The sequence below is a fragment of the Candidatus Merdisoma sp. JLR.KK011 genome (assembly GCF_036941125.1).
In the GTDB taxonomy this organism is placed as follows: Bacteria; Bacillota; Clostridia; order Lachnospirales; family Lachnospiraceae; genus Laedolimicola.
In genome coordinates this window covers 852672-910342 of the sequence record NZ_JAYWSZ010000003.1, presented here as the reverse complement: position 1 = coordinate 910342, position 57671 = coordinate 852672, and the positions used below count along the sequence as shown (strand labels likewise).

Here is a 57671-nt window from a genome sequence, read left to right as displayed (position 1 = left end):
AGAAGCATGGAAAGCGTCTCCTTTCGGTCCTTTTCCTTATTTTTCATGGCTTTCATCATTTCTGCACGGATTTCGTCGATTTTGCTCATAATTTTTTTCTCCTAATTTAAAGTTCCGTAATATCCCTCAAAGTACACAAGATATGAAATCAATTTCCAGCCGCAGAAAACATGCGTCTGTAAATTGATTTGTGCACTTTGAGGGATATTACTGTTTCCAGTTCCGTCTTTTTAAGAACTCTTTCTATTCTAATCACTTTTTTTAAAGATTTCAAGGTTTTCGAGCAAATTTGCCGCAGCCGCTGCAAACACATGAAGGAATACATTTTGAATACTGCTTAAATCTATGCTATATTCCATCCAAATAGGACTCCTGGTTAAACACATTCATGTGTTATGGTGTCTTAAAAATTGAATAGGCTTTACACTTTTCACTTAATCCGCTATAATAAGGTTGTAGCAATAAAAATCAGCAATTCAAAGGCGGTGAAAGGATGCTGCAAGAAGTGACTGAAAAAGAACTTATTACAGTAACCATTGACAAGTATACAGATTTGCAGCGTATAAAAAAAGCAAATGGTAACACTGAAAATTCTGAACTTGATTATCAAATTAGGATTGTTACCGCTAAGTTATCCAGCATGGGCGTAAATGTTGAGGATCTGACACTTTAATAAGCAGAATTTTATAAATACCACACAAATCAAGGTGTAAAGTCCATTGAAAGTTCAAGGGCTTTACACTTTTTTCGTTTTAAGGTTCTAGTATTTCACTTTTAATATAAATAGGTATTTGCCCCAGTAAATTTACCGCACCCCCTTGCTTTTTCCCCAATAAAAAGGTATTCTATAATTGTATTTCATACAGATACATTTATCGCATTTTGTATTTGTAAAAAAGACACTTCTCCTTTCGGGACGGACAAGATATGCTTGCTTTCCACCGCTTATTTTGTACTGGAAAAGGGGGCGCAAAAAATTTTTCTTATGGAGGGATGTATCATGGAAAAGAAAAAACTGGGCCTTGTGCCAAAGCTCATCATCGCCATTATTCTTGGTATTTTGTTTGGGCAGTTCCTGCCGGAAAGCATCTGCCGGGTAGTTGTGACTGCCTCCGGTCTGTTCAGTACCTTTTTGAAATTTATTATTCCGCTGATGATTGTCGCCTATGTGACCATGGGAATTGCGGATCTGAGCCAGGGGGCCGGGAAGCTGCTTATCATTACCGTCGGCCTTGCCTACGGCTCCACTCTTATCGCCGGAACCTGCTCTTATCTGGTTGCAAGCGGATTGTTCCCAAGCTTTATGAGCCCGGAGGCCATGGAGCAGATTGCGGCAACGGCTGACAATTCCTTAAGCTCCTATTTCAGCATTCAGCTTCAGCCCCTGCTGGACACCCTGTCCGCAGTCGCCCTCGCCTTTGTCCTCGGCCTGTGCCTGTCCACCATGAAGGGTAAGGAGATGGGAAGCAGCCTTTACAACGGCATGAAGGATTTTTCCAGTGTCATTGACAAGGTGCTCCACACGGTTATTATTCCCCTGCTGCCCCTTTATATCTGCGGAACCTTTACCGATATGACCAAGTCGGGAAAAACCTTTGCAATCTTAAGTATTTTATGGAAGGTGTTCCTGGTGGTGATCCTTATGCACCTCATCTGCATCACCATTCAGTTCATCATTGCCGGAACCGTCAGCAAGAAAAATCCGGTTGTCCTCATCAAAAACCAGATTCCCGGCTATACCACCGCACTGGGCACCCAGTCCTCTGCGGCTACGATTCCCGTCAACCTGGAATGCGCCAAAAATGACGGCGTGTCCGAACAGATCCGCAATTTCGTGGTTCCTTTGTGCGCCAATATCCATATGGCAGGCTCTATGATTACCATAACAGCCTGCGCCACGGCCGTCTGCCTGATGAATCAGCTTCCCATCAGCCTTGGGACGGTGATTCCCTTTATTATGACACTGGGAATCGCTATGGTGGCTTCTCCCGGCGCTCCGGGCGGCTCGATTATGACGGCCCTGCCATTTCTCTATATGATTTTCGGTGCGGAGGCAGGCAACCCGGACGGGCCTATCTGCGCCATTATGGTGGCCCTCTATATCACCCAGGACTCCTTTGGAACTGCTTGTAATGTATCCGGGGACAACGCCATCGGTATCATTGTAAATACCATTTATGAAAAATGGATTAAGAAATAAAAAGAGGAAAATATTATGAACGTATTTGACATTATAGGCCCTGTTATGATCGGCCCATCCAGCTCCCATACGGCCGGAGCCGTGCGCCTGGGGCGTGTGGCCTGGAAGATACTGGAGGAAAAGGCCGTCTGGGCCGATATCCGTCTGTCCGGCTCCTTTGCACAGACCTATCGGGGGCACGGCACGGACAAGGCGCTGATTGCCGGGATTATGGGAATGCATTCTTATGACGAGCGCATCCGCCGTTCTTTAACCCTTGCAGATGAGGAAGGGCTTTCTTATTCCTTCAGGGCGGAGGATATTCCCGGCGCACATCCCAATACGGCACGGATTCATCTGAAAGGCGGGCACGGAGCCGAGTGTGTGGTACAGGGAGCCAGCATCGGCGGCGGCAACATTCTGGTTACGGAAATCAACGGAATGGAAGTTTCCTTTACCGGCCAGTATAACACGCTGATGGTGCTTCACTATGACAGGCCGGGAACCATTGCTGCTGTGACAAATTTTATGGCTTATTCGGGAACCAATATCGGCAACTTCCGTCTGACCAGGCCGAAAAAAGGCGGCGAGGCAGTTATGACCATTGAAGTAGACGGGGATGTGGAGGAAACCCTGATTCAAAGCCTGCGTATTCTTCCCAATATTATCAACGTCATTTTGATTCGGGCAATTTAACGATACCATGGAGCTTATTTGTCTATAAGCTAAGGAGTAAATATATGTTGAACTATGATTCCATTGCGGCTATCTGCGAGGCCGCAGAACAGAAGCAAATAACCATTTCCGCTCTGGCGCTCTCCGACCAGGCGGAGCAGATGGAGATCCCTGAGGAAGATCTCTATGAACGTATGAAGGAAAGCCTTCATGTCATGCAGGAGGCCGTAAAGGAGGGGAAGAATCCAAAGCTTCGCTCCACCTCCGGCCTTACCGGAGGCGACGGGGCAAAGATGGAAGCTTACGCCGGTACAGGAGGAATTACGGGGAACTTTTTGAATCACGCAATAGCCCGGGCCATTGCTGTGTCAGAATATAATGCGGCTATGGGAAAGATTGTGGCCTCTCCCACCGCCGGTTCCTGCGGTATCCTGCCCGGCACCGTAGTTTCCATGCTGGAGGAAGGACGCTGCGATGAGCACGCTGCTGTGATGGCGCTTTTTACAGCCGGAGCTATCGGAATGGTGATTGCTCACAATGCTTCCATTGCCGGCGCCCAGGGCGGATGCCAGGCAGAATGCGGCTCGGCCTCTGCGATGGCCGCCGCTGCTTTGGTGGAGCTCTCCGGCGGAACGCCCTGGCAGGCTGCCCATGCCTGTGCTATGGCTATTAAAAATCAGCTTGGCCTGGTATGCGATCCGGTAGCCGGGCTTGTGGAGATTCCCTGTATTAAGCGGAACGTATCCGGGATTGCTATCGCCTTTACCTCCGCAGAGATGGCTCTTGCAGGCATAGAGAGCAAGATTCCGGCGGACGAGTGTGTGCTTGCCATGCGTCAGGTTGGGGATATGCTTCCCTGTTCCTTAAAGGAAACCTCCCAGGCCGGCCTGGCTGCAACGCCTACAGGGCTTCGGCTGAAAAAGCAGGTATTTGGGGAGAATTAAACAGTACGCAAAGAGAGGGCAGCCAGAAAAATCATGTTCCGGCTGCCCTCTCTTTATCAAATCACACAATTATTTACTCCTGCCAGTTCGCCATATGTTGGACATACCCTCAGTGAACAAGGGGACACTCTCCCCCCTCTACATAATGATCCTGGAAATATGAATGGTTAAGTATAGCAATTCCTCCCGTGAGATATCCACCTCTAAAGAACCTTTGATGTAATTGCCGATCTTGTTTGCACAGCTATAACTCTCCGGCGACTGGACAACAATCTGCTCAAATATGGCCAGATCATTGCCGGAAAGCATTTTATGTTCCAAGACACGCTGCAGAAAAAACTGGATGTGTGTGACAAAACGGGAATAGTGGATGGAGTCAGTTTTGATTTTCCCGGGAAAAGTAAAGCACACAATATTTGAGATATCTTTTAGCATCCGTACTGCCAGCATGGTGCGTTCCATATCAGGATTTTCCGTCTGGGCATTGACCAAATGGAACGCAATATTGCCTGCCTCCTCCTCCGGTAATTCGACGCCAAGCTTTTGATTTAAATAATGAATCATCTTCATTCCCAGTGAAAATTCCTTTTGGTAAAACTGACGAACCTCCCACAAAAGCCGATTTTGCAGTACAACATGTTTTTCCAGGCGTTCCAGTGCAAAAACCAGGTGGTCAAACAGGGTAATAAAAACCTGCTCACTAATTGTTCCCGGCATCGCCTCGTCAGCCAGGCTGATAGCCAGATGAATGGCTTCGGCATAGGACTCTGGTACGTTTTCCAGCATCTGTTCCCAATCGCGGACGGCTTTTTTATCCTTTAGAAGAAAAACTTTTTGGATATTTCCGCCTTTTAACTCTTTTCCGGCTTCATTGCAAAAACGCAGACCTTTTCCCATAACAATCTGCTCCCGGCCATTCTCATCTTCTACCAGCAAATAGTTATTGTTCAGTATTTTCAGTACCCTCATGACACAATCCTCTTTTATTTTATTCCCATTTTACAAGGAATTTCCGTTTTCTTCAATGATCTTTTGATACCAAAAGAAGCTGTCCTTCTTAATTCGTTTCATCTCTTTTAGGTCAAACTCATCGCGATCCACATAAATGAAGCCATATCTCTTTTGATAACCTTGATGGGTACTGACCACGTCAAGAGCCGCCCATGGGCAATAGCCAAGCATCTCGACCCCATCCGTAATTGCCAGACGCATTGCATGGAGATGCCGGCGGATAAATTCAATTCGATAATCATCATGGATCTGCCCGTTTTCCAGCCGATCAGGCGCTCCGATCCCGTTTTCTGTAATCAGGATAGGAAGACGATACCGCTCGTATACTTTTCGAAGAGTATACCGGAAGCCTTCCGGATCAATCACCCATCCGTATTTTGTCTTGGAAACAAAAGGATTATCTGCAGCGCGGTAAACTCCTTCTTCACCCAGCATGATCTGTTGATCTCCGGCTCTTGCGGACACATCGGTACTGTCTCCTCTGCTTGCGGCAATGGTTGCCGTGGAATAATAATTCATTGCAATAAAATCAGGATCTGCACCCATAAGAATCTCACGATCTCCTGGTGCAATTTCCGGCTCCATCTCCCGATGTACCAGATAGCTCCAAGCCAGTGGATGATACCAGCCGAATACCGGAACATCTGCAAAATTCCAGCAGCGGAGAACCTCCCAATTATGGGCTGCAATGGAATCGCTGGGATTGCAGGTTTCCGGATACATTGCCGTTAGATTCAGCGCCGGGCCAATCTTCCCCCTTGGACAAAGCTTGTGGCACAGCTTCATGGCCTTCGCCTGTGCCAGCATCAGATGATGATTTTGCTGGTATAACTCTTTTTTGGAAGGAAGTGTCCCGCCTTTTGGCAGGCCGATAGCTCCCGGATGCAGAATCATTGTATTTTGTTCGTTAATCGTAAGCCAATACGTCACATCATTTCCAAAATGGGTAAACAGCACTTTTGCGTAAGCTTCAAAAGCATCAATGGTCTCCCGGCTGCTCCAACCGCCTTTTTCCTCCAGGCAATAAGGCAAATCAAAATGATACATCGTGACAATAGGCTCTATGTGATATCTGCGGCATTCTTGGATTACATCCCGGTAATGAGCAATTCCAGCAGGATTTATCTCCCCTGTCCCATCGGGAATAATCCGTGTCCAGGCAATGGAAAACCGATAGGCCTTCAGTCCCATTTCTGCAAATAGCCGGATATCTTCTTTATATCTGTGATAATGATCACTTGCTGTCTTAAAATCTGCATATTCTTTTGGATGCTCATACATATCTATGATAGACGGGCTCTTTCCATCCTCATTCCAGGCCCCCTCTGCCTGATAGGCAGAAGAGGATGCTCCCCAGAGAAAGTGATCCGGAAAATCATTTAATTTAGAATAACGCATATTCAAACTCCTTTCATGCAGTTACCGGACGGTTAAGAGGACATCACCAGCCTTCACATTGCCGCTGGCATCTGTATGAATCGAATGAAACTCTGCTGTATTTGTAATCAGAACCGGAGTTACTGTGTCATATCCCGCCTTCCGAATCATCTCCTGATCAAAGGAAACCAGCAAATCTCCTTTTTTAATTTTCTGCCCTGACTCCACATGCGCGGTAAAATACTTTCCCTCCAGATTTACCGTGTCAATTCCAATATGGATTAACAACTCTACCCCGTCTTCGCTGAGCAGTCCAATGGCATGTTTGGTGTCAAATACAGTTGAGACCGTACCATTTACCGGTGCATAGACTTTTCCTTCCGACGGAATAATCGCAGCCCCATCCCCAAGAATTTTCTGTGAAAATACGGCATCGTTTACCTCTGAAAGCGGAATGCATATCCCACTGACAGGCGCAGACACGGCTGCAGCCTTGGAACCTGGTTTTTCGGACGGCTTCGTTTCTTTTTTTGCTTGATCCGGATCTGCCGGCTCATCAAATCCCAGAACCCATGCTGCCGCAAAGGCTGCCGCAAAAGAAATAATGCAGGTAATGACTGCGTGTACAATATTCATTGGATTTGCGCCAATGAAAGCCGGAAGCGCTGCAAGGCCCGGAGAGACGAATGCGTAGCGCACCAATCCGGAAATACCTGCATAGATGCCGCCGATACCGCCGCCAATCATGGACGCAATGAGCGGCTTCTTTAAGCGAAGCAAAACACCATAGAGACATGGCTCGGTAATACCCATAACCGCAGTAAAGCCTGAAGAGCTTGCCAGCTGTTTTAACTGACTATTCTTTGTTTTTAATGCGACTGCAAGGGTTGCGCCGCCCTGTGCAATGTTGGATGCCAGCATACCTGGCCCATTGACGATCTCATAACCTAGAGAAGATATCTGAACGGTAGCAATGGGGGTCATGGCCCAGGCAGTACCCGTCAGTACCAGGAACGGCTGTAATGCGCCCATCAGCATGGGAAGAAGCCAGCTTGCTTTTGCATTAATGATATTGGCGCCGGCTTCAATCACAGAATTCAAGAAGCTTCCAAGCGGGCCTACAATCACAAGTGCAATCGGAACCGAAATAAATAAAATAATCAGCGGTTTCAGGAAAAACTTGATAATGGATGGCGTGTACTTCTCCGCAAATTTTTCCACATATGACATCAGCCATACACTCAATATAATCGGAATTACAGAATAGGAGTAATCTACCAGATGTACTGGAATGTAAAAAAAGTCAACTCCTTCACCGGCAGAAACCATGCCCGACCATGTAGGATGAAGGAGGGCACATGCCAATGTCATTGCAAGAACCGGGTTGCATTCAAATTTAATTGCCGCACCGTATGCTAGAAGAACAGGCATGAAATAGAATGCTGCATCAGAAATCAGATTTAAAACTGCATAGGTAGAACTGCTGTCATCCAGGCCGCAAAGCACAAGGAGCGACAATACAGCCTTGATCATACCGCCTCCAATAAGAGCTGGGATGACAGGTGTGAATGTAGTTGAAATCGCACTGATGATATTCGTAATGATTCCAGTTTTTTCTTTCTCGTCATCGGAAGAGGAGCCGGAAGAGGATTTTGCTGCAGTCCCGCCCATTTCATTGATCAGTACCCGATAGGTAACCGGCACATCATTTCCCACAACTACCTGAAACTGGCCCCCCTTTTCTACCACGCTGATAACGCCAAGGGTATTTTCGATTGCAGCTTTGTCAACCTTGCTTCGGTCACAGAACTCAAAACGAAGCCTGGTTGCGCAATGAGTCAGTTTGCTGATATTATCCACTCCGCCTACTAACGGGAGTAAATCATATCCTAATTTTTTGTAATCCATAAGAAACTCCTTTCACCGGCCTGTTTTTGGACACAAAAAAACCACGAGAAAAATACGCCGTCTGACGTATTCTTTACGTGGTCTTGCCTGCATTACCAGTAACAGCCATTTAATTTTAATATCTACAATATAGCAAATGCTATTAAAAAGATCAATTAGTAAAAATAGCAGAAAATGCACAAAATATACAACCAAAATTATAAAAAATACAAAAATTATCGTTCTGTATCGATAATTCCTACTTTAATGCACACTCTTTATACTTTTTATTATCATGCCGGCATCGAAAAAGCCCAATTTTTTAGAATCAGGCTTTTTCAGTGTTCTCCTCCTTCAGGGCTGGCGGATCTCGACCAATCAAGGCATCCAGCCTTTTACTCCTGCCAGATCTCCATATGCTCCCCATCGCTTATGCAGGTAACCGTTCCCTCTGAGGTAAAATATGTCTGCGCCCCTGTCTGGCGGAGAATTTTCCGCACTTTATCATCCCCGGGCTCTTCCTCGGAGCAGGTGATAACGGCCGCTTTGGGAGAGACTGCTTCCAGAAATTCTTCGGAGTTTTTTTCCTTTCTGCCGTGATGGGGAACCTTTAACAAGTCATGCTCCAGGTCAAATTCCGTCTGGTTGAGAAGCTCCTTCAGCCGCTCCTTCTCGCAGTCTCCGGCAAAAAGAAAGCGCTGCTCATTGTAGGTCATACTGATCACCAGGGAAAAATCATTGTCCTCTTCCTCATATTCCTGCTTCTGGGGCGGATAAATCAGACATTCGGCGCCGTCAAAGGAAAGAGACCGGGTATCCGTCACAAGCTCCGGCTGCTGTCCTGCTGCATCTAGAGCCTCCAGATATTCCTGGTATTGGCCGCTGTCCCCTTCATAATCCGGCTGGAAAATCTGCTCTGCGCCCACGTCCTTCAGAACATGGTCTGCGCCGCCTACGTGATCCTTGTCAAAATGAGTGATCACCAGATAATCCAGAGGTTCCCCGTCCCTCTGCCGCAGATAGTCAAGGAGCACCTCAGCAGTATCGTCGTAGCCTGCGTCAATGAGCATGGAAGTATTTTCTGTTTCAATGAGGATAGCATCTCCTTTTCCCACGTCAAAAAATGTGATTTTTATCTCTTCCCTTTCCCCGGCAGCTTGTCCCCTCTTACCGCAGCCGCTGGAAAACAATAGAACCGTCAAAAGAATCAATAAATACCTTTTCATAGAACTCCTCTTCTATCCCCGCTTCCTTGCCGCATGAAAAACTTTTCCGTGAAACGTGCGTTATATGACTTTCAAAAGAATTTCATCTGGGGTAAGCGCAGGTATACCAAAACCTTCAAAGTCTTTTTTGTTTCGGGTAGCAATAAAATCGCAATGTATCGATTTAGCACAGGTAGCAACAAGACAATCCTCAAAATCCTTTGCCTTTTTCTGAAATGCAATAAGAATATCATTGTTTGTAACGCTGCACACCTTGACAATTTCCAAAAGTTTTCCAACTGCCTTATATGCCAATTCTGTACTATGCGTATATTTTCTAACGAGATAGAAAATATCGGTAACAGAAGACGCTGATACAAAACCGTCTAGTTTATGTTCTTCACAAAGCTTCAAAATCTTGTAAGAATCCTCTACAAAAGGTTCTCTTTCCAATAATACATCGATGATTATGTTCGTATCACACATTATTTTCATATTTTAACAGACGCTCCTCTCGTAGAGAATCCATATCAATGCCAGAGGAAACACCGCCAAGCATTCCACGTAGGGAATCTACAGCAGAAACTTGTGGATTTACAACTTTGGCAACCGTTTTTCCATTACGAGTAATAAAGACATCTTCCTTGGTAACTAACTCAAGGTACTTTCCGAAATTAGCTTTAAATTCTGTTGCGGTAACAACCATGGCTAAATCCTCCTATTCTAAATCGCTGCGCGATAGCACTAAAGTGCAAAGTCCCTTCGGCACACCTGTAATGAGAGAAACTTTTATTCGAAAGGACTCTCATAAAAGTTCCTCTCGTGCGCCTCCCCGACTTTGCCATCCAGCAGATAATATTTTTCGAAAATAGTTGACATTTCTTAGCTGGACTTTTATTTGAGTTATTTTTATTATATGCGATTTTAAAACTAAAAACAATAAAATCATGCGAACCAAGGAAAAGCAACATTAAAATTCATCCGATTTAAAAGAAAATATTCGGTATCTCCTGCGGATTCCATAGACTGCCAGCAGGCATCCTCCAGCCAGCATCAAGCTTCCTGCAATCCAGACCGCCCATACCACCTTCGGATCATCATCCCCTGGAAACCGGAACCGGATCTCTTCCGTCAATAAAAACCGGATAGGCTTTGTCTCCGTCAGATTCCCGGCCTCATCCCAGGCTTTTACATAAAAAGTCTGCCAGGCCTTTGCACCGGAAACAGGGCAGCTCAGCATCCCGTCCAGCTCACGGAGCATATCCCTGTCGTAAGACGCCCTGCACTGCCCGTTCACAAAAACCTGCGCTCCGGCAAGGGCATAGGCGTCCCGGACATCGGCCAGAAGCTCAAGCTTCCTTCCACGGATGCGTTCCCAGTCCTTTGCGCCTGTCACAACCACACTGGGCCCTGTCTTGTCCACAATAAATTCCAGACTTTTTTCTTTCATCCGGTTGTTGGAAGCATTCTTCGCCCGATCTTCCGAATACAGCGTCACCAGATAAATGCCCTCTTTTTCAAAGTTCTCCTTCCCAATCTGATAGCGGTAGGTTTTCCAGGTATCCTTGGTTCCTGTCCTTTCCACCTGATAGTCCCGGCCCTCCTTCAGCTCCCGGGTCTCGCCCTCCCTGCTGCTTGTCACCTGGTAGTAATCCAGGAAATCGGGATTGTATTCCGTAATCACAAGCTCCGGCTCCTGGGATGCATAGCGGATTCCTCCCGGCCCTGCCAAGAGCTTCGTATTCTCCTCCAGCTCATAGGCCGAGCCAAAGCGGTTTACGGAAAAGGTAAGCTCCGCCTCCGCAGAATTTCCGGCCAAATCCTCTGCCTTTGCCTTGATGCGGTAGAGATCGTCGTTTTCCGGCACCTGCTCAAAATCGCCCCAGAGTATGGTAACCCCCTCTTCCTCACTGCTGCTGACAGAGGCTGGAAGCTGCCCTGTCCCGCTGCTTCCCGTAAAGCTCACCTGTGTCTTGTCCGAATCAAAATTCCTATCCGTGGCGCGCATTCTCACAGCCGCGGCTCCCTGGTTAGCCGAACAGTCCTCCACGCCCTCAAAAACAAGCTCCGGAGGCGTCTGATCGATGACAAATTCCTCTGAGCAGTAAGCCTGCGCTTCATTCCCGGCCAAGTCCATGCACTGAAGCTCCAGACGGTATCTGCCGTCCTCCGAAAAGGTAATTCCGGCCCGGAAGCTTCCTTCCTCCCACTGCCGCAGCTCCCCAAGCTTTGGAAGGGCTGTTTTTTCACCCCTGTCTCCGGCCTGGGCGGATGCTTTTAGATCTCCCGGAAAAAGATTGCGCTCCTTTATCTCTATCACTGCGCTGCGGCTGCCGGCATAGTAGTGATCATTGACAGGTTCGGCATGATCCCAGTGCACCAAAAGCACCGGCGGCGTTTTGTCAATGACAAAGGTGTCTGTCTTCTCATAGGTACCCCTATTTCCGGCGGCATCCTGGCAGGAAATACCGAAGGAATATTCTCCGTCCTTATCAAATACCAGGTCTGCCGTCCAGGCGCAGCCGTCGCTGTGGTTCAAGCTTTCGTAAGCGGCAGAACCTCCGCATCCGTCCCCCGGCCTGTGGGCCCAGGATAAAGAAGGGCTGTCCATCCCCGTAAGCTCAAGCTGCACCTGGCCCGGAAGAAAATTCCGCTCCCATATGGTAATACGGGCTGTCTGATCTGCCTGGTAATACCTTTCATTTCTCACATCCTGATTGAGCCATTTTACTTCTATCTTCGGAGAAGTGATATCAATATGGACTGCCGGGATTTCCACAAGCTCTGTGCTATGGCCCGCAAAGTCTGTCAGACTGCCGGAAATCGGGATTTCATTCCGGTTATTCTCCCCGGCCGGGATGGTCAGAATATGCTCCGTCATCCTCCGGATTTCCTCTCCCTCCTTCTCAAAATGATGCTCCTCCTTCTGATTTCCGGCCTGGATTTGAAGGGAGCGGATTCCGGAAAAAGTGTCCTCCATTACAAATTTTATGGAAACATCCTCCCGGTAAAAGTGATTCCTTCCCCCCGGCGTTCCCTCCACAGAAGCTCTCGCACATGATGTCTCTTCATGCATCTTCGCCGTCTCAATCAGTATCCCTTTTGTTTCTGTCCATTTTTCCATGCGGATTCCGGCCCGGTCTTCGGCCTGGGCCCGGATGCTTCCTGTAAAGGAATGAGGAAGCGAAAGTATCATGCAGGCTTTTGATCCGTTCTCCTCATAAACAAGTCCGTCTCCCGGATGTGCCGCGCCGCTGATCCGCACAGGCTCCAGCTTGTTCTCTCCGCCCATTCCCTCACAGATATAAGTGATCTCCCCAATGCCGCTGAGCAAATCCTCCGCCTGGATCCTCACGGTCAGATCCGGCTTGCAGAAATAGCCGAAGGTAACTTGATTGATAAGCTTTTCAATGAAGGTCTGGCTCTGAGCCTCCAGAGAAATTCCCTCCGGTGACATAAGCGGCTCTGTCCGATCCAGGCAGAAGCTTCCCAGGCTTATGTATCCCTCGCTGCTGCCCTCCGGAATATTTCCTGCCTCGTCCTGTATCCGGGCGGATACCTGGTAAATGGCTTCTGTTTTCAGATGGATGGTCAGACGGAACATGCCTGGCTCTTCTCTGATCTCAAAGTACTCCCCTCTGCCCTCTATGGGATCTTTTTTTTCCGGTTCTTCCGTATCCGTCTTATGATCCCCGTCTTCCGAATCTGTTTTATCGCCCTCTTCCGGTTTCTGCTCTGCCTCTTCTTCATTGTCCTCCTGTGCTTCCTCCGGATCCAGTTCCTCCAGGCCTGCCTTTTCCCGCAAATAAGCCCAGGTTTTTCCGTGTATCTCCTCAAGCTCCGGGATATCCGAAAGCTTTCCCAGGGCATTCTCTGCCTCCAGATAGATTCTTACCGCTTCCATATCCAGATTTTCTTCCAGGATGGTCAGCTCCAGGAATAGTTCCATCCCTGTCTGATAAAATGCTTCCGGTTCCAGTTCCCTCCCCTGTGCGTCTCTCCATACAACGGAAACTTCCGGAGGAGTGCTGTCTGGTTCCTCCGGAATCTCCGGTTCTTCCGGTATCTCTGGCTGCTCCGGTTCCACTGGTATCTCCGGCTGTTCCGGTTCCGCTGGTATCTCCGGCTGTTCCGGTTCCGCTGGTATCTCTGGCTGTTCCGGCTGCTCTTGCAGTTCCGACTCCTCTGATAATTCTGTCTCCTTCCTCACCTTAGTCTGCTCCGACAAAGCCTCCGCCCGGCTCTCCATGCCTGACAGGCCCGTTCCGCCTGCAAAAGCCAGCACCCAGGCCAGAACCATAATCCAGCGCCATTTCCGCAGAATCTGTGGGATTCCAAAGCCAATGAACATCGCCGCCAGCGCTGCCAGCAGCATCAATGACGCTATTCCCAAAAAAATCCATGTATTACGGTATACTTCCAGCATTTGTTCTGCATACTCCATCATTTTCTCCCTTCTTTTCTTATTCTTTCTGCCTTTCCCCATCTATCATATCCAGCTGCCGTTCTGCCTCCTGAAGAAGCATCATAAGCCGGCTCTGCATCTCCCTAAGCCCCTCCTCCCAGTTTACACCGGCAAAATCGGTCTTTAGATGCTGCCGGATCTTCCCCAGCTCTTCCTCCATCTCCCCCTTTGAAATTCCTGCCTGCAGGAATTCCAGGGCGTGCCCATGAATCTGGGCGGCCAGCTCCTGGTACATGCGAAGGGCTGTCACCGCATTGTCAAGCCGAACGAGATTACCGGAAGCCAGAGCCGTCAGATCCTCCCAGTAATCCTCATAGGAAAGCTTCTCATCCCCCGCCCGGTTCACCTGCCCAAGCTGACTGTAATAGGCCCCGATGGTACCAAGACGCAGTGCCCTCTCCCGGCAGGCCTCCGGCAGAGTGCCGCTCCCGGCTGCAATGTTCAGCCACTTCACCCCATAGCTCTTGCTCCCTTCCCCCTCATAATCGTAATAATAAGCAAGGCCAAGCTCATAAGCCAGGCGTTCATACCCCTCCCGGTTCTCCTTCAGATGCATTTCATAAGTCTTTCCCTCCGCCGTCCGCTGATTTAAAATCGCCCGAAGCCGCTCATCCTCCTCTCTGGTAAAGGACACCGCCCCATCCTCTTCCACCGCAAGAATCACCTGGTTCAGCAGCTCCAGATAGCCCTCCGCCCGGCCGGGGTTCAGGCGGATCGCCCCTTCACAGGCCTCTGCCCTTTCCTCAAGCGTAACTGCTGAAGCAATCCGTTCCAGCCACGTCTGATAAGTATCCTTCTCCAGCTTCCGTTCCATGTGCCACGCATAAAACGCTCCGAAAAAACAAAGAAGAAAGGCTGCAGCTGTAATAAGAAAAATACCAAGACGCTTTTTCTGCTTTTTCCGCCAATGCAGATCCATTTCCTTATAGTGTTCAAGAGCGTAAGCCAGCTCCCGGCAGCTTTGAAACCGCTCTTTCGGGTCTCTTCTGGCGCATTTCCTAAGAATCTCCCAAAGGCCGGCAGACAGCCCGGATTTTTGCAGGGGAAAGGGTTCCCTGCAAAAGGAAAGCATTCCCGGCTCCTGTCCTGTAACCGTCTCAAAAAGGACGGCGCCCAGACAATAAATGTCTGTCCTTGCATCTGTCTGGCCGCAGCCTTCCCACTGCTCTGGGGCCGCATACCCGGGAGTCCCCAGGCAGATCGTATCATCTCTGGCGTTAACCTCCCTTATCTCCCTGGCCGTGCCGAAATCTATCAGCTTTAAGCTCCCGTCCGGCTGAACCATAATATTGGAAGGCTTCATATCCCGGTAAATGACAGGCGGATCCTGTTCATGAAGGTAGGACAATACCTCGCAGAGCTGCTTTCCCCACAAAAGCGTCTGCTCCTGGGATCTGGCCCCTTCCAGCTCCAGAACCTCTTTGAGGGATCTCCCTTCTATGTAATCCATCACAATCAGAAGGCTTCCTCCTTCGTCTATGACATCCACAATGGCAGGCAGCCGGGGATGGCGCAGGCGTTTTAGCAGCTCCGTTTCTGCCATTAGCCGCTCACGGACAATCTCCGCGCCAAGCTCCGTTTTGCTGCGGACTTCTTTTACCGCCCAGGTCTTATTTGCCTTTTCATTGATGGCCAGGTAAACCACACTCATGCCCCCCTGGCCGATTTGATGGAGAATCTTGTACTTTCCGTCAATGATGGCGCCTGTTTCCAGCAGTATGGACACCTCCCTTCTATGCTTGAACTCATCCGGATTCAGACAGCAATTCCACAGCTTCTTCCCAGTAAAGCGGCTCCGCAGCCCAGCATAAAGAACGGCGCCAGCGGAATCTTGTCCCGATGCCCTATCCTTCCAAGCATTAACAGCACTGCCGCCGCGCCCCCCGCCAGAAAAATGCCCACGAGAAAACCTGCAAGACTTTTCTCTATCCCCTGATACAATACTGCCGTCCCCAGCAGCTTCACATCTCCGAACCCGATTCCGTGGGCCGTAACCGCCGCCAGAGCTGTCAGCGCCGCCATCCATACTATGCTCTCCAAAGCTTCCCGTCCGGCCAGAACCGCCCCTTCCCTTCCTGCTATTGCCCATTCCGCCAGAAAAACCGGGATCCGAAGCAGCCACGCCAGACTAAGAAGCCGATTGGGAATGCGCATTTCTCTCACATCTGCCCAGGCTGCCCCGATGAAAAATACCAACAATATACCATTTTTTACGGCTGTTAAGCCAGACAACGTCTCCCCTCCTTATCCTTTTTGTCTTGTTCTTTGGAATTCGTGCACTGAATTGTGCGGATCTTGCCTTTGACCCGTCAAAGCGGCAAGCTTCGTTCATTTTCAAAGTAGAAATACTATCTAAAAAAACAGGAAAAGCTGTTACGGCAAACTATAACAGCTTTTCCATCTTATGTCAACTTTTTTCTTTCGACAAATCTCGACAACATGGAGTAGATGTAATTGGCGCAGGTATAAAAAGCTGCCTTCGCTTCTTACACTTTCCCCTACTCCCAAACTCCGGATACCGTCAGATCCTCCGTCACCGTCAGCGGCCCGGTCAGAAGCTCTTCTCCTATCTTCCATCCCACAAAGGATTCATGCTCTTCAGGCAGCTCATAGACCGTCTCTCCTTGGATCACGCCCAGCCGGTAAAGCTCCTCTCCTTTTTTATCCAGAAAACTCACCTGGCAGACAGGCGCATCATTCAACCAGACCTCGTCCAAAAACTGTTTCCTCTCACGGATAAAATCCGTTACCCTCTCTGCCTCCGCCCGGAAGTCCATCTCTCCTCCGTAATCCATATACACGTAAAGAAACCGGGCTTCATCCAAAACTGCAGACGCCGAAATCCGATCCAGATACTCTTCCGCCTTTTCTTCTGCCATTACAGTCAGATAAGCAGAAAATTTCTTCTCATATTCCTTTTTTACAGCCTCCACAAATTCTTCCCTCTGATACAGGTAAGAAAACCAATGGGTATTTTCTCCTATATGCTGCATGAGAAATGACAAAAGCCGCGGTTCCGCATCGTTTCCCCCTACACGTCCGTAAGCCTTATCGTAATCCCAGACCGGGCCGCCGAATACCCGTGTGCTCACGCTGTCCCGGGGCTTGTAAAAATATGAGCTGGTCAGGCCGCCGCCATTGTTGCGGGTAATCTCTTCCACAAGATATTTATCCGCCCAGGATTCCAAATCCAGATATTCGCTAAAATGCACTCCCGTATCCGGATCACACCCGTCCTCCGCCATAATTGCGGTTTCTATAGCCTGCATACGTTCTGCAATGTAGTCAACCTGCTCCCTGGAAGCGTACTTGGGGCTTTTCACGGCAAAGTGCTCACCGCTTTCTGTTATAAATCCGCTGATTACCTCCTGGTACTTGGGGCCGTAATCATGCTCAACCAGATACCCGCCTGTAATATCCTCCGGATTGCGAAGAAGCTCCACGCCCTTGCGGCTGTTATCCTCGTTTGCAAAGCGGTACGCTTTATCCAGGGGGCCGTTCAAAAGACGGTTCTGCTCCCCCAGATCGGCAAGCTCCAGACGGTTTTCCCCGATCTCCACCTTTTCACACAAAAGATACATGCCATGGTAAACGCCGTTAAAATACACGTCGATGTACTCCGACCTGGGGCTTCCCGGCATTCCTGCCTCAAGAGCCATATCATACGTCAGCTTATTGCGGATATAGGAGCGGTCAAAAACATTGCACAAAAGAATCCAGGTATCCGAGGCTCCCATCCCCAGAAAATCCTCGGGACTTTCCAGGTTGATCTGATAAGACTTTTTTTCAAACATAAAGGTATGATTGCCCCGGCCGGAAATATTCTTAAGCTCATTTTGGAACAGCACGCGCCCGTCCGGCCCTACCAGCTCTGCGCTTGCGCCTTCCTTATAGGTCTTATCTGCGTCCAGCTTCTCCATGCTTCCTGTCTCTGTATTCACATACAGGGTAGGCAGCGAGGCAGATTTTAAGAAAATCATGGTTTTCACCCCGGCCTCCCGGCCCCTGCGGTCATAAAAATGCACGGTGTAGGGAACCTGCTCTTCAAAACTGCACAGTGCCTCCTCTTTCCGGGATATGGAAATCCTCTCTCCTTCCCGGACAAATTCCACACGAAAAGCTGATGTCTCTACCTGCAAAGCATCCAAATCCGCAAAGGACGGCAGGAATACATATCCCCTGTCATCCCCGTTCGCAAGGGCCGCCTCAGAGGTAAAGCACCGCACCTGACGGTTTCCGCCGTACCGGAAGGTTACGCACTCCTCCAGCCTGCCTTCCTCCAGAAGAACCTTAAACTTCAAATCCGCAAGCCCTCTTTGCAGAAATAAGAGCGGAAGCAGCACAAATATAAAAATAGCAGCCCCACATAAAATAAGGCCATACCCTTTCTTATGTAAAATCATATGCTGTCTGTTTCCCCGTTCTTTATTTCAGCCTCTTATCTGACTTCACAGAAATACGCGTCCCCACACTCTGGAAGATCTGCACCAGGATAATCAGCAGAATCACTGCAATCAGCATCACCAGATATTTATAGCGGTAATATCCGTAATTAATCGCAATTTTTCCAAGGCCTCCTCCTCCGACGATACCGCTCATAGCCGAGTAGCCGAGAATCGTCGTGATAGCCACCGTAAAGTTGGACATCAGAGAGGGAATGCTCTCCGGAATCAGCACCTTTACAATGGTCTGGAAGGGCGAGGCCCCCATACTCTGGGCCATCTCAATGATATTCGGATTCACCTCCCGAAGGCTTGTCTCCACCAGCCGTGCCACAAAAGGAAAGGCCGCAATCACCAGCGGCACGATAGAAGCCGTGGTTCCCACTGCTGTTCCTACAATCAGCCTGGTAAGAGGAAATACCATAATCATCAGAATCAGAAACGGCACAGACCGCAGAAGGTTGATAAAGATATTCAGTACATGCATCACGCCCTTGGGAAGGGGAAGCACGCCGTCTTTCTCTCCCACCACCAGAAGGACGCCCAGAGGCAGGCCCAGTACGATGGCAAAGGCCGTAGCCAGTACCGTCACATAGATCGTCTCCCAGACTGCGAGGGGTATTTCATTTTGTAAAATCCAGAGGGTTTCCTCCATCACCTCCGGGGAAAAGAGCTTATCCAACATGGTCTGTCACCTCCTCCACCAGTACATCCTCAATGTTGCTTAAATATGTCATGGCTCTTTGCACCATCTCGTCGCCTCCGGTAATACCAAGAAGCATATTGCCGTAGGCCTTGTCCCCGATGCTCCGGGTAGAAGCTCCCAGAATGCTTGCCACAACCTGTTCCTCCATAGCCATCTGGGCTATCAGAGGCGTCTTCGCTGCAAGAGCTCCGCTGAACACCACACGGATCCTCCGCTCTCCCGGCGTCTCCGTCATAATCTCGTCCGCCCCGTCGGGGAATACCAGACGCTTGGCCGCTTCGGACTTCGGACTGGAGAATACGGTGCTCACAAGACCTTCCTCCACCACATGTCCGTCATCCAGAATGGCTACATGGCTGCAAATCTCCTCCACGACGCTCATCTGATGGGTAATGATAATCACGGTAATGCCAAGTCTTGCATTGATATCCCGAATCAGCTCCAGGATGGAGTGCGTGGTCTTAGGGTCTAAGGCACTGGTAGCCTCATCGCAGAGCAGCACCTTGGGCTCTGTAGCCAGGGCTCTGGCAATGGCGATCCGCTGCTGCTGTCCGCCGGAAAGCTGGGCCGGGTAAGCATTGGCCTTGTCCGGTAAGCCTACGATCTCCAGGAGCTTAAGGGCTCTTTTTTTTGCATCCGCCTTATCCACTCCCGCCAGCTCCAGCGGAAAGCAGATATTTTTCAGACAGGTTCTCTGCATCAAAAGGTTAAAACCTTGGAAAATCATGGTTATCTCCCGGCGCACCTTCCGAAGCTCAGCCATGGAAAGACTGCCCATATCGCAGCCGTCAATGAGTACGGTGCCCTCTGTGGGGCGCTCCAGCATATTCATGCAGCGGACCAGGGTGCTTTTTCCTGCGCCGCTCATGCCGATGATTCCGTAGATGTCCCCGTCGCTGATGGTAAGATTTACGTTCTTTAAGGCCTCCACTTTTCCGTCTGCTGTCTCAAATTCTTTGGAAAGATTCTTTATCTCAATCATAAAACCTCCGGACAAGGGAAAAAGCCGGGATTTTGGCACATAATGTGCAAAAACACCTTGCAGAACAGTCGTGCGTGAACAGAAGCCCGGCATTTTCCTCTTCTTATGTATTTACTGCAATAGCTCTATTTGATAGCATCCAGGCTGGTCTGCCTGCCGCCGTACAGTCCGATGGGCTCTACATGCACGGCAGAAGCGGATACCAGGTGGGTTCCGTTTTCTGCATTGAAATCATCCAGATACGGCGTGTGCTGGAAGTAGTTGGCGTCTACCTCTCCGCTTTCCACCACGTTGTTGGGCTGTACGTAATCGGTGTACTCAATGATGTCCAGGGTAATGTCTTTTTCCGCCAGGATTTCCTGGGCTGCCTTTAAGATCTCTGCATGAGGCGTGGGGGAGGCCGCTACGGTAATGGTGGTTCCTGCCAAAGCCGCATAGTCAAGAGAGGCATCAAAGCCGTCGGTGGGGGCGTCCACGGTGCTTACTACTGCGCCCTCGTATTTTTCGGTGATGTAGTCGGCCACCTTCTGGCTCTCCAGGGCAGCGACCAGGGCTTTGATCCCATCGGAGGACTCATTTCCCTCTTTTACTGCCAGAATGTTACTGTATGCAGAGGAGGATCCCTCGATGGCAAGGGCGTCTGACATGGGGTTTAACTCTGCCTCAATAGCGTAGTTGGAGTTAATAACCGCATAGTCTACGTCCTGCAGTACGTTTGGAAGCTGGGCCGCCTCTACCTCCTTGAAGGTAATGTTGTAGGGGTTGTCCTGGATGTCCTTAATGGTGGCGGTGATGCCTGCGCCGTCCTTTAAGGTGATGTAGCCCTGTTCCTGCAAAAGCAAGAGAGCCCGGGCCTCGTTGGTTGTATCGTTGGGTACGGCGATGGTTAAGCCGCCGCTTTTTTTGCATGCTGTCAAGGAAACTGCAAGGGTCAGCACTACGGCTGTGGTTACCAGTGTCTTTACAAGCTTTTTCATAATGTGTTCTCCTTTTTGATTTATTTTAATCATATGAAAAAGGGAAGCCTCCAACAAAGCTTCCCTTCTCAATCATTCTTGAGTGCGGCCTCGCTGAATGGGACCGCTCCTTTACGGATAGAAAGCGTGTTGGAAATCAGCATGGCAAAGCATGCACATGGGGCACATGTACATCTCCATGGTATGCATGGCGTGAATGCTGCTTTCTCTCATGGCGCTCTCCTTTTTTACAATTAAAACTGGTTTGATTATAGTGCATAATGCTTTAGAAGTCAATGGGTTTTTGGGAAAAACCGGCTCCCATGCCCTGCGAAGCTTATTTGCACTGCCACCAAACGGCAGAATGGTTTACAACCGGTAGGCGGTCAGGATTTTTCTCAGGCACCAGGGGAGGCTTATCGGATCTACCTTGTCGGTTGCCGTAATTGGGTAGATTTGTACAATGTCGCCGTTCAGGTAGTAGCGGACGCTTCCTATGATGGTGCCGGGTTCTATGGGGGCGGACAATTCTTCAGGCAGGTTGGTTTCTATAGTGATTTGTTCCTGCTCGGACAGAAGGAGCTTCCGGTGCGTAGTTTCAGCCCCGGGGGCTAAAGCAATGTGCGTATAGGATTGTTCCTCCAGGCTGCCGCTTTCGGGGATTCCCCCTTTTACCGGGATGGTTCCAAAAGACGGCTCCTCCCAGACGTCCCGGTATTCGTAGTGTTCCAGGCCGTAGCTCATAAGCTTTCGGGTATCGCTCCACTTATAGCTGCGGTTATTGGGCCAGCCGCAGGCTAAAAGAGCCACAATAAAGGTCCGATCTTCGCGCTTTAAAGCTCCTACATAGCAGTACCCCGCATTGTTGGTAAAGCCGGTTTTTCCGGAAAGCGCCCCTTCCATCATCGTAAGAAAAGCATTCTTGTTGCCTACGGTAAAGCTTCTTAAGCCCTCGGTGTCGCCAAAGCTGTAAGAGGAGGTTCGCGTAATCGTAAGAAATTCTTCCCGTTTCGGAGACTGGGTGATGCAGTAACGCATAGTTTTGGCCAGGTCGGCTGCCGTGGTAGAATGGACGCCGCCTTCATCTGCGGCATCCAGGCCGTTTGGCGTTATGTAATAGGTGTTGTAGCAGCCGATGTCACGGGCCTTGGCATTCATCATTTCGGCAAAGCCCTCTACAGAGCCTCCTACGTGCTCTGCGATGGCAGCGGCAGAATCATTGTGGGATTCCAGCATCAGAGAGTAGAGGAGATCCCCCAGGCGGTACTGCTCTCCTTTGCGGATTCCAAGCTGTACATCCGGCATCCCGGCAGCGTACTGGGATACGGTGACAATCTCGTCCAGATTGGCATTTTCCAGGGTAACGATAAGCGTCATAATCTTGGTGGTGCTTGCCATGGGCCTTTGTTCATAGCCGTTTTTTTCAAATAAAACACGCCCGGAATCGGCATCCATCAATACGGCCGATTGGGCGTATAGTTGTCTTAGCTCGGAAGGGAGCTCTGTTTGTCCTTCCGGGTTTTCTGATTCCTGTCCGTAGGCATTTACGGAAAGGCAGAGAATCAATCCAAAGAGCAGCAGAATGGAATATAATTTCTTCACGTGTGAACCAACCTGTACTTTGTTTCCTTTTATTGTATTCTTAGGGAACCGGATTTATAACACAAGTTCCTTAACATCCATTGCCGGATGTTAAACTCCTTCAAAACTTCAGCATCCGAATCTCCGACGGATGAAAGCCGTCATTTCCAAACTCCCCTTTCATATCCACAATCATATGAAGCTCCAGATCCGAAAAGCTCCCTTCCCGATCCTGCCCTTCCCCTCCATCATCCGGCACATCCCTCACATAAAACTTCGTATCCTCCGTATAAATAACCGGTATCAGATCCGAATCCTTAAGCTTAGCCTTAGAGGAAGGACTGCTGCTGCTAATCGAACCATCCTCCTGAATCTCCACCTTACACGCAGCCACAAAAAGCTCCCCATCCTCCAGCTTACGCACCTTCCCCCTAAAATCCGCATCAATCGCCTCCGCCGTCTCCGAATCCAAAACAGCCCAAGCCCCTTTCCCGCTACACCCCATTACCACAAAAGCCAAAACACAAACGACACCAAACAAAAAAGCCCGTTTCCAGATCCCATTTCTCATATTGTTCTTCATATTGTTCCTCCATTTTCGTCATGTACCTTTTCCGCCGCAAATCCCGTATCCGCCAAGAATACAATGGAAATCCAGCAGCCATCATCCATCAAGCCCCTATTATACCCAACAAATCTGGAAACAATCTCTAAACCAGAACTTTCACAACCTCCCCCTTTATCCCCCACCCAAAACCTCCAAAGGTGATGTCACAAAATAAGCCGGCAGCCTTTTCCAATATCCAGTGTCCGGCTGTGCGCGAACAGCCTGTCTGAACTTGGCAGACAGGATGTACGCGAACCGTCCGAACCGTTGTGATAAGGAGGGACCCGCAAGGCGGGAGGATTCCTTATTACTGGGGATATGGAAAAGGCTGCCGACTTATTTTGTGACATCACCAGCACAACCCCAAAACCACTTCACTCCCTTTTCCCACACCCCCCTTTCCCACTGCACCCCACACATCCGCACCCGCAAGAAGAGCCCCCTCTCCTCTTATTGCGAATCATATATCCCACACTCCCCAAAAGGCAAATTACAATAATCAAAACCACAATCACATCCGCCATTTAAACCTCTCTCCTTTCCTGTTTCCAGCCTATTTTATACCATAATCCCTATAAAAACAATCCACCTACAACATTTACCAACAGAGCCGCAATATACGCCGTCCCCATCTGAATCCCCACAGCCTTCCCTGTCTCCTTCCAGGTCTTAAGCTCTCTCTTCATGGCCCCGACCGCCGCAAAGCAAGGCATGCAAAGAAGATTAAACACCATATAAGCATAAGCCGCAGCCTTTGTCTTAATATCATCCTTCATATGGGGAAGCGCATTCTCATCGCCGCCCTCAAAGAGCACGCCTTCCGAGTAAATATCTGCGGCCGCCTCAGCATCGTACACGCCGCCCTCAAAGCCAAGCTCTTCCAGCTCTTCCGGAGCATACTGAGAAAAATACTCCTCCAGATACTCCTCTGTCACATCCTCCTCATAAAGCTGGGCAAAGGTAACAACCACATTTTCCTTGGCAATCCATCCGGTAACCACACCTACGGCCGGACGCCACTCCCCGAAGCCCAGGGGCTTAAAAACAGGGGCAATCACATTTCCAATGGAGGCCATAAAGCTGTCATTCATCTCACACATAATGCTTCCATCCTCATTCTCGGCCGCATTCCTTCCATTAAAGGAATCCATATTGAATCCGGCCAAAAACCAGATAAGAACCGTGGAGACAAAAATCACCGTTCCGGCCTTCACCGCAAAGCCCTTCACTTTTTCCCAGCCATGAATCAGCACACTCTTCAAGGTCGGAACACGGTACTGTGGAAGCTCCATAATAAAATTGGAAGCTCCGTCCTTATAGACAAACTTATTGAGCAGCAGGGACACCAGAATTGCCATCACAATGCTGAAAATGTAAACGGAATAAGTCACCAAGGTCTGGTTACTGTCTGCAAACAGTGTAGAAACAAACAGTGCAAATATAGGAAGCTTAGCGCCGCAGGGCATAAAGCCGGCCAGAATCGCGGTAATCTTCCGATCCTTCTCCGATTCCAGGGTACGCGTCGCCATCACCGCCGGAACGCTGCAGCCAAAGCCCTGGAGCAGCGGAATAAAGGAACGGCCGGACAGCCCGAAGCGGCGGAAAATGCGATCCAGCACAAAGGCAATCCGCGCCATGTAGCCGCAGTCCTCCAAAAAAGAAATCAGGAGATACAGCACCAATACCAGCGGAATAAAGCCAAGTATCGCCCCAAGTCCTGCCATAATACCGTCAATCACCAGAGAGTACACCCAGGGAGACGCGCTGCCAAGGAGGCCTTCGATCGCTTCGGTTAAACCGCCCCACAGAGATTCCACCAGACCTGCAAGCCAGATACCGGGACTTGGGATTCCCAGGAAAAGAAAATTTTCACTGTTGGTACAAGCAAACAAAAGATACATTATCACCGCAAAAACAGGCAGGGCCAGAATCCGGTTGGTGAGAATTTTATCCAGCTTGTCGGATTTTGTTTCTACATGACCGGAAGCGGATTTTTTAACGGTATCTTTTACTACTTTCGCTATGTATTGGTAACGCTGATCCGCTATAACTGCTTCCGGATCTGCATCCGTGCCGCAGGCCTCTTCTATGACTTTTTGAGTCTGGCTTTTCAATTTTTCCGAAAGTCCTGCCGTTATGTTTTCATCATTTTCCAAAAGCTTAACTGCCTTCCAGGCACTGTCGGATTCTCCGGCAGCTTCCAGGAGCTTTTTTACCTCATCTATGGCTCTTTGAAGCTTTTCATCAAAAATAGGAAGTTCTTTGGGAGGCTTTTTTGCTCTTGCTCTCTCTGCGGCCTGACTGAGCAGCTCGCCGATGCCTTTGCCGCTGCGCGCCGTAATGGGAACAACCGGGACGCCGAGTATCTGAGAGAGCTTCTCCGTTTTGATTTGGTCGCCTCTTGCCTCTACCTCGTCCATCATGTTAAGGGCGATGACGGTGGGAACGCCGGTTTCCAGAATCTGCAGGGTCAGATACAGATTTCGTTCAATGCTGGTTCCGTCTACAATATCAATCACTGCATCGGGTTTTTCTTTTACAAGATAGTCTCTTGCTATGATTTCCTCTGCAGAATACGGGGACAGAGAATAAGTGCCGGGAAGATCCATGATGTGAAGCTCCTTATCCTTTTTGCAGATGCCCTCTTTTTTGTCTACGGTTACCCCCGGCCAGTTTCCTACCCGCTGCCGGGAACCGGTTAATTCGTTGAATAAAGTTGTTTTGCCGCAGTTTGGATTGCCTGCAAGCGCAATTGTATAAGACATTTTTTCACTCCTTTGCTGGAATTTGATGATTCTTTTGTTTTTTACTATGGAACATATTGTAATCCAGGCTTTACACCTGAACCTCTATCCGGGCCGCCTCCTCTTTCCGCAGGCTCAGCTCATAGCCGCGCACGTTGATTTCCACGGGATCGCCCAGGGGAGCTGTTTTAATAACTTTCACGGCTGTTCCGGGAGTGATGCCCATGTCCATAATTCTGCGTTTTAAGGGGCCTTTCTCGCCGATGGATACTACCTGGCCGGACTGGCCCGGCTTCATTTCTTTTAGTGTCATATGTTTTCCTCGCTTTCTGATTTTGAGTGAATTCGAATTCCGCCCGTCTGCTATAGGGATTTTTCCAAACTAAGCAACCATAATCTGAGAGGCCAGGCCCCGGTTCAGCGCTATGCGCACACCCTTTACCAGCAAAATAAGACCGCTGGAGTTCTCTCCTATAACCTGTACGTGTTCGCCCTTGACAAATCCCAGCTCCTGCAGGCGGCGTTTTACTTCCTCCTTTCCATGAAATGACCGGATTTCTCTTATCTCACCAATCTCCATCATTGCCAATGCCATTTTCACTGCTCCCTTCGTTCACATTTGTTTTTGTGTATGCATGGATTCCGGTTCCTATATTTCTGATCCTACCACTACATATCTTTCTTTCAATTGATAACGACTATCATTTTCTTTGTTATTATATCACGCTTCCAGGGTTTGTCAATAGTTTTTGATAATAATTCTCAATAACATTTTTTATTTCTATCCAGACGTAAAAAAGCTCATAAGTATCACTTGTGGGTACTCCATTGACTACTTTATTTCGGGAAATTAAGGACTGACGCTAAAAAAATCAACAACTATTTTGTGAGAAAACAGAGGGAAATACTAACAATATATTGTTCGGTACAAGTAAGGACGTATCCTGGCCATTAAGGCAAAATACAGGAAACTAAAAAGATTGGGAATTGTCAAAAACGGATATGTGTAACCAAGAAGAGGAGCCGGTGGACTTTGTCCGGTAAGTATGATAGACTGTAACTGCAGAGGAATTTTTTCTAAAAAGGTATGAATTCCAAACTTGCGATAAAAAATCAGGGGGGGATAAGAAATGAGAAAATCTATGAAATGTATCACTGCACTGTTCCTGCTCACAGCTCTCCTGCTGCCTGCGCTGGCCGGATGTAAAAAAGCCGACTTTAACGCTTCCAAGGCAGTAGACGCCTATCTGGCTGTGGAGACAAAGGGAGAATTTGATCTTTATGCAGAGATGTCCGGCAAAAATAAAGAGATACTTAAGGCGCAGTACGACGCTGCCCTGCTGGGGTTAAAGGGAATGTTCCAAGAGCTGGAATACCTTGGAGTCAGTTTTGGGGACGACTTCATTGAAGAATTAAAGAACCTTATGGCCTCAGGTAAATACCAGGTAATCGGCCACCAGAAGGAAGACGGCGATTATGTGGTGGATGTGGATGTATTTCCCTCCGACGTACTGGATCTCTTCTTTTCCAATATTATGACAGAGGCGCTCACCATGGGCGATATGAATGACATGGGGACGGTTTTAATCGAAGCCCTTCAGACCGCCATTGCATACCAGACCTACGGAGATCCAATCAGCCGCCAGGTACGGGTGAGCTACAATAAGGATACCAAGGATTACGAAATCAATCAGGAGGATATCCAAAAGATTCTGGGGGATTTTTATTCTATGGAGGGTGTTATGGAAGATCTTCTGGATCTCTACGAGCCAAGCGGAACCGTTTATGACAATCCCTATCTCAACTGGTCTGCCGAGGAGTGGAATGCGGCATCCGAGGAGGAGAAAACCCAGTGCTGCCTTTCTCTTGTGCAGGAGCTCTACGGATTTTCCGACGAGGAAATGGCAAGCATCGATCTCAACTCCGCCGACGCCCAGACAGGCCTCCAGGCCATCAAGGACGGATTGGATATGAATTTCCAGGGATTGGGCGCTCAGATGAAAATCGGAGATTATATGGAATTCCTCCGCACCCAGATGGGATTTTATTGAGCAGGCAGCCCATGAAAGGTGGCTCTTACACAATGTTGCGGAGGATTCCAAAGCTCAGCAAAGCGGCCAGGAATACCAGCATCCCGGCGGATTCCCATTTTTTCCAGACCGTTTTCCTGGAAAATAGATAGTTTCCAAGGGATTTTATCAATAGCCACAGCAGAAAAGGGCCAAAGCAGAAGATCACCGGATGGCTGTGAAAAGCTCCCGAAAGGTCCCCTTTTCCCAAGGCCAGCAGCATGTGGGTGATGCCGCAGCCCGGGCATTTCAAATGAAAAACAAACCGGAACAGGCAGGGAATGCCCGTTCCGGTATATCTGACAAATCCATAGTATGCGGCAAGAATCAATGCTGCCATTCCCGCTTTTTTCAGCCGCCTGTGATCTATCATCTTAATTCGCCAGCTTATTCAGCTCATTCTGAATCAATGCGTAAGCAATAATTCCGCCAAAAATATAGAGAATCAGATAGAGCACACCTCCATTGGAAGCCGGAAGGCCTCTGTCCATCTTTGCCTTATCCAGCAATTCACCGCGCTTATAAGCCCAGTAAAATCCGTAAATCCCACAGGTAACAAGGGTGAGCACAAGGGCCATCACTCCGGATGTTCCTTCCTCATTTGCCAGCGCATTGGTGTCATCTGTCATGCATACAAACCAATACATGCTGTAGATGCCACAGGTAACCAATGCCAGGATGATGCAAACGGCAATGTTTCTCTGCTGTACTGTCCTCATAACAATTCCTCCTTCGTGTCTAAACAATAAATTTTTTTGACTAATTTAATATAACACTTTTAGCGGAAGAGTTCAATACTAACTGTATAAATTCATAATTTCATAAGAACCTCCGGCTACTGGTCACGGAGCGAACAATAACAGCCTCCGATTTTTTTCATTTAAAAAGTAATATTTTGTCCGAAGGCGGTGTCTAATAAGTGAAAGGAGGTCCCAAAATGCCGGCAGAACCATTGTTAGAAAGACTTATGAATGAATACGGCGATACGCTTCTGCGTATGTGCTATTTGTACCTGAAGGACTATCACCTTGCCCAGGACGCTGTCCAGGAGACATTTTTAAAAGCTATGAAGGCCTATGGTTCCTTTGAACACAAGTCCAGTGAAAAAACCTGGCTTGTACGCATTGCCCTTAACTGCTGCAAAAATATCATGCGGAACCGCTGGTTCGGAATCATCAGAGACAACCCGGAACAGCCCCCGGAGCAGATTGGCGAGGACCCGACGGAGGCCTTTCTGGAAAAGGACTCCATCTCAACGGCCCTTATGAAGCTGTGTGTAAACGACAGACAGGTTCTCCTGCTCTATTACTACCAGGAGCTGCCCGTCCGGGAGATCGCAGCCGCAATCGGAAAAACGGAAAATGCCGTGACACAGCGTTTAAACCGGGCAAGGGGCAGATTAAAAAAAATTTTAACGGAGGCTGGATATGGAGAAATATAATATTAAAAACGAAACAAACCGAGATTGTATGGAAGCATCCGGCATGAAGCAGCTCATCGACCAGGAGCTTAAGGAGGTAAGGCTGAGTGAGGATATGAAAAATAAGATTCGGAATCGGGCCGTCTGCCGGAAGCCGAACCGGCTGTGGAAAACCGCTGCGGCTTTTGCCGCGGTGCTTGTCCTGGGAGGAGCCACTGTTTCCGCCGGGTATCATGCACTGAATAAAGTTCATGTAAATGATGAAACGCTGCCGGAATTGGATCCTATGAAAATTGTAGAGATGAATGCGCCGGAAGCTGCGGTCAATGAGTACGCATTCATTGAAAAGGACTACAGCAGCTATTTGGAACTGAAAAATGAGCTGGGGATAAAGCTGCTGGACAGCGTTCTGTCTTCCGAGCATCCCTATATGCAGTGTCATATACAGACAGATCCGGAAAACTATGCCATTATCCAGGTGAACAATTTTATCTTAGGGGATACCAGTAACTATCAGCTTCTTAAAGATATAGACCGCTATTCCTACGACCATGGAACAGTATATTTTTCACCTGTTTCCCTAAAAGCGGAGCTCATCCTGGGCGAAGAACAACTGGCCCACGGATGGGATACGGATTATCTTGGGATGTACCGCTTTGTGGAACAATATACATCTGCACAAGGGTATCGGGTGAATCTCGTGGAGGATACCATTGCGGAAACTCCTCCGGAAGATTATGTATCAAAAAAAACGGCTGTCTTTGTAGCGGACGGCATCCGCTATATCTTGACGGGACAGGTCTCCATCGATACCATGAAAGAGATTGTGGATACTATGGAATAAGTTTTTGGCTGTTATACAAATTGTAATTTTTTCAAAGGGGCTGTGGGAAAATATGACATCAGAAATGGCTGATGTCATATTTCCACACAGTCATTTTTTATTTTTCTCTTGACAATTTTCCTTGTCATCAATATACTGTATTTATGACAAAGATATTTGTCATTTTGACTAATTTTCATGTCACATCAAGGAGGACATGCCTATGCCGCTTTACAATCATCTCAAGGAGCACCGTGCCAGGCTTGGCTTAAACCAGCAGCAGCTAGGATCTCTGGTCGGTGCTTCCAGGCAGACCATCAGTCTGATTGAACGGGGGGACTACTCTCCTTCTGTTACCCTGGCCCTCAAAATTGCCAGGGTCTGCAAGGTATCTGTAGAAACATTATTTGAATATGAGGAGGAAGATCATGAATAACAAGAAAAAAATAACTATCCGGTATTTCCTGTATATCCTGGGCGGCGCAGTTCTGGGCGCATGCTTGAGCCTTGTTTGTTTCCATGCAAAAATACCCTTTGAGAATCTGTTTTCCGATCTCTATACCAGACTGCTCGCAAGCTCCCCGTGGCTTTGTATCCTGCTTGGCCTGTCTGCTGTGGTTCTGTGTTATGTGCCTCTGGCAAAGGCAAAAAAGCGCATTGCAGACTGGAATGGCTGGAACGATGATACGGACGATACGTTTTACCGAAAGACAGAGGTTCTCTTAAACATTTCTATCGGAATATCCAGTCTGGCAATGATGCTTTACTTTATGGCGTTTGCGCTGCTGACCATTGCCACTTTGAGGAAGCATGTATCTGTATATCTGTTTTTTGCGGTTGTTCTGTGTTCTCTCTTCTTTATGATTTTTCTGGCCTTTCCGCAGCGGAAAGCCGTGGAACAAATCCGCATCCTGAATCCGGAGAAGAGGGGCGATGCCCTGGAGCTTCATTTTCGGAAAAAATGGCTGGAAAGCTTTGACGAACAGGAACGGATTGCCGCCTATGCGGCCTCCTATCAGGCGTTTTCCAGCTTGAATCTTGTCTTTTTTGCCCTGTATATTCTGCTGGTACTGCTGATTCCCTTTTTTGACATCGGCTTCCTGCCCTTTTTTTGCATTGGGTGCATGTGGCTGATTCCCAACGGGATTTATCTCCGGGAGACTTTAAAAAGAAAAAAGACGCAGTAGTTCCGGAATTGTAATATTTCCCCATTCCCGGTATATAAAGGGGGGCTGTTGCAAAATAAGACAGCAGGCTTTTCCTATATCCAGTGTCCGGCTGTTCGCGCACAAACTGTCTGATATTGACGGACCAAAGTCCGGCAAGAGCAGACAGAATGTGCACGAACCGTCCGAACACAGGATACGGAAATGACTGATGGCTTATTTTGCAACAGCCCCTCCCCTACTACAGAAGTTTCTCTCTCATAAGGCTCGCTTTAGATAGACGGCGCATGCTCCAAAAGATACTTTTCTGCTTCTGTATTCCACAGTCCGTTGGTCTTGGAAACCAGCTTGTGAAGCTCCGCAAACATGGGATCGCTCTTTCCCTTCTCCTCGAAGTCTGCAATGGCAGTAAGAGGCAGGGAAATGTGGGTGTAGATCAGCTTCTTTCCGCCCGGAACCTTGGGAAGGTTGAGGGTAGTCTCTCTTGCCACGTCAAGGCCGCCGATATGAGTAACCAGGATAGCCGGATCCAGCTTGCCCTGTCCCATCATAGCCAGGCACTCCTTCATATCATCGGTATTTCCGCCAGAGGTTCCCACTACATGGGTTCCGGAATAATGCACATTGTAGAAGTTGAACTTTGCGGAGAATTCCGGGTTGGAGGGGCCTGCAAAGAAGTTCAGACAGCCGTCCTGTGCCAGAATGCTGTCAGCCAGCTCTACTACGGGAGCTACAGGAGCAAAGCAGAGTACATCGTCATAGCCAGCTCCGTCTGTGAAGTCCATCATGCATTTCTTCTGATCCTCTACCTTGCCTGTATTTACATAGACAAGCTTGATTCCCTTTTTCGCTGCTTCCTCGGGAGAAAGAATCTGCTCTGCCCGTGCCAGACGCGCATCGTCAATGTCCGTCACAATCAGAAGGGACGGATTGCGGTCGCAGTGAATGATATAGTCGATAGCAGCCAGGCCCATGGGGCCTACGCCTGCCAGAATCGCCATCTTGCCGCCCTCTACGATGCCCATGTCATGCTCGTATTTTCCTCTGGTCACGTGGTACATTGCATGGAAGGTTCCTGCCACACAAGACAGAGGCTCTGCCAGAGAACCGCCGAAATAATTCTCGCTGTCAAAGTGAAGGAGACAGCCCATCTCCATCACCTCGTTGGGGATTACCACATAGGTAGCGTCTCCGCCGATGAATTGGAAGGAATATCCCGGTGCATCCAGGCTTCCCTTGTAGTTGAGGGCCGGCTGAATGGAGAACTTCTCTCCCTCCTTGAACTCATGGGCCCACTTGGAGCCTACCTTTACCAGCTCGCCGCAGAACTCATGGCCGATGATGGTGGGATGCTCTGCCACATCATTGGGCACACGCTTGTGATCCGCGCCCTGAATAGCTGCCTTGTAGGAGGACATGCAGATACTGTCGGATACAACCTTAGCCAGAATCTCGTCATCCTTAAGCTCCGGAAGCTCAAACTCTTCCAGACGCAGATCTTCTTTTCCGTACAATCTTAATGCTTTTGTTTTCATATTTTCTCTCCTTTTGGCTTTATAAGCCTTATTTTTTATAGGTGCAGTAAAACAATGATGACTGCTGTCAATTTTCGCAACGCTTCCAGCCGCGTCACCTGCCTACCGGAAGGTAACCTGCTGCTCCTCGTGCTGGGAGAGCAGATGGCGGCATTCCTCCTCCGGAAGATCTTTTTGTGTCCCCACAAGCTTTGAAATGGTCAGCACCTTGGCAATGGCCTCGGCCGCCTCCATATTGTTCATGGCTTCTATGGCATCCGGTCCCACCGCAATGGCCCCGTGATTTTCCAGAAGCGCCACGTTGCTGTGCTTTAGGATGGGGCCCAGATCTCTGCAGATATCGTCCGTTCCCGGCCGCCCGTAGCCCGCCACCTCGATGCGTCCGTATTTAAACATCATTTCCGGATAAGCCCTTGTCTCCACCGGCCTTCCGCAGACTGCATGAGCCGTAAGATAGGAGGGGTGGGCATGGACAATTCCTCCGATATCCTCCCTCATCTGATAGGTAAGCACATGAAGCCGAAGCTCCGAGGTGGCCTTTAAGGTTCCCCCTATCTGATTGCCCTCCAGATCCGTAACGGCTATCATTTCCTCTGTGAGAAAGGCCTTGTTCTTAGCGCTGGGCGTCACATAGATCAGCCCTCCACGCTTTATGGAAATATTGCCCTCTACTGCATTTAAAAGCTGCTTTTCGTCCAGACGCTTTGCAACCAGGAGGATCTCCCGGACTGCATCCTTGTCTATCTGCATATTATTCACTCACCTTTTCCCGTTCAATCAGCTTCCAGGTAGCGTCCACCAGATGTTTGAACTGGGGATCCTCAAGCTGTGTGCAGATCATGCTCTGGCGGGAGCTGTTCACATCCTCTCCGGAGATCTCAGTCATACCGTACTCCCGGCAGAGGTTCTGAAGCCTGGTCATCTGTTCCTTGGTATTCCGGGCCGGCATGTAGGTTACGCCGTGGACTCCCTCTTCCTTCAGCATCTCAAAAAGATCGTCCAGGAATTCATCCTCAAACTTGGCCGCTTTCTTGTCTCCCGTTACGGAATCCGTAATATCTCCCAGATAAGGATAACAGAGAATGGCTCCTGCCTCGTCAGCCAGCTTCACCAGATCCTTGAACGAAATGCATTCCTCCGTGGCAGGAACATAAATCTTCTCCACCAGCTCCGCTTTCATTACGCCTAAGAGATCGTATACAAAATGAGGATTCTGCGGATCGGAAAGCTGACCCTTCTGCTTTTCGGAAAGCTTGATTCCCAGCTGCTCCTCCACAAATTCCGCACACTTTTCCTTTCCGGCCCTGGCGATGATCTTCTCGCTTAAGGCGCACAGAAGATGACGCTCGGTGACGGAGCCGCCGTTGGCATACTGGGAAATGGGCAGTACGTCTTTATCAAAATCCAGGGTGATTCCCTTGGATTCCATAAGTGCATTGATGTTGGCAGTCATCTTGCGGTTCCGCTCGTTCCGCTTCTCTCTCAAGGGGCCGAATACCTCCTGAAGCTTTGCAAAGCCCGAATCGGGTACGCTGTGAATGGCCATGTAGGCAATGCCTGCCTGGTCGGGATTGTTTAATTTCCTTCCTGCCATGCGTGTGCCATCCAGACTGGCGCGGCATTCCATACCGCAGGTGGTGCCGATTCCGGCGATCTTTCCGGCCTTGCGGAACTCTACCGCTCCGGCAATGCTGTCGTGATCCATGATTCCCGCTGTCTCCAGCCCCTCATCCCTTGCACAGTAAATGGCGGCTGTGGGGGAATAGGGGGAGAAGGAATAAATGGTATGTATGTGATTGTTGGCAAACTGGGGCTTTACCTCCGGCTTCTCCTTCTCGCTTCCAAGGACGATAGCCAGATTTGCCAGACGTTCCTCCGGGGTCGGGGCATTCAGAAGCTTTAAGGCTTCCTGCCGTTCTACGAATTTATCCATGCTCTCATGCCTCCTAATTCAGCATATTCTGTCCGCCGGTAACCGGCACGGCCTGTCCGGTCTCAAAGTTCTGCTCTACGCAGTAGAACAGGGCCTTGGATACGTCTGCCGGAGTACAGCCTCTGTGGATGGGGGACTTGGACAGGTAGTAGTCTTTTACATCCTGTACGGTCTTGGCTCCCGGAACCTTGCCGGCATTTAAGTACTGTACGAAAAGCCCTCTCTCCGGATCTGACCACAAAGGGCCGTCGTAAAAGTTGCCGGGACAGATGGAATTCACCTTGATCTGCCATGCTACCAGCTCCAGCGCAAAGCTCTGGGTAAGGCCGATGCCGCCGAACTTGCCGCCTGCGTAGGCGCTGTTGTTCTTGGATCCTTCCAGACCAGATTTGGAGTTAATCTGAATGATATCAAACCAAAGGCTGTCGTCTGCCTCGTGCTGTGCTTTCATAATTGCAGAAGCGTATTTTGCAGCGTTAAAGTATCCGATGTAATTCACCTTTGTCACAAACTCGAAGGCTTGGGGCTCCATGTCCTCCAGGCTTCCGGCTTTGAGAACGCCTGCGTTGGATACAAAGATGTCCAGTCCGCCGAAGTGCTCTACGGCTTTGCATACCATGGCCTCCATGGATTCTGCGCTTGATACGTCTACCTTCAGGCCGACTGCCCGCTCTCCCAGTGCTTTGGCTGCCTCTACGGCCTGGGCCTCGTTTAAATCCGCCAGTACTACGCTGGCTCCTTCTTTATACATCTCTGTCGCAATTCCAAGTCCGAATCCCTGTGCGCCGCCTGTGACAACTGCGATTTTTCCGGCCAGACGGCCGGTTGTCTGCGGTCTGTTGTGAATGTTTTGCTTTGCATACTCTTTTGCTTCTGCTAAATTCATGGTTTATCCTCCATTCCAGTTCCGCAGAATCCTCCTCAGCACCCTCTATCTAGAAGAATTTCCAGTCACAAGACCGTGTGCCTGTAAATCCTTCCGGCACTTCTAAGGATTCTGCTGTTTCCATCTTTCTCTAATGGATTGTTTTTGGATTACAAGCTTATTATAGCACAACTCCAACACAAGTCAATATAAATCTACCAAAAACCACATGAAATTCCAAAAAAACAGCTGCCGCGGTATTTGCACAAAGTGCTTGTCTTGCGGCAGCTTCCGACCCCGTGGTTCAAGGTCTGTTTTCTTCTTTATTTTTAGGGCTGATTCATGTGTCTACACCCTTACCTTTACCCCTTTTGTATCTCTGCTTCCGGGTTTCAGTTTGTTCAATATGATTTGCTTTTCTTTGTAGGTGATGGTCTGCTCGCTGCCTGTCTGGTAAAGATAGGCAGCCTCCAGACAGTCGTCCGTTCCCAGGCGCATGCCCCGGACGCCGATGGCTCCCTTTTTTTTCTCCGGAATCTCGGATATGGAGAAGCGCAGGAAATAACCTTCCCTGCTTTGAAGAACCAGTTGTTCGCTGCCCTCCACAGGCTCTGCCAATAAAACCTTGTCTTCCTCTCCCAGTTTTGTGGCGGCCACGGTACGCTTGCCTGTTTCGAATTCATTGCCGTCCACAATCTTCAGCATGCCGCCTCTGGTGGCAAAGATAAGCTTTCTCTCTTTCAGCGCTTCCATGCTTCCGATTCCCACAAGCTGTTCTTCGGTGCTGTTGTAATTGCTGAAATTGTCAATCGGCACACCCTTGTCCCGGAAGCGGCCAAAGGGCAGATCCAGTACCTTGATGGTATGCAGGCGACCGGTATCGGTAAATACGCAGATGCGGCCGGTGTTAATACAGGGGAATACGTATTTGTTTTCGCTGTCCGCCGCTTCTTTGTTGCGTTCATAGGTGGGCATGTCTATGGTTTTGGCGTAGCCGAAACGATCCATCAGGAACATCACAGGCATCTCTTCAATCTTCTTTTCCTCGAAGATGATTTCCGCTGCGTTTTCGATGGAGGTTCGTCTTGGCCTTGCATAGGCTTTTTTGATGGAATCCATGTCCTTTAGGATCACCTTTGTCATACTTGCGTGATTTTCCAGGATGTCCTCATAGGAGGCGATGTTCTTCAAGGTCTGGGCGTTTTCCGCCATTAAGGCTTCGATCTCCAGGCCGATTAAGCGGTACAGGCGCATCTCCAAAATGGCTGTGGCCTGACGCTCGGTGAAACGCAGCTTTGAAGCCCTCTTCCGGGAGGCTTCGGATTTGAAACGGATGTTTTCTGTTTTTCCTTCTATCAGACAGGCCTTTGCATCCTTAACGCTCTTGCTGCCCCGAAGAATCTCGATGATAAGATCGATTACATCGCAGGCACGGATAAGCCCTTCCTGAATCTCCCGTTTCTCCTGCTCCTTTGCAAGAAGGGTTCGGTATTTCCGGGTGGCAAGCTCATACTGGAATTCGATGTAGTGCTCCAGAATCTGCTTTAAGCCCAGCGTTTCGGGTCTTCCGTCTGCCACTGCAAGCATGTTGACACCGAAGGTATCCTCCAAACGGGTCTTTTTGTAGAGCATATTTTTCAGATTCTCGGTATCGGCTCCCTTGCGCAGTTCCAGAACGATGCGGATGCCTTCCTTGGAGGACTGGTTGGAGATGTCCGTGATCTCCGGGGCCTTTTTGGACTCTACCAGGGCCGCAATATCGTTTAAAAATTTTCCGATGTTTGCGCCTATCATGGGATAGGGGATCTCGGTTATGACAAGCTGCTCCCTGCCGCCTTTTTGCTTTTCTACCTGAACACGGCCCCGGACTTTGATTTTGCCCATACCCGTTTCGTAGATGGCCGGGAGCTCGTCTTTGTTTACCACAATGCCCCCGGTAGGGAAATCAGGGCCCGGCATCAGTTTCAGCAAATCCTCGGTAGTAATTTCCGGATTTTTCAAATAGGCTTTTGCGGCGTCTATGACCTCTCCCAAGTTATGAGGGGGGATGCTGGTTGCCATTCCCACGGCGATTCCGTCGGAGCCGTTGACCAGCAGGTTCGGAAGCCTGGCTGGCAGGACGGAGGGCTCTTTTTCCGTTTCGTCGAAGTTTGGCACAAAGTCTACTACGTTCTTGTCCAGGTCGGACAGGAAGGCTTCCTGGGTAACTTTCTCCAGGCGCGCCTCCGTATAACGCATGGCTGCGGCGCCGTCTCCCTCGATGGATCCGAAGTTGCCGTGGCCGTCTACTAAGGGCAGGCCTTTTTTGAAGTCCTGGGACATGACCACCAGCGCCTCGTAGATAGAGCTGTCGCCGTGGGGGTGGTATTTACCCATGGTGTCGCCTACAATACGGGCGCACTTCCGGTAAGGACGGTCAAAGCGGATACCCAGCTCGTACATGTCGTAGAGGGTTCTTCTCTGTACAGGCTTGAGACCGTCGCGGACATCCGGAAGGGCACGGGCGATGATGACGCTCATGGCGTAATCAATGTAGGATTTCTGCATGAGGTCTGAGTATTCGGTGCGGATGATTTGTTCTTCCATTCTAAACTCCTATTCCAGTTCCGCAGCTCTTGGAATAATGCCCTCACCCAGAAGAATTTCCGGCCGCAAAACCATGCGTCCGTAAATCCTTCTGGCATTATTTCATGCGCTGCTGTTTCCAATTCAGTGATTTCAAGCCTTTATACGTCCAGTTCAGCGTCGCAGGCGTGTTCGTAGATAAAGGCTCTCCGGGGCGGCACTTCCGTTCCCATAAGCATCTCCGTTACGTTGGAGGCCATACGTGCATCCTCGATCTCTACACGCTTTAAGATCCGGGTAGCCGGATTCAGGGTAGTTTCCCAGAGCTGATCGGCATCCATCTCTCCCAGGCCCTTGTAGCGCTGGAGGGTGAAGCTTCCCTTGTGACGCTTCCGGTAGCGCTCCAGGGCCTTGTCGTCGTAGAGGTATTCCTCCTCCCCTCTCTGGGGCATAGCTTTATAGAGCGGCGGCATGGCAATGTAGACGTGTCCCTCGTAGATGAGATCCGGCATAAAACGGTAAAAGAGGGTCAGAAGCAGGGTGGAAATGTGTGCTCCGTCCACGTCCGCATCGGCCATAATAATAATCTTGTCATAGCGCAGCTTTGTAATATCAAAGTCATTGCCGTAGCCCTCGGAAAAGCCGCAGCCGAAGGCGTTGATCATGGTTTTGATCTCTGCATTTGCCAGCACCTTGTCAATGCTGGCCTTTTCCACATTCAGTATCTTGCCCCGGATGGGAAGAATGGCCTGGTAATTCCGGTCTCTGGCCGTCTTGGCGGAGCCGCCGGCGGAGTCTCCCTCTACAATAAAAATCTCGCATTTGGAAGCATCCCGGCTTTCGCAGTTGGCAAGTTTTCCGTTGGAATCGAAGGAATATTTCTGCTTGGTCAGAAGATTGGTCTTGGCCCGCTCTTCTGTCTTTCGTATCTTGGCCGCCTTTTCTGCGCAGCCGATGACCCCCTTCAAGGTCTCCAGATTCCGGTCAAAATAACGGACAATCTCCTCCCCTGCTACTTTGGAGGCGGCCTTGGACGCATCCTGGTTGTCAAGCTTCGTCTTGGTCTGGCCTTCAAATCGGGGGGCCGGATGCTTGATGGAGATTACGGCCGTCATGCCGTTGCGCACATCGGCTCCGGTAAAGTTGGCATCTTTTTCCTTCAGAATGCCCAGCTCTCTGGCATAATTGTTGATTACGGTGGTAAATACCGTCTTAAAGCCGGTCAGGTGGGTGCCGCCCTCTGCGTTGTAGATGTTGTTGCAGAAGCCCAGGACATTTTCATGGAACTCGTTTACATACTGGAAAGCACCCTCTACCACGATGCCTTCTGCCTCTCCTTTAAAGTAAATGACGTCGTGCACCTGCTCTTTTTTCTTATTTAAATCCTCCACGAAGCCGATAATTCCGTTTTCCTCATGGAAGGTTACTTCCTCCGCCGGCTCAATTCTTTTGTCTGCAAAATAAATGGTAAGTGCCGGATTGAGGTAAGCAGTCTCATGGAGACGGCTTTTGACCTCCTCCGCCTGGAACCTTGTCTTTTCAAAGATCTCCGGGTCTGGGAGGAAGTTGATCCGTGTTCCTGTCTCCTTGCTTTTGCGCAGAATCGGAAGGAGCCCGTCGTTCAATTCTATGGTAGGGATACCGCGCTCGTAGTGATCGTGGTGTACGGCTCCGTCGCGGCTTACCTCTATATCCAAATAGGTAGACAGGGCGTTGACCACAGAGGAGCCTACCCCATGGAGGCCGCCGCTTGTCTTATAGACGGAATCGTCAAACTTTCCTCCTGCATGGAGGGTGGTGAATACAAGACGCTCTGCAGAGATTCCTTTTGCATGGAGATCCACTGGGATGCCCCGGCCGTCGTCGCTGACGGTGCAGGAGCCGTCCCTCTCCAGGGTTACCCAGATCTGGGAGCAGAAGCCGGCCAGGTGCTCGTCCACGGAATTATCCACGATCTCATAAATCAAATGGTTTAATCCTTTCCGTGATACGCTGCCGATGTACATGCCCGGTCGCTTCCGCACGGCCTCCAGGCCTTCCAGGACGGCTATGCTGTCTGCGTCGTAGGTGTTTTTCTTTGCCATTTTATATTCCTCATTCCTATACCCTATATGTGCCCCATTCATGCATGCCCCTTCGGGGCTGGCGGACTTCGTCCAGTAAGGCATACCCTGCGGGTACCCCATTCATGCATATCCCTTCGGGATGGGTGGACTTCGTTCAATAAGGTATGCTTACTTATCCGAATGGATGTTCTGTTTTTTTCAGTCTTAGCTAGTATAGCACAGGTATTTTCGTTTGTAAAACACTTCTTTCCTAATTTTTTAAACAAATTTCGCAGCAGCCCCTGCTAATTTGCAATGAAGAAGCCAAAGATAGATACAGCCTCCGACTGTTACATAGACTTCCAGGAGCGTGGATATGATGCCTATGGAGAACAGCAAAATGCAAACCCCTGTTCCCAAAAGGGCCAGAAGGCTCCACTGTATCCCGAAGCCGCCGCCGCTTTTTTTCTGAAGCATCCGCAAAAACCGTACCTGGACAACTGCCAGAAGCAAAGTCGACGTGAAGCAAATCCCCACATGAAGGCGGGAAAGTCCGGGCAGCTGCCGGGGCAGATAAGGAATCCCCACAGCCGTTACGAAACATACCAAAGCACCGAAAAGAAGCCTCTCCAGCGTCCGGTTCCGGCAGCCGCTCAGCTCCATAAGCTCTCTTGTATGAAGATAAAAATAGTTCCCTGTCAGCGCTCCCCAGACCAGAAAGGCCAAACGTCTGCCGCCCCGGCTTCCTATGACAGAAAAGTTAACGCCTGTCCAGGAGAAGCCGGATGCCAGCAGAAGTGTCAAAAAGGGAATCAAGCACAGAGAACAAAATGCATATCGTTTCTGCATAATTACCTTCCTTTTATTTTTTCTTTATTTAGTATATGAAGGGGCTTTTGTTCCACACAGGAGAAGTTTTGGAAATCGGAAAGAATATTTTTGAAAGATTGGGAAAACAATAAATGGTAATACACATGTACCTAGAAGGCAGTATCCTTAAGTATGCAATAATTGTGTAAAGTTGAAGAAATTTATAAAAAGGTATAAAACCTTAATAATTCAATAGACTTTACACCTTATTTGCACACTTATTTATTATATTTGAAGCATATGCCAAAAGCGGCCAAAAGCGGATAAAATATATAAAATGAGAATATACAATATCTCCTTATTTTATTTTCAACCAAACATATTTTCTGATGCCCTATTTGATACCCTGCAGTAAAATCCAAAAAACAAAAGCTCTAAAAACCTAGTAAATACAAGGCTTCTAGAGCTTTAAGCAACAGTCCCTAGGGGAATCGAACCCCTGTTTCCGCCGTGAGAGGGCGGCGTCTTAACCGCTTGACCAAGGAACCATACCGGCTTTCCCTGCCGACTTGCTTAGTATATAACATAATTCTTCATTTGGCAAGCTTTTTTTTCAAAAAATTTAAATTTTTTTTATTTTTTATCAATCGCCCCAAAAACCGGCAGAATTACAGCTTCGCCCCACCTCCTCTCCTCCCCCGTTTCACGATTGCTCCCCCCTCTTTTTGCTCCGCCGGCATCTGCCGAAGGAAAAAACAAAAAACAAAGATTTTCACCTTGATCTGCGTATAAATTTGAACATAAATTTTCCCGTATGTTCTTGACGTGCCCTCTAAGAGATGTTATAAAATTATTAGAATATTTTACACAATTTCATATTCGGGATATCCTGCATTCGGATACCCGTCCATTCGGAGGATCAGTATGTCGGAAACCAACCAGTTCGATAATATTTTACCAGTGGCGCCTCTTAAGATCGCAGCTCTGGACAGCTGCGTAGACTTTGCAAGAAAAGTAGACAAGCACCTGGTAAAATTTCGCAAAACAGCCAATAAACAGCACAGAGACAATATTTATTTTCAGGAATACGCCCAGGATTCTTATATGGTAAAATGCTCCTGTCCACGTTTCGGAACCGGGGAAGCCAAGGGGCGCTATGGGGAGTCCGTTCGGGGAAGCGACCTCTTTATCATGGTAGATGTGTGCAACTACAGCCTCACCTATACCGTCTGCGGCCATGAAAACCACATGTCCCCGGACGATCATTACCAGGATCTAAAGCGCATGATCTCGGCGGCTACCGGCAAGGCTCACCGGATCAATGTCGTGATTCCTTTCCTCTATGAGGGCCGGCAGCACAAGCGCAACAGCAGGGAGTCCTTAGACTGCGCTATTGCCCTTCAGGAGCTTCGGAATATGGGGGTCAACAATATCATCACCTTTGACGCCCACGACCCAAGAGTGCAGAATGCCATTCCCCTAAACGGTTTTGATAATTTCCAGCCTCCTTACCAGTTTATCCGTGCCCTTCTCCGCACGGAGCCGGAGCTGACGGTGGACAACGATCACCTTATGATCATTGCCCCGGATGAGGGCGCCATGGAGCGGGCCGTGTATTTTTCCAATGTTCTTGGGATTGATCTTGGCATGTTCTACAAGCGCCGGGATTACTCTACGGTCATTAACGGCAAGAACCCCATTGTGGCCCATGAATTTCTGGGAGATTCCCTGGTGGGCAAGGACGTTATTATCATTGACGATATGATTTCCTCCGGCGGAAGCATGCTGGATGTAGCCAAGCAGATGAAGGAGCGCGGTGCGAAGCACGTGTATGTATGCTGCACCTTCGGCCTCTTTACGGATGGATTCGATAAATTTGACGAATACTATGAAAAGGGCTATATCACCCGGATTGTGACAACGAATCTCAATTACCGTTCGCCGGAGCTTCTGTCCAAGCCATATTATACAGAGGCGGATATGACAAAATTTCTGGCTAAAATCATTGACACGCTGAACCACGATTTTTCCGTGGACAGCATCAATACGCCTACCGAGAAAATCCGCAAGCTGATTGCAAAGCAGTCACGTTAAAGGAAGCCTCATCCCAAAAGACATTTTTGCAGGAAATGGTTTTCAAACGGGACAAAAACATATATAACAGGGCTGTCACACAATAAGGCAGCAGATTTCAGTATTCGTAAGCTTCTCACTGCAGGATATGGAAAAATCTGACGGCTTATCATGGGACAGCCCTTTTTAAGGAAGAACTTTATGAAAATATTAGCAATCGCAGACCAGGAATCCCGTTATCTCTGGGATGATTTCAGCAAGGAAAAACTCTCGGAGATTGATCTCATCCTCTCCTGCGGAGATTTGAGCCCTCTCTATCTTTCCTTTCTGGCTACCTTTTTTAAGGGGCCGGTGCTCTATGTCCACGGCAACCACGATGCTGTCTATGAGGCCTCTCCGCCTTACGGCTGTATCTGCGTGGAGGATCGGATCTACGTCCATGAGGGAATCCGCATTCTGGGACTCGGCGGCTCCATGCGCTATAAGGAGGGCCCTCATCAGTATACAGAACGGCAGATGAACGCCCGTATCCGGCGGCTGTGGTATTCTCTCAAGCGCCACAAGGGATTTGATATTCTGCTGACCCATGCGCCCGCATATCATCTCAATGACGAGGAAAATCTGCCCCACCGGGGCTTCCAGAGCTTTCTTGGACTGATGGAGCGCTATTCGCCCTCTTATTTTATCCATGGACATGTACACCTGTCCTACAATTATAAGGCTCCGCGGATGTGTACTTATAAAAATACTACGGTCGTCAACGCTTACGAGCGGACCGTCTTTGAATTTCCGCCTGCAATATAGCGGACAACACACCGGCCTTCCAATGGGCCGTTGATAAAAAGCTTTTTGCAAAAATGCCATATGCCAAAAAGGAGATTTCAAATAGAATGGAAGAATACGCAAAAGCCAGAAAGTCAGCACAAAAAGCATACCGTACTGCTCTTTTAAAGGGCAGCTATCCCTACCTGCAGGTTTTGGATGAAATCCTTTCCTTTACCAAAACCGCCTCAGAGGCAGACCTAGGACTGGTGGAAATCCCACTGGATCAGATTGCAGGAACAAAAACTGCCGGGCGTACCACTGCCTTTGCCAATAATTTTATGCCCCTTCTTCCGGAGGATACGGAGTTTGCCTCCAAATGGGTCTCCCTTTATCATGCCCACCTGGATGAAGGCATCCGTGATCCCATCAAGGCCTGCGAGTTTATGAACCGCTTCTATGTGATCGAGGGCAACAAACGGGTCAGCGTATTGAAATATTCCGGAGCCGTCAGCATTTTCGGACAGGTAACCCGGATTCTGCCTGCAAAAAACGACTCCCAGGAGGTTCGTATCTACTATGAATTCCTGGATTTCTACAAGCTGACATCCATCAATTATCTCTGGTTCAGCCAGGAGGGCAGCTTTCCCAGGCTTTTAAAGCTTGTGGGAACGAAGCCCGATCATGTGTGGACAGATGACGAGAAGCTTGACTTCCACTCTGCCTATATTCATTTTACAGATGTATTTGAGGAAAAAGGGGGGAGGAAGCTGTCTCTTACCCCCGGCGATGCCTTCCTGATTTATCTGGAGATCTATGGATATGAAAATCTGTGGGAGAAGTCTCACAGCCAGATTCGCAGCGAGATGGCAAAGGTATGGAAGGACTTCCAGCTCTATCCCCAAAAGGTGCCTCTGGAGCTTAGCATGCAGCCTGGGGCCGAGGCTCAAAAGCCGGTGATCAGCCGTCTGATTCCGGTCGTATCCGCCCCTCTGCGGATTGCCTTTCTCCATGACAAGACCATGGAAACCTCCAGCTGGACTTACGGGCATGAGCTTGGAAGGCAGCATTTAAACCAGGTTTTTGGCAGCGAAATAGAAACGCTGTGTTTTGACAATATCAATACCGAGGAGCTTGGCCTTAAGACCGTCCAGGAGGCAGCCGCCAGGGGATGCAAGGTGATTTTCACCACTACGCCGAAGCTTCTTGGCGCCAGCATCAAGGCCGCCATTCATTACCCGGAGATAAAGCTTTTGAACTGCTCCCTTCACACCTACAGCGGACATCTTCGAACCTACTACGGCCGTCTTTATGAGGCAAAGTTTCTGACCGGAGCTCTGGCCGGAATTCTGACAGACAGTCCTCTTGTGGGGTATCTGGCAGACTATCCCATCTTCGGCATGACGGCCAATATCAACGCCTTTGCCCTGGGCGTGAAGATGACCAATCCTGAAGCAAGAATACATCTGGAATGGGCCACGGTGAAGGAGCGGAATCCGGATGAAGTATTTCGGGCAAAGGGAATTTCTTATATATCCGGACAGGATTTGATTACGCCCCAGTATGCTTCCCGCAAGTTCGGCCTCTATGATATCCGGGACGGTCATATGGTAAATGTGGCTTCTCCCATCTGGCACTGGGGAAAATTTTATGAGCGGATTGTACGGGATATTCTAAACGGGGCCTGGAAGAAAAAGGAAGCCCAGACAAAGGCCGTTCATTACTGGTGGGGAATTTCCTCCGGAATGATTGACGTCATCTGCTCCAAGAATCTGCCCGCCGGATCCCGGTGGCTTCTGGATCTGATTAAAAGAGAGATTGCAGATGCCGGGTACAATCCGTTTTCCGCCTCTCTTACCGCACAGGACGGTACGGTAAAGAATACCGCCGGGAACTGTCTGTCTGCGGAGGAGATCATTACCATGGACTGGCTTCTGGACAATGTGGAAGGAACGATTCCTTCCTTTGAGGAGCTGGTAGAAGAAGCAAAGCCCATGGTCATACTGCAGGGGATAAAGCCGCCGATGCAGTAGAAAACTTTACCGTACCCACTCTACTCTGCCATTGTCAGATAGCTGCTGACACAATACAGCGTCTGCCCGTTATACTCCACCCGGGACCAGCCGTAATCGGTGTTGATTCCCGTCCGCACAAAGACCTCCCCTGCCTTAACAGTAGCTGCTACTACGGCATCCGGATTGGTGACGCTCGGCAGCATGCGCAGGTTGATCTCGATCTTCGGCGTCACATACTCCGAAACGCTCTGGAACTTCGTCTTTAGGCCGTCATCCGGCTCCTTAACGGGAGGCCTATAGGACAGATCCGTGGTCAGATAATTGGATACGGCATAATAGCGCTCTCCGTCTATGATAAGCCTGGACCAGCCGCTGTCGCTGATACCGGTTCTCTGGGCTGTCTCCTGGTTCGCCAGTTCTCTTAGGACGGTGCTGTCCTCTCCCTGGCTTGGGATATCCCGGAGATTGACCGTTTCCTTGGCTGTTACAGTTTCATCCACCTCTTGAAAATTCATCAAAGCCTCCGCATCGGCGCCGGCTGTCTCCGGTGTGTCCGGATTCAGGGCGTCTGCGCTGGCCTCGTAGCCGAAATAGGCCACATTAACATCCACCGGCCTTGAAATTCCGGCAATGGTTCCGTTGTTTGTATACTGCCACATGGCATGAGCTCCGCCGTATCCGGACACAGCCGTATCCGGATAGGGTGCAGCCGGATACTGGGATACCCAGATTTTAAACTGCCCCTCCAGACGGGAGGTTTCCCATTTTGCGTCATGCTCCAGCTCGCTTTTTGAGGCATAAAACATCGGCGTGTAGCCCTGGTTGTAGATTTCCTTTAAAAATGCCTCCGCACAATCCGTACGCTGGGAAACAGTCAGCCCGTACTGTCTGTTTTCCGGGTTCTCAAAGCCTTCGCAGTTGTATGCCACCGGATAAGTTACCGCATATTGGGAAATGTAACCGGCCGTCCACCTTGCCTCCTCCTCTGCTTCTTCTTTTGTAAGCGCTGTGGAGAAAAAATAAGCTCCTATCTGAATCCCATTGGCCGTAGCCTCCTGCATGTTGTACCTTGCGTTGGTATCTTCGCGAATCTCGCCGCCTGCCTGGGTGCGATAGCCGACTCTTATCATGGCAAACTCAATCCCGGCCTCCGCCACAGCCTTCCAGTCTATGGTTCCCTGAAACCTGGACACATCAATTCCTATGGTCACCTCGTCTGTCTCCTGGGCATTCTGGGAAAGCAGAACCTTTGTGATCTCCGACTCTGCGCCTGTCTCCTCGCTGATTTGGTTTGTCTCGCTCTGAGGATCTTCCTTCTCTTCCATGTCTTCCGGCTTTTCCTCCGGCTCCTTCTTTTCCTCCCGGCCTTCCTCTGCCGGATCTTCTTCCCGGGAAATCACTTCCTCATCCGTCTGGCCCTTCGTGCTGTCCTTTCCGGAAAAAAACAGAAAAAATACGGCAATGGAAAATGCCAGAATCCACAGTGTAAGCAATCCTATCCCCAGAACCAGACGATTATCTATTCCTTGTTTTCTACGCCTTTTATGTCGTTTTTCACTCATAGCCTCTCCTTTGCATGGACAAGGGCCCGAACTATTTTTTCTGCAGCTTTTTTAAGTCCTCATTCTCCAAAAGCTCCCTGAGTATCTCTTCATTCTCCCCGGGATCCATTTTGCCGGGCTTCCAGTGTTCCCTGCGGTATTCCTTAGGGGCCATTCCCGTGCTACGCTTAAATGCTTTGGAAAAGACAAGTGTATCCCGGTAGCCGCAGGACAGGGCCACCTGCTCCACAGACAGCTTCGTTGCAGAAAGAAGCTCCTTAGCCCTGGATAAGCGCACCTCTGTGAGGAATTCCTGCGGGGACATATCCAGAGTATTTTTAAAAAGCTTATACAGGTAGCTGCGATCCACGCAGAGATGGCCCGCAATGTCAGCCACCTTAATATTGGAGGAATAGCGGTTGCGGATAAAGGTCACCGCCCGTTCCATATAAAAGTTCTCTTTTGAGAGCTCGCTTCTCCCCCGATCAACGGCATTTTCCGACAAAATCGAAAAAAAGCCGTACAAAAGACTCTGCTGACGGAACCGGCTGGTGACGGAGCCGTCGGAGCAGCCCATCATCTCCAGAACCAGACGCTTTAATTCCTGTCCCTTCTGGGAACGAAAGGTAAGCTGACAGCTGTTCAGCCCCAGATCCTCCAGGTATTCCTCTGCCCGTTTTCCCGAAAATCCAATCCACAGATAGCTCCATGGCTCCTTCCCGTCAGCCTGGTAATAAACAAGGGAATTGGGCTCGATTAGAAAGCCCTCTCCTGCCTCCAGCTGGAATTTCCGCTCTCCTGTCTGGTAAGTGCCCTTTCCGTCAACAATATAATGGAGCAGATAATGAGAACGCATAGCCGGGCCGTAGCTGTGAAGAGGCTCGCACCGGGCATAACCGCAAAAACAGACATAGAGCTCCCGGAATTTTGATTCCGACAGCTCCAGTACAAATGCATTTTCCATAGGATACTCTCCTTGCCCTGTCTATATGGCATGATCCCGGGAAGACGATCTACATCAGCCCCGGAAACAGCATAGGCACATACAGAATCAGGAAAAACACAGCAATCAGCCCCAATAGATAGGGGACTACCGACTTGGCAATCTTCTCAATGGGCAGCCCGGTAATACCAGAAGCCACGAACAGATTGATAGCCACCGGAGGCGTGATCATGCCGATGGCAATTCCCACCACAAACACAATGCCAAAGTGTACCAGGCTGATATTCATCGCCTTAACCAGCGGCAGAAATACCGGCGTCAAAATAATGATAGCAGACGAGGTCTCCATAAACACACCGGCAATCAAGATGATGACGGCAATCATGAGCATAATCATATAGGGATTGGAGGACACGCCCAGCACAGACCCCGCGATAGCCTCCGGAATCTTCCAGTTCGCAAGCACCCATCCAAAGGGGCCGCTGCAGGCGATAATAATCATAATGACAGCGGAAGTCTTGGCGCTGCCCTTCATAATGGTATACAGCTCCTTGGGCCCCATATCCCGATAGACAAATATCGACACCAGGATCGCATAGATCACTGCCACGTCCGCAGCCTCTGAAGGTGTAAAATACCCGGAAAAAATACCGCCCAGGATAATCAGAGGCATCAGAATCCCCCAGATAGCCTTTAAGAACGTCTTTCCTACATTTTTCAGGGAAAATGCCGTTCCCTTGGGGTAATTATATTTTGCGGCCTCAAAAAGGGAAATGCCGATGAGAATCACTCCCATCAGTACGCCGGGGACAAAGCCGTTTTTAAACAGGGTATTGACGCTCTCCTCTGCAATCACCGCATAGAGAACCATGGGAACAGAGGGCGGAATGACAACGCCGATGGTGCCTGCCGCCGCAATCAGCGCTGCGGAGCGCGCCTCATCGTAGCCTCTCTTTTTCAGCTCCGGAATCAGGGTCGCTCCCACAGCCGCAGTTGTCGCAGCGCCGGAACCAGAAATGGCCGCAAAGAACATTCCTGCCAGCACGGCCACGATTGAAAGACCTCCTTTGATCATGCCAAGCATAGCTTCTGCGAATTCCACCAGAACCTTGGAAACCTTTCCTTTTGCCATCAAATCCCCGGCAAAAATGAAAAAGGGCACGGCAATCAGCGAAAAGGAATCCGTAGCGGTAAACATCCGCTGCACCATCATCAAAAGGGGAACATCTCCCTTAGCCATCACCGCAACGGAAGAAAGTGCAATGGAAAATGCTACAGGAACTCCCAAAACAAGGAGCACAATAAATCCTATAAACAGTAAGGCTGCCATTTCACGCTTCCTCCTTTCCCACAAGATGCATCACACAGCAAATCACGGCATCCAGTGCATGAAAGAACATAAGACCGCAGCCGATAGGAATGCAGATATACACATACCGCATAGGCAGGCGCATAGCAGCAGAAAGCTGGCTTCCCTGTCTGCCGAAGTACTGAATCCCGTAAAATACAACCAGGCCGAACAAAATCATGCAGAGCACATGAACCACAATCTGCAGAATGTCCTTCGCTTTTCCCGGCAGCACGTCCTGGAGTACAGAAATGGAAATATGGCCGCTATGCTTATACACACAGCCTGCTCCAAACAGCGTGCTCCAAATCAGAAGATAGCGGGTCGCCTCCTGGCTCCACGCCAGAGCCGTAAAGAAAACACGGCAGACAATCTGCGCTCCGGTAATGATCACCATAGCGCCCAGCATAATCACAATCACTGCCTCTGCAATCTTATCCAGAGCATCACTTATCTTGTGAATTCCCCGAACAATCATCATAATCAAACTCCCCCTTTTCTTGAGCGTTCTCTCACATCTGGCTTTCGGATGCTCCCATTCCCAGGCGGTTCCTTTCTGCATCCTATTGAAAGCTGCTGATTACATTCCTGCAATCACTTCCTGGATTCGTGCCACATAATCTGCATACTGCGTATACTTGTCATACACGGGCTGTACGGCTTCCTTGAAAGAGGCAAGATCCGGATCTTCAATGACTTCCATGCCGTTGTCCTTCATAGCCTGGAGCTGCTCGCTCTCCTGCTCAGCCACCCAGGCGCGCTCAAACTCTGCCGCTTCCTGTGCTGCATCCAGGAAAATCTGCTGGGTGTCTGCATCCAGATTGTTAAAGAGATCTCCGCTCATGGTAATGATGGCTGTGGAATAGGAATGGCGATCCAGGGTTACATACTTCTGGGACTCCCACAGCTTATAGGAATAGATTACGTTGATGGGGTTCTCCTGTCCGTCTACCGTACCCTGCTGAAGAGCCGTCAGAGCGTCTGCCCATGCCATGGGGTCCGGGCTTACTCCAAGGGCCTCAAAGCTTGCCTTGTACACATCATTTTCCATCACGCGGACTTTCAGTCCATCCAGATCGGCGGCAGTCTGAATCGGCTTCTTGCTGTTGGTCAGATTCCGGAAGCCTCTCTCTGCATAAGCAAGTCCCTTAAGACCAGAGGTCTCCAGCGTGTCAAGAAGCTCACGGCCGATCTCGCCGTCCAGCACTGCATAAGCCTCCTCATTGTTAGCAAAGAGGTAAGGCATGTCCAGAACGCCCATTGCATCCGAGAAATTGATGAAGGGGCCGCTGGTGATGATTCCCATGTCCAGGGTGCCGATCTGCATACTCTCCAGCATGTCACGCTCTCCGCCCAGTGTTCCGTTGGGATAAATCTCAATCACATATGCGCCGTTGGTTCTCTCCTCTACCAGCTCCTTAAACTTCTCGGCAGCTACCTGGAAGCTGTCCTGCTCATTTACGGTAGTTCCAAGCTTCAGAACAACTGCGTCTGAAGCTGCTGCAGCTTCGTTGTCCGCTCCTGCATCCGAAGCTTCGCTGCTCTCCTCTGTGGAAGGCGCCTCCTGCGTCGGGCTCTCATTCTTGTCTCCTCCGCCGCAGGCAGTCAGTCCCAGCAGCATCGCTGCGGACAGCGCCAAGGCTGCAAATCTCATACTTTTCTTCATAACGATTCTTCCTCCTTAAAGTAATAAATTAATCTATGTCAACCGCTGCTTTGGGCAGCCGGAATGACCGCATCTTTTTTAACTGCAATCGAGTAAGGGAATGATCTCCTTCCCTGCCCTCCGCGCGCCCTGTGTGCTGCATAAAGGCTTGTTTCCTCTCCATAAGGCTGTGCATAAAAAAACGGCTCTTATCTCCAAAGAGACAAAAGCCGTAAGCTTCTGCGGTACCACTCTTCTTGCTGTTATACAACAGCCGCTCAGTCTCAACAGCCCAAAGGCTGCATGTAAATGAGGAACACAATAACGGATGTCTGCCGTTCCGGCCTACACAAAGTCCAAAGTTCTTCAGCCGGACTGCTCAAAGGCGATTTTCCCGAAAATCCAACCGCCGTGTCACACCACCCCACGGCTCTCTGAAGGTCTCGTCATCGGTACTCTTCCTTGTCAACGCATTTTTATACACCAAATATACAATTTTTCTTATAATATACCCATACTTTTTATTTGTCAACTATTATTTTTGCGAACTCTCGTAATCCCAAAACAAAATGTGCGGAAACGCCTCCCGGAACGGCAGCGTGTGAACAGCAACACCAAAATCTCCCAAAAACCTGCGTCTGTAGATAACGGCATGATAGGAGCTCTCAGATGGAAAGCGCCAGTATGATCTCACGTATTACCTGTTCCCGGCTAAGCCCTGGGTAACGCTCGTCCGGCTTGAAGGGGATCTCTTCTTTCTTCCCGGCTGCCAGAGTGTCTATACATTCCAGGAATTGCGTCAGATCCGTGAAAATATGTACCTTGGTCTGAGAAATGCCGTTTTGCCCGAGAATCTTGTATATATGCTTTTCCACCTCTTTCCAGCCGTATGCTTCTGCAGCGCCGGCATAGCCTGCGATCTCATTTCCCTTGACTGCAAGGGCTGTTATGGGGTAGGACTTTTCGTAGGTGGTCAGCACCAGCTCGTAGGCAGTCTCCATTCCTTCCTTTCCCTCCATGTGAGCGGCCAGCTTCCGGTACAGGCTGTCCGGTATGGAGACACGCTTCCAGAACATAAGCACGTTCACCAGCTCCTTGCAGGCAGGAAGGCAGCCTACTACGGCGATGATGGTAAAGTAGTTCTTTTTTGTCCCCGTAGTCAGATAACCGATTAGGAAAATAGCGGCTGGAAGCAGAAAAAAGAGGATGGTTTTTAACAGTTGTCTTTTTTTGTGGGCATCGGTGTAGCCATGGACGCCTTTCGGAACTTTGCTCATAGAAGAATTCCTTTCTCTTTCATAAAACATTCATCCCCTCATTCAACAAGGGTATAAAACAACAATTGATATAAGCTTACAAAAATATCCGCCGCATGATTCCAAGAAGAAGCTTTCTTGGCAGCAGCTTTTCTGCCAGACGAACTATGGGGATAGAACATCCGTATATCGACAGCTCTTTTTGGGCCTCTGCATCAAAGAGCGCTTTTTTCACCACCCTTTCCGGCTTTGCCAGGAAGATTTTTTTCCAGGGATTTAAGGTGATTCCTCCGGCTGTGAAAAATTCGGTGTCCACCGGGCCGGGACATACAGAGGTTACGGTAATCTTTTTGTCTCTCAGTTCCGCTGCTAAGGCCTGGTCAAAGGAAAGTACATAGGATTTTCCGGCGGCATAGACGGCAAAGCCTGGCTGGGGCAGGAAAGCGGAACCGGATACTGCCTGTATAATGCGGCTTCCTCTTCTCAGATAGGGAAGACAAATCATGGTCACTGCCGTCAGGGCGCGGCAATTTACATCCAGCATCCGGGCGGCATCCCTCCAGTTCTGGCTTTCCACCGGGCCGCTTTTTCCGCAGCCCGCGCTGTTTACCAGGATTCGGATACAGGGCCGTTCCTTTTTCAGCAGTCCTTCCAGGGCTTCCAGAGCGGAGGCTTCCGTCAGATCCAGAGAAAGGCTCCGCACCTTCTTACCCGGAAGCTCTGCCTCCAGCTCACGAAGAGCCGGAAGCCTTCTGGCCAATACCCATATTTCATCCAGAGAAGGATAGGCGGCCGCTATCTGCCGGGCAAATTCCCGGCCGATGCCGGAGGATGCTCCGGTGATAACGGCGACATAGGGAATATTCTTTATACTTTTTTCTTTTTTACAGGCACAGATACCGCCGGAAGTGTGTTTTGTCGTTTTTGTCATGGGGGCCTTTCTACAGAAAAAGCCGATTATTTCTAATCGTCTTTTTCTACTGGATGCTTCTTTTTAATGCATTTTTATTTTAGCCCATTTTGTTAAGAAATACAACTCTTTGATTTTTACTCCTTTGTTTTTGAGGACTTATGCACATTCCGGATTGTCTTTTTCCTGCGCTTTCCGGCCTGTCCATTGGATGCGCCTGAGCTTGGAATCCCTTTGTTTTTCGCCGCCCTGCAATCTTTCTTCCCTCTTTGGGCATTGCTTTTTCCCTCTTCCTCCATAAGCCCTTTTTGTCTGAGCCGAAGGAGACACTTGGGGCCAAAGCCAATCAAGTCTTCCCGACGGCCTTTTACAAGGGCTTCCCGGACAAGCTCATAATTCTTTGGATCCCGGTACTGAATCAGCGCTCTCTGCATGGCTTTTTCATGGGGATTCTTCGGCACATAGACGGCTTCCATATTCCTGGGATCCAGTCCTGTGTAATACATGCAGGTGGAGATGGTAGAGGGCGTGGGATAAAAGTCCTGAACCTGCTCCGGCATATACCCAAGATCCCGGCAGTATTCTGCCAGCTCTATGGCCTCCTTAAGCCCGGATCCAGGATGGGAGGACATGAGATAGGGAACCAGATATTGCTTTTTGGAAAGCTTCTCATTCATCTGACGGTACGCCTGGCAGAACTTATCATAAACTGCACGGCAGGGCTTTCCCATTTTCTCCAGAACCTTGTCCGACACATGCTCCGGCGCCACCTTAAGCTGGCCGCTGACATGATAGGCGCAAAGCTCCTTCAAAAAAGAGGGATCCGGATCCGCCAATACATAGTCAAAGCGGATGCCCGAGCGGACAAAGACCTTTTTTACTCCCGGAAGCTCCCGAAGCTTCTTTAAAAGCTCCCGGTACTCCCTATGGTCTGTAATCAGATTCCTGCAAGGCTTCGGATAAAGGCACTGCTTATCCTTGCAGGCCCCGTGAAGCTCCTGCTTTGCGCAGGCCGGATGGCGGAAATTGGCTGTGGGTCCTCCTACATCATGGATATATCCTTTAAAATCCGGCTCCTTTGTCATCTGCACGGCTTCTTTTACAAGAGATTCCTGGCTCCTGCACTGAATGATCCGCCCCTGGTGAAAAGTCAGGGCACAAAAAGAACAGGCTCCAAAGCATCCCCGGCTGCTGACCAGGCTGTACTGCACCTCGGAAATCGCAGGAATCTCTCCCTGTGCAAGAATGTGAGGATGGCAGGCACGCTGATAAGGAAGCGCATAGATATCATCCATTTCTGTCTGGGACAGGGGCTTTGCCGGAGGATTCTGTACCACGTAAAGCTTCTCCCCATACTGCTCCGCCAGACGCTTTCCACTGAATGGATCCGTGTTCTGATACTGGATTCGGAAGCTTTCCGCATAGAGCCGTTTATCCTCACACATGCTCTCATAGTCTGGAAGAAACAGCGTATCATAGAGGGTTTCCGGGCGGCTGGTACGGTAGATGGTTCCCTCGATAAAGGTCATATCCTTTACATCCATACCGCTGTTCAACGCGTCTGCTATCTCTACAATGGATCGTTCTCCCATGCCGTAGGAAATGAGATCAGCTCCGCTGTCGAGCAGAACGGAGCGGCGGAAGCTGTCAGACCAGTAATCATAATGAGCCAGCCTCCGGAGGCTGGCTTCGATTCCGCCCAGTATTATGGGTGTTTTTTTATAGGTCTGGCGGATAAGATTGCTATAGACAATCACGGCCCGATCCGGCCGCCTTCCCATCACGCCTCCCGGGGTGTAGGCATCCCTGCTTCTGTGTTTTTTTGACACGGTATAGTGATTCACCATGGAATCCATGTTTCCCGAGGATACCAGGAAGGCAAGCCGGGGCTCTCCAAATACCTGGATGCTTTCTTTTTTCTTCCAGTCAGGCTGAGAGATAACAGCGACTGTATAGCCCCGGTTTTCCAGGACGCGGCTGATAATGGCTGGGCCAAAGGAGGGGTGATCCACATAAGCGTCTCCGATCACATAGACAAAATCCGGCTGTCCCCCATAGTCTCTTTCCCACTCTTCTCTTGTTGCCGGCAAAAAACCTTGTTCCTTCATTTTATCTCCTAATTGTCGTTCTGTAATACCTTTTACGGTACACTCCCATGTAAAGCAATCTCCAGCCCCACAGCTTTGCCTTACGGCTGTTTTGTATCTTTCAGCCGCCGGTATGTTCCATCCAATATTTCGTCAAAGCTTTCTATGTAATAATCTGCAAGTGCAAAAATCTGCTCCTTCCATCCCTCGGACTGTTCCTCCGCCACTGCGCAGACGCGGCTTCCGGCATTTTGCCCGGCCTGGATTCCGGCGATGGTATCCTCAAATACCAGACATTCTTCCGGGGCGGCCCCAAGCTTTTCTGCCACCTTCTCATAGATATCCGGCGCCGGCTTCCCTGCGCCGGCCTCGCAGGAGGTCATGCAGTAATCCATATATTCAGACAGGTTCAAAGATTCCAAAACCGCCTCTAAAAGCTCCCGGCTGCTGCTTGTAGCGATTCCCATAGGGATGCCCTGTGCCTTTAGGTACTTTAAAAACCGGAGGGCTCCCGGCTTTAGGGGCACCTCATGGGCGTATTTGTCCTTTGCCATCTCGATCCATTCGCTTTTGATCTCCTCCACACTGACCGGAAGCTGAAAATGTTCTTTAAAATAAACGGCAGCTTCAGAAAAGCTCATGCCCTCGATGGTATGCTGCAGATCCGCAGGCACCTCATAGCCATGCTTTCCCAAATATTCCACATCAATGTCTCCCCACATCCACAGGGAATCCACCAGGGTTCCGTCCATATCAAAAAGGACTGCTTTTATATTTTCCAGCATTTTATTTTCTCCTTTACTACAGTCTGTTTTCCAAAAAACATATATTATAAATATGGCTCTATCCGAAACTCTGTTATTTCTCCCCTCTTTTTACTAACCAATTCAAACAAATTTTCTTTCGTTGTGAATAGATTTTTAGGATTACGCCCAATAATAAGATACTGATTGTGCTCATCCATAGATATATATTTCCTCGTTTCATTATCCAGTAAGATATCCGCATTATCTATTACAATCAGCTTTCCTTTTATCTCCATAAGTATTTCATTCATACTTTTCTGATAATCCAGATAATTAAAGCATACGATATCAGGATTTAATGACATGCTCTCTCGGATAAAAGAAAAAACAGCCGTTTTTCCGGCAGCTGACACACCAGTGAGAACGGTAATATTATTTGTAAATGTAAAGTCAACTACAAAGGATGTGTGAACTGTTGAAAAATGCTTCATTACAATTGGTTTACTTTTCATCTTCCCACCATTCCTTTAGTTCCTCGTACTCACCGATCGCTCTGACCTTCCCACACGATACTGCTTTGACTGTACCCATCTCAAAAGGGATTACTGCATAATCACTATATACAGCCCCTCTCTCCAGACTGTACAGTACCTCCAGCGCATTATCCCCACACTCCTTCATACAAAATACTTTTTCCGGAAAATACAATACATTTAAAACAGTCTTACATCCTGTAGATAAACGATCCACATCCAATACTACACCATTAAACTTTGACTCTATCTTATATTTTCCAAGCAGCTTTGCCTCATCAATCAATTCTACAATTCTATTTGCCTTCTCATCCAGTCTGGCAGCAGTTTTTTGATTAAAATATACATCATTCAATTCTACATATTCCATCTCATGGGGTATGTCTGTTTTATTCTTATAGATTGTAATCATAGTACTACCTCCAATCCGGCGTTTGAAAACTCTTTGCTCAGAGAAGTTCCTTGATAAACAGCTCTCATTTTTTCCGAAATAGACATTCTATTGTTTTCCAGTCCGCAAATATCATCTTCCTGTCGTTCCTGCCACTCACAGCATGACCGAATCCAGCAATCGCCAATCTTTCCCTTTGATATCTCAAATCCTGTATTTCTTGTTAAATCATATAATAGTCTGGCTGAAAGCTGCTCTATATTGTATTCCTTTTTATAATTATCATTTGTCACTATTTCCCGAATGGATGTATAATTCAGCTCACCCGACCGGATCATAGGGAGCAGCATTTCCCTTGCCTTAACTGCCCATGCCCGTTTTATTAAAAATTCATCATCCGGTGCGTAAATCCAATCAACCAGCTTATCA

General features: G+C 49.1%; 53 protein-coding genes, 1 tRNA gene, 2 pseudogenes and 1 other annotated feature (2 of these 57 cut by a window edge). Of the genes and pseudogenes, 12 read left to right on the top strand and 44 right to left on the bottom strand.

Annotated features, from left to right (window positions below; translation table 11 throughout):
• Positions 1–89, bottom strand: partial view of a GatB/YqeY domain-containing protein gene (locus VV089_RS05220; protein ID WP_334335181.1) — the beginning only. It extends 358 nt beyond the left edge of the window; the window shows 89 of its 447 coding nt (coding positions 1–89); the start codon lies at positions 87–89; its stop codon lies beyond the left edge, outside the window.
• A 404-nt stretch (positions 90–493) separates the two neighbouring features.
• Here VV089_RS05220 and VV089_RS05215 point away from each other — a divergent pair, with 404 nt between their 5' ends.
• The 4 genes from VV089_RS05215 to sdaAA all read left to right on the top strand — a co-directional run bounded on the left by VV089_RS05215 (position 494) and on the right by sdaAA (position 3798).
• On the top strand, positions 494–673 hold the full coding sequence (locus VV089_RS05215; protein WP_334335180.1) for a hypothetical protein: 180 nt from the start codon (positions 494–496) through the stop codon (positions 671–673).
• 327 nt (positions 674–1000) lie between these two features.
• A complete protein-coding gene (locus VV089_RS05210) occupies positions 1001–2200 on the top strand; it encodes a dicarboxylate/amino acid:cation symporter (RefSeq protein WP_334335179.1) in 1200 nt (399 codons plus the stop codon).
• A 15-nt stretch (positions 2201–2215) separates the two neighbouring features.
• The gene (sdaAB, locus tag VV089_RS05205; RefSeq protein WP_334335178.1) at positions 2216–2875 is read left to right on the top strand and encodes an L-serine ammonia-lyase, iron-sulfur-dependent subunit beta; all 660 of its coding nucleotides are present in this window, start codon (positions 2216–2218) and stop codon (positions 2873–2875) included.
• A gap of 44 nt (positions 2876–2919) precedes the next feature.
• Positions 2920–3798: an L-serine ammonia-lyase, iron-sulfur-dependent, subunit alpha gene (gene sdaAA / locus VV089_RS05200; RefSeq protein WP_334335177.1), complete on the top strand. Its 879-nt coding sequence runs from the start codon at positions 2920–2922 to the stop codon at positions 3796–3798.
• A 138-nt stretch (positions 3799–3936) separates the two neighbouring features.
• Here the strand turns inward: sdaAA and VV089_RS05195 are convergent, their stop codons facing one another.
• From VV089_RS05195 to VV089_RS05095, 21 genes and pseudogenes are all read right to left on the bottom strand, one after another.
• The gene (locus VV089_RS05195) at positions 3937–4767 is read right to left on the bottom strand and encodes a PRD domain-containing protein (RefSeq protein WP_334335176.1); all 831 of its coding nucleotides are present in this window, start codon (positions 4765–4767) and stop codon (positions 3937–3939) included.
• A 30-nt stretch (positions 4768–4797) separates the two neighbouring features.
• Positions 4798–6207 (bottom strand): glycoside hydrolase family 1 protein, encoded by a 1410-nt coding sequence (locus VV089_RS05190; RefSeq protein ID WP_334335175.1) that lies wholly within the window; start codon positions 6205–6207, stop codon positions 4798–4800.
• 21 nt (positions 6208–6228) lie between these two features.
• Entirely contained in the window at positions 6229–8094 is a 1866-nt protein-coding gene (locus VV089_RS05185) for a beta-glucoside-specific PTS transporter subunit IIABC (RefSeq protein ID WP_334335173.1), read from the bottom strand.
• Positions 8095–8468: 374 nt separating this feature from the next.
• Positions 8469–9299 carry a ComEC/Rec2 family competence protein gene (locus tag VV089_RS05180; RefSeq protein ID WP_334335172.1) on the bottom strand — a complete coding sequence of 277 codons (831 nt, stop codon included), beginning with the start codon at positions 9297–9299 and terminating at the stop codon, positions 8469–8471.
• A 60-nt stretch (positions 9300–9359) separates the two neighbouring features.
• Positions 9360–9773, bottom strand: a complete 414-nt coding sequence (locus VV089_RS05175) for a PIN domain-containing protein (RefSeq protein WP_334335171.1) — start codon at positions 9771–9773, stop codon at positions 9360–9362.
• Positions 9757–9984, bottom strand: coding sequence for a type II toxin-antitoxin system Phd/YefM family antitoxin (locus VV089_RS05170; protein WP_334335170.1), 228 nt, complete (start codon positions 9982–9984; stop codon positions 9757–9759). The genes VV089_RS05175 and VV089_RS05170 overlap by 17 nt, the downstream gene beginning before the upstream one ends.
• 264 nt (positions 9985–10248) lie before the next feature.
• A complete protein-coding gene (locus VV089_RS05165) occupies positions 10249–13725 on the bottom strand; it encodes an Ig-like domain-containing protein (RefSeq protein WP_334335169.1) in 3477 nt (1158 codons plus the stop codon).
• Positions 13726–13741: 16 nt separating this feature from the next.
• The gene (locus VV089_RS05160) at positions 13742–15469 is read right to left on the bottom strand and encodes a serine/threonine protein kinase (RefSeq protein WP_334335168.1); all 1728 of its coding nucleotides are present in this window, start codon (positions 15467–15469) and stop codon (positions 13742–13744) included.
• A gap of 29 nt (positions 15470–15498) precedes the next feature.
• Positions 15499–15975 carry a prepilin peptidase gene (locus VV089_RS05155; RefSeq protein ID WP_334335167.1) on the bottom strand — a complete coding sequence of 159 codons (477 nt, stop codon included), beginning with the start codon at positions 15973–15975 and terminating at the stop codon, positions 15499–15501.
• Positions 15976–16241: 266 nt separating this feature from the next.
• Positions 16242–18146: a CotH kinase family protein gene (locus tag VV089_RS05150; protein ID WP_334335166.1), complete on the bottom strand. Its 1905-nt coding sequence runs from the start codon at positions 18144–18146 to the stop codon at positions 16242–16244.
• Between the two features lie 22 nt (positions 18147–18168).
• Positions 18169–18840 carry a methionine ABC transporter permease gene (locus tag VV089_RS05145; protein WP_334336212.1) on the bottom strand — a complete coding sequence of 224 codons (672 nt, stop codon included), beginning with the start codon at positions 18838–18840 and terminating at the stop codon, positions 18169–18171.
• Positions 18841–18859: 19 nt separating this feature from the next.
• Complete coding sequence (locus VV089_RS05140; RefSeq protein WP_334335165.1) at positions 18860–19873, bottom strand: methionine ABC transporter ATP-binding protein; 1014 nt, start codon at positions 19871–19873, stop codon at positions 18860–18862.
• A gap of 131 nt (positions 19874–20004) precedes the next feature.
• Positions 20005–20349: pseudogene (locus tag VV089_RS05135) on the bottom strand (MetQ/NlpA family ABC transporter substrate-binding protein); the annotation flags it as partial.
• Positions 20350–20355: 6 nt separating this feature from the next.
• Positions 20356–20760 (bottom strand): annotated as a pseudogene (locus tag VV089_RS05130) (MetQ/NlpA family ABC transporter substrate-binding protein); the annotation flags it as partial.
• Between the two features lie 438 nt (positions 20761–21198).
• The gene (locus VV089_RS05125; protein ID WP_334335164.1) at positions 21199–22431 is read right to left on the bottom strand and encodes a D-alanyl-D-alanine carboxypeptidase family protein; all 1233 of its coding nucleotides are present in this window, start codon (positions 22429–22431) and stop codon (positions 21199–21201) included.
• 100 nt (positions 22432–22531) lie between these two features.
• On the bottom strand, positions 22532–22993 hold the full coding sequence (locus tag VV089_RS05120; protein WP_334335163.1) for a hypothetical protein: 462 nt from the start codon (positions 22991–22993) through the stop codon (positions 22532–22534).
• Positions 22990–23160 (bottom strand): hypothetical protein, encoded by a 171-nt coding sequence (locus tag VV089_RS05115; protein ID WP_334335162.1) that lies wholly within the window; start codon positions 23158–23160, stop codon positions 22990–22992. Before VV089_RS05115 ends, VV089_RS05120 begins: the two co-directional genes overlap by 4 nt.
• Before the next feature lie 231 nt (positions 23161–23391).
• Positions 23392–23541: a FeoB-associated Cys-rich membrane protein gene (locus VV089_RS05110; protein WP_334335161.1), complete on the bottom strand. Its 150-nt coding sequence runs from the start codon at positions 23539–23541 to the stop codon at positions 23392–23394.
• A gap of 48 nt (positions 23542–23589) precedes the next feature.
• Positions 23590–25782 carry a ferrous iron transport protein B gene (feoB, locus tag VV089_RS05105; protein ID WP_172542074.1) on the bottom strand — a complete coding sequence of 731 codons (2193 nt, stop codon included), beginning with the start codon at positions 25780–25782 and terminating at the stop codon, positions 23590–23592.
• 70 nt (positions 25783–25852) lie between these two features.
• Complete coding sequence (locus VV089_RS05100; RefSeq protein ID WP_172542073.1) at positions 25853–26074, bottom strand: FeoA family protein; 222 nt, start codon at positions 26072–26074, stop codon at positions 25853–25855.
• Positions 26075–26143: 69 nt separating this feature from the next.
• Positions 26144–26356 (bottom strand): FeoA family protein, encoded by a 213-nt coding sequence (locus tag VV089_RS05095; RefSeq protein WP_172542072.1) that lies wholly within the window; start codon positions 26354–26356, stop codon positions 26144–26146.
• A 535-nt stretch (positions 26357–26891) separates the two neighbouring features.
• On the opposite strand from VV089_RS05095, the gene VV089_RS05090 reads away from it, so the two are divergent.
• The gene (locus VV089_RS05090) at positions 26892–27812 is read left to right on the top strand and encodes a hypothetical protein (protein ID WP_334335160.1); all 921 of its coding nucleotides are present in this window, start codon (positions 26892–26894) and stop codon (positions 27810–27812) included.
• A 25-nt stretch (positions 27813–27837) separates the two neighbouring features.
• On the opposite strand, the gene VV089_RS05085 is transcribed toward VV089_RS05090, so the two are convergent.
• Together VV089_RS05085 and VV089_RS05080 are read right to left on the bottom strand one after the other, a co-directional pair.
• On the bottom strand, positions 27838–28203 hold the full coding sequence (locus tag VV089_RS05085; RefSeq protein WP_334335159.1) for a DUF2752 domain-containing protein: 366 nt from the start codon (positions 28201–28203) through the stop codon (positions 27838–27840).
• A 1-nt stretch (position 28204) separates the two neighbouring features.
• Positions 28205–28549, bottom strand: a complete 345-nt coding sequence (locus VV089_RS05080) for a DUF4234 domain-containing protein (RefSeq protein ID WP_172542069.1) — start codon at positions 28547–28549, stop codon at positions 28205–28207.
• A gap of 218 nt (positions 28550–28767) precedes the next feature.
• On the opposite strand from VV089_RS05080, the gene VV089_RS05075 reads away from it, so the two are divergent.
• From VV089_RS05075 to VV089_RS05060, 4 genes are all read left to right on the top strand, one after another.
• Positions 28768–29271 carry a sigma-70 family RNA polymerase sigma factor gene (locus VV089_RS05075; RefSeq protein WP_334335158.1) on the top strand — a complete coding sequence of 168 codons (504 nt, stop codon included), beginning with the start codon at positions 28768–28770 and terminating at the stop codon, positions 29269–29271.
• Positions 29258–30094, top strand: coding sequence for a hypothetical protein (locus VV089_RS05070; protein ID WP_334335157.1), 837 nt, complete (start codon positions 29258–29260; stop codon positions 30092–30094). Before VV089_RS05075 ends, VV089_RS05070 begins: the two co-directional genes overlap by 14 nt.
• 202 nt (positions 30095–30296) lie before the next feature.
• On the top strand, positions 30297–30509 hold the full coding sequence (locus VV089_RS05065) for a helix-turn-helix transcriptional regulator (protein WP_172542066.1): 213 nt from the start codon (positions 30297–30299) through the stop codon (positions 30507–30509).
• The gene (locus VV089_RS05060; RefSeq protein ID WP_172542065.1) at positions 30502–31260 is read left to right on the top strand and encodes a DUF3169 family protein; all 759 of its coding nucleotides are present in this window, start codon (positions 30502–30504) and stop codon (positions 31258–31260) included. The genes VV089_RS05065 and VV089_RS05060 overlap by 8 nt, the downstream gene beginning before the upstream one ends.
• Before the next feature lie 251 nt (positions 31261–31511).
• Here the strand turns inward: VV089_RS05060 and VV089_RS05055 are convergent, their stop codons facing one another.
• From VV089_RS05055 to VV089_RS05020, 8 genes are all read right to left on the bottom strand, one after another.
• Positions 31512–32774, bottom strand: a complete 1263-nt coding sequence (locus VV089_RS05055; RefSeq protein ID WP_172542064.1) for a zinc-binding dehydrogenase — start codon at positions 32772–32774, stop codon at positions 31512–31514.
• 102 nt (positions 32775–32876) lie between these two features.
• Positions 32877–33524: a class II aldolase/adducin family protein gene (locus VV089_RS05050; RefSeq protein WP_172542063.1), complete on the bottom strand. Its 648-nt coding sequence runs from the start codon at positions 33522–33524 to the stop codon at positions 32877–32879.
• Position 33525: 1 nt separating this feature from the next.
• Positions 33526–34707 carry a PHP domain-containing protein gene (locus VV089_RS05045; protein ID WP_172542062.1) on the bottom strand — a complete coding sequence of 394 codons (1182 nt, stop codon included), beginning with the start codon at positions 34705–34707 and terminating at the stop codon, positions 33526–33528.
• Between the two features lie 13 nt (positions 34708–34720).
• Positions 34721–35593, bottom strand: a complete 873-nt coding sequence (locus VV089_RS05040; protein WP_172542061.1) for an SDR family NAD(P)-dependent oxidoreductase — start codon at positions 35591–35593, stop codon at positions 34721–34723.
• Between the two features lie 327 nt (positions 35594–35920).
• The gene (locus VV089_RS05035; RefSeq protein ID WP_334335156.1) at positions 35921–38158 is read right to left on the bottom strand and encodes a DNA gyrase/topoisomerase IV subunit A; all 2238 of its coding nucleotides are present in this window, start codon (positions 38156–38158) and stop codon (positions 35921–35923) included.
• Between the two features lie 140 nt (positions 38159–38298).
• Positions 38299–40221 carry a DNA gyrase/topoisomerase IV subunit B gene (locus VV089_RS05030; protein ID WP_334335155.1) on the bottom strand — a complete coding sequence of 641 codons (1923 nt, stop codon included), beginning with the start codon at positions 40219–40221 and terminating at the stop codon, positions 38299–38301.
• Between the two features lie 240 nt (positions 40222–40461).
• Positions 40462–41031, bottom strand: coding sequence for a hypothetical protein (locus tag VV089_RS05025; RefSeq protein WP_334335154.1), 570 nt, complete (start codon positions 41029–41031; stop codon positions 40462–40464).
• A 437-nt stretch (positions 41032–41468) separates the two neighbouring features.
• Positions 41469–41540: transfer RNA gene (locus VV089_RS05020), tRNA-Glu, on the bottom strand.
• A 376-nt stretch (positions 41541–41916) separates the two neighbouring features.
• On the opposite strand from VV089_RS05020, the gene VV089_RS05015 reads away from it, so the two are divergent.
• The 3 genes from VV089_RS05015 (at position 41917) to VV089_RS05005 (ending at position 45860) form a co-directional block, all read left to right on the top strand.
• Positions 41917–43086, top strand: a complete 1170-nt coding sequence (locus VV089_RS05015; protein WP_334335153.1) for a ribose-phosphate pyrophosphokinase — start codon at positions 41917–41919, stop codon at positions 43084–43086.
• Positions 43087–43266: 180 nt separating this feature from the next.
• Positions 43267–43869, top strand: a complete 603-nt coding sequence (locus tag VV089_RS05010; RefSeq protein WP_172543474.1) for a metallophosphoesterase family protein — start codon at positions 43267–43269, stop codon at positions 43867–43869.
• Between the two features lie 86 nt (positions 43870–43955).
• Positions 43956–45860 (top strand): BMP family ABC transporter substrate-binding protein, encoded by a 1905-nt coding sequence (locus VV089_RS05005; protein WP_172543473.1) that lies wholly within the window; start codon positions 43956–43958, stop codon positions 45858–45860.
• A 20-nt stretch (positions 45861–45880) separates the two neighbouring features.
• Here VV089_RS05005 and VV089_RS05000 read toward each other — a convergent pair whose 3' ends face one another.
• From VV089_RS05000 to VV089_RS04945, 12 genes are all read right to left on the bottom strand, one after another.
• On the bottom strand, positions 45881–47404 hold the full coding sequence (locus tag VV089_RS05000; RefSeq protein ID WP_334335152.1) for a glycoside hydrolase family 25 protein: 1524 nt from the start codon (positions 47402–47404) through the stop codon (positions 45881–45883).
• A gap of 31 nt (positions 47405–47435) precedes the next feature.
• Positions 47436–48347, bottom strand: a complete 912-nt coding sequence (locus tag VV089_RS04995; protein WP_172543471.1) for an AraC family transcriptional regulator — start codon at positions 48345–48347, stop codon at positions 47436–47438.
• A gap of 49 nt (positions 48348–48396) precedes the next feature.
• Positions 48397–49656 carry a TRAP transporter large permease gene (locus VV089_RS04990; RefSeq protein WP_172543470.1) on the bottom strand — a complete coding sequence of 420 codons (1260 nt, stop codon included), beginning with the start codon at positions 49654–49656 and terminating at the stop codon, positions 48397–48399.
• A 1-nt stretch (position 49657) separates the two neighbouring features.
• A complete protein-coding gene (locus tag VV089_RS04985; protein WP_334335151.1) occupies positions 49658–50155 on the bottom strand; it encodes a TRAP transporter small permease in 498 nt (165 codons plus the stop codon).
• 99 nt (positions 50156–50254) lie between these two features.
• Positions 50255–51340 carry a TRAP transporter substrate-binding protein gene (locus tag VV089_RS04980; protein WP_334335150.1) on the bottom strand — a complete coding sequence of 362 codons (1086 nt, stop codon included), beginning with the start codon at positions 51338–51340 and terminating at the stop codon, positions 50255–50257.
• 195 nt (positions 51341–51535) lie between these two features.
• Positions 51536–51797, bottom strand: a binding site (T-box leader).
• A 187-nt stretch (positions 51798–51984) separates the two neighbouring features.
• Positions 51985–52596 (bottom strand): hypothetical protein, encoded by a 612-nt coding sequence (locus tag VV089_RS04975; protein ID WP_334335149.1) that lies wholly within the window; start codon positions 52594–52596, stop codon positions 51985–51987.
• A 76-nt stretch (positions 52597–52672) separates the two neighbouring features.
• Positions 52673–53506, bottom strand: a complete 834-nt coding sequence (locus tag VV089_RS04970) for an SDR family NAD(P)-dependent oxidoreductase (RefSeq protein ID WP_334335148.1) — start codon at positions 53504–53506, stop codon at positions 52673–52675.
• 116 nt (positions 53507–53622) lie between these two features.
• Positions 53623–55593 carry a YgiQ family radical SAM protein gene (locus VV089_RS04965; protein WP_334335147.1) on the bottom strand — a complete coding sequence of 657 codons (1971 nt, stop codon included), beginning with the start codon at positions 55591–55593 and terminating at the stop codon, positions 53623–53625.
• A gap of 80 nt (positions 55594–55673) precedes the next feature.
• Positions 55674–56357: an HAD family hydrolase gene (locus VV089_RS04960; protein WP_334335146.1), complete on the bottom strand. Its 684-nt coding sequence runs from the start codon at positions 56355–56357 to the stop codon at positions 55674–55676.
• A 44-nt stretch (positions 56358–56401) separates the two neighbouring features.
• Positions 56402–56830: an ABC transporter ATP-binding protein gene (locus VV089_RS04955; RefSeq protein WP_172543461.1), complete on the bottom strand. Its 429-nt coding sequence runs from the start codon at positions 56828–56830 to the stop codon at positions 56402–56404.
• Entirely contained in the window at positions 56820–57263 is a 444-nt protein-coding gene (locus VV089_RS04950; protein WP_172543460.1) for a DUF4869 domain-containing protein, read from the bottom strand. Before VV089_RS04950 ends, VV089_RS04955 begins: the two co-directional genes overlap by 11 nt.
• Positions 57260–57671, bottom strand: the 3' portion of a protein-coding gene (locus VV089_RS04945) for a hypothetical protein (protein WP_334335145.1). 326 nt of this gene lie beyond the right edge of the window; only the last 412 of its 738 coding nucleotides appear in the window; the start codon falls outside the window, past its right edge — the gene reads right to left on this strand; its stop codon occupies positions 57260–57262. Before VV089_RS04945 ends, VV089_RS04950 begins: the two co-directional genes overlap by 4 nt.

Excerpts from the sequence above, each read along its gene's own strand:
- VV089_RS05055 (WP_172542064.1), bottom strand. The coding sequence starts at position 32,774 with ATGAAAACAAAAGCATTAAGATTGTACGGAAAAGAAGATCTGCGTCTG.
- VV089_RS05150 (WP_334335166.1), bottom strand. The coding sequence starts at position 18,146 with ATGATTTTACATAAGAAAGGGTATGGCCTTATTTTATGTGGGGCTGCT.
- VV089_RS05010 (WP_172543474.1), top strand. The coding sequence starts at position 43,267 with ATGAAAATATTAGCAATCGCAGACCAGGAATCCCGTTATCTCTGGGAT.
- VV089_RS05090 (WP_334335160.1), top strand. The coding sequence starts at position 26,892 with ATGAGAAAATCTATGAAATGTATCACTGCACTGTTCCTGCTCACAGCT.
- VV089_RS05035 (WP_334335156.1), bottom strand. The coding sequence starts at position 38,158 with ATGGAAGAACAAATCATCCGCACCGAATACTCAGACCTCATGCAGAAA.
- VV089_RS05110 (WP_334335161.1), bottom strand. The coding sequence starts at position 23,541 with ATGGCGGATGTGATTGTGGTTTTGATTATTGTAATTTGCCTTTTGGGG.
- VV089_RS05000 (WP_334335152.1), bottom strand. The coding sequence starts at position 47,404 with ATGAGTGAAAAACGACATAAAAGGCGTAGAAAACAAGGAATAGATAAT.
- VV089_RS04985 (WP_334335151.1), bottom strand. The coding sequence starts at position 50,155 with ATGATGATTGTTCGGGGAATTCACAAGATAAGTGATGCTCTGGATAAG.
- VV089_RS04990 (WP_172543470.1), bottom strand. The coding sequence starts at position 49,656 with ATGGCAGCCTTACTGTTTATAGGATTTATTGTGCTCCTTGTTTTGGGA.
- VV089_RS04995 (WP_172543471.1), bottom strand. The coding sequence starts at position 48,347 with ATGGAAAATGCATTTGTACTGGAGCTGTCGGAATCAAAATTCCGGGAG.
- VV089_RS05175 (WP_334335171.1), bottom strand. The coding sequence starts at position 9,773 with ATGAAAATAATGTGTGATACGAACATAATCATCGATGTATTATTGGAA.
- VV089_RS05195 (WP_334335176.1), bottom strand. The coding sequence starts at position 4,767 with ATGAGGGTACTGAAAATACTGAACAATAACTATTTGCTGGTAGAAGAT.
- sdaAA (WP_334335177.1), top strand. The coding sequence starts at position 2,920 with ATGTTGAACTATGATTCCATTGCGGCTATCTGCGAGGCCGCAGAACAG.
- VV089_RS05185 (WP_334335173.1), bottom strand. The coding sequence starts at position 8,094 with ATGGATTACAAAAAATTAGGATATGATTTACTCCCGTTAGTAGGCGGA.
- VV089_RS05025 (WP_334335154.1), bottom strand. The coding sequence starts at position 41,031 with ATGCAGAAACGATATGCATTTTGTTCTCTGTGCTTGATTCCCTTTTTG.
- VV089_RS05215 (WP_334335180.1), top strand. The coding sequence starts at position 494 with ATGCTGCAAGAAGTGACTGAAAAAGAACTTATTACAGTAACCATTGAC.
- VV089_RS05075 (WP_334335158.1), top strand. The coding sequence starts at position 28,768 with ATGCCGGCAGAACCATTGTTAGAAAGACTTATGAATGAATACGGCGAT.
- VV089_RS05060 (WP_172542065.1), top strand. The coding sequence starts at position 30,502 with ATGAATAACAAGAAAAAAATAACTATCCGGTATTTCCTGTATATCCTG.
- VV089_RS05190 (WP_334335175.1), bottom strand. The coding sequence starts at position 6,207 with ATGCGTTATTCTAAATTAAATGATTTTCCGGATCACTTTCTCTGGGGA.
- feoB (WP_172542074.1), bottom strand. The coding sequence starts at position 25,782 with ATGTCTTATACAATTGCGCTTGCAGGCAATCCAAACTGCGGCAAAACA.
- VV089_RS05030 (WP_334335155.1), bottom strand. The coding sequence starts at position 40,221 with ATGGCAAAGAAAAACACCTACGACGCAGACAGCATAGCCGTCCTGGAA.
- VV089_RS04950 (WP_172543460.1), bottom strand. The coding sequence starts at position 57,263 with ATGATTACAATCTATAAGAATAAAACAGACATACCCCATGAGATGGAA.
- VV089_RS05015 (WP_334335153.1), top strand. The coding sequence starts at position 41,917 with ATGTCGGAAACCAACCAGTTCGATAATATTTTACCAGTGGCGCCTCTT.
- VV089_RS05145 (WP_334336212.1), bottom strand. The coding sequence starts at position 18,840 with ATGGAGGAAACCCTCTGGATTTTACAAAATGAAATACCCCTCGCAGTC.
- VV089_RS05170 (WP_334335170.1), bottom strand. The coding sequence starts at position 9,984 with ATGGTTGTTACCGCAACAGAATTTAAAGCTAATTTCGGAAAGTACCTT.
- VV089_RS04965 (WP_334335147.1), bottom strand. The coding sequence starts at position 55,593 with ATGAAGGAACAAGGTTTTTTGCCGGCAACAAGAGAAGAGTGGGAAAGA.
- VV089_RS05165 (WP_334335169.1), bottom strand. The coding sequence starts at position 13,725 with ATGATGGAGTATGCAGAACAAATGCTGGAAGTATACCGTAATACATGG.
- VV089_RS05080 (WP_172542069.1), bottom strand. The coding sequence starts at position 28,549 with ATGAGGACAGTACAGCAGAGAAACATTGCCGTTTGCATCATCCTGGCA.
- VV089_RS04960 (WP_334335146.1), bottom strand. The coding sequence starts at position 56,357 with ATGCTGGAAAATATAAAAGCAGTCCTTTTTGATATGGACGGAACCCTG.
- VV089_RS05045 (WP_172542062.1), bottom strand. The coding sequence starts at position 34,707 with ATGGATAAATTCGTAGAACGGCAGGAAGCCTTAAAGCTTCTGAATGCC.
- VV089_RS05120 (WP_334335163.1), bottom strand. The coding sequence starts at position 22,993 with ATGAAGAACAATATGAGAAATGGGATCTGGAAACGGGCTTTTTTGTTT.
- VV089_RS05140 (WP_334335165.1), bottom strand. The coding sequence starts at position 19,873 with ATGATTGAGATAAAGAATCTTTCCAAAGAATTTGAGACAGCAGACGGA.
- VV089_RS05085 (WP_334335159.1), bottom strand. The coding sequence starts at position 28,203 with ATGATAGATCACAGGCGGCTGAAAAAAGCGGGAATGGCAGCATTGATT.
- sdaAB (WP_334335178.1), top strand. The coding sequence starts at position 2,216 with ATGAACGTATTTGACATTATAGGCCCTGTTATGATCGGCCCATCCAGC.
- VV089_RS05040 (WP_172542061.1), bottom strand. The coding sequence starts at position 35,593 with ATGAATTTAGCAGAAGCAAAAGAGTATGCAAAGCAAAACATTCACAAC.
- VV089_RS05065 (WP_172542066.1), top strand. The coding sequence starts at position 30,297 with ATGCCGCTTTACAATCATCTCAAGGAGCACCGTGCCAGGCTTGGCTTA.
- VV089_RS05050 (WP_172542063.1), bottom strand. The coding sequence starts at position 33,524 with ATGCAGATAGACAAGGATGCAGTCCGGGAGATCCTCCTGGTTGCAAAG.
- VV089_RS05095 (WP_172542072.1), bottom strand. The coding sequence starts at position 26,356 with ATGGCATTGGCAATGATGGAGATTGGTGAGATAAGAGAAATCCGGTCA.
- VV089_RS05005 (WP_172543473.1), top strand. The coding sequence starts at position 43,956 with ATGGAAGAATACGCAAAAGCCAGAAAGTCAGCACAAAAAGCATACCGT.
- VV089_RS04980 (WP_334335150.1), bottom strand. The coding sequence starts at position 51,340 with ATGAAGAAAAGTATGAGATTTGCAGCCTTGGCGCTGTCCGCAGCGATG.
- VV089_RS05070 (WP_334335157.1), top strand. The coding sequence starts at position 29,258 with ATGGAGAAATATAATATTAAAAACGAAACAAACCGAGATTGTATGGAA.
- VV089_RS05210 (WP_334335179.1), top strand. The coding sequence starts at position 1,001 with ATGGAAAAGAAAAAACTGGGCCTTGTGCCAAAGCTCATCATCGCCATT.
- VV089_RS04970 (WP_334335148.1), bottom strand. The coding sequence starts at position 53,506 with ATGACAAAAACGACAAAACACACTTCCGGCGGTATCTGTGCCTGTAAA.
- VV089_RS04955 (WP_172543461.1), bottom strand. The coding sequence starts at position 56,830 with ATGAAAAGTAAACCAATTGTAATGAAGCATTTTTCAACAGTTCACACA.
- VV089_RS05100 (WP_172542073.1), bottom strand. The coding sequence starts at position 26,074 with ATGACACTAAAAGAAATGAAGCCGGGCCAGTCCGGCCAGGTAGTATCC.
- VV089_RS04975 (WP_334335149.1), bottom strand. The coding sequence starts at position 52,596 with ATGAGCAAAGTTCCGAAAGGCGTCCATGGCTACACCGATGCCCACAAA.
- VV089_RS05180 (WP_334335172.1), bottom strand. The coding sequence starts at position 9,299 with ATGAAAAGGTATTTATTGATTCTTTTGACGGTTCTATTGTTTTCCAGC.